Genomic DNA, 51,407 nt, shown 5'->3' on the forward strand with positions numbered 1-51,407 from the left:
GGGGGGGGGGGGGGGGGGGGGCGGGGGCGGGGGCCCCCCCCCCCCCGCGCCTCGGCGCCGGCGCCATCCAGCCGCATGCGCCAGGGCGAGCCGCCGACGGCGCGCGCGAGAAGCGGCGGGATCTCGGGCGCGTTCACGATCGTCACGTCGCGGCGGCGCGAAGGCGGCTCGCGCAGCGGGCCGGCCGGCAGGGTCCAGCCATTGCCCACGCCGCGGCCGTCGAACAGCACGATCTCGAGGTCGCGCGCCAGCGCATAGTGCTGCAGGCCGTCGTCGGCGATCAGGACGTTCACCTCGGGATGCGCCGCCAGCAGCGCCCTGCCCGCTTCGGCGCGGCGGCGGCCGACGAAGACCGGGCAGGCCGCGCGCGCCGCGATCAGGAGCGGTTCGTCGCCGACCTCGCTCGGCTTGGAACCTAGGGTGACTTCGCGCGGCGCGGATTCCTTGCCGCCGTGCCCGCGCGAGATCACGCCCGGACGCAGGCCGGCCGCGCGCAGCGCCAGCGCCAGCCAGATCGTCAGCGGGGTCTTGCCGGTGCCGCCAATAAAGATATTACCGACCACGATCACCGGCACGGGCAACCGTTCGCTGTGCAGCACGCCGGCGCGGAACAGGCGCGCGCGCAGCGCGGCCAGCAGGCGGAACAGCAGCGAGAGCGGCAGCAGCGCGCAGGCCAGGGGGCCGCGGCGCAGCCAGGCGCGGGTCAAAGTCGATTCGAGTTTCGATGCCATGGAGAGAAGGCGGCGGGCCGGAGGGCCCACCCGCCCTGCTTACTTCTTGGTGCCGGTCTGGGCCGCGAAGGTCAGCTTGTCGTAGCCGGCCACGCGCGCCGCTTCCAGCACGTTGATGACCATCTGGTGCATCGCGAACTGGTCGGCGTTGACGATCACCACCGGGCTCGACACCGCCTGGCCTTCCTGGGTGCGGGCGGCGTTCTTGAGGTCCTGGGCCAGGCCGGCCACGCTGTGGAAGGACACCGGCACGTTGTTCACCGTGTAGTTGCCCTTGGCGTCGATGGTGACGTTGATCTCGAAGGGCTTGTCCTGCTGCTTCTCGGCCTCGGCGGTCGGCAGGGTGATCTGCAGCTCGGTGAACTTGCTGTAGGTGGTCGAGACCATCAGGAAGATCAGGACGACCAGCAGCACGTCGATGAAGGGGATCAGGTTGATCTCCGGCTCTTCGGGCCTGCGGCCGCGGCGGAAGTCCATCATTTGCGCGATCCGTGCACGACGTCGACGAACTTCACCGCCTGCAGTTCCATGTCGACCACGTAGGTGTCGACCAGGTTGCGGAAGTGGCGGTAGAAGACCAGGGCCGGCATCGCGATCGCCAGGCCGAAGCCGGTGTTATACAGGGCCACCGAGATGCCGTGCGCGAGCTGGGCCGGGTTGCTGCCGCCGGTCGGGCTCTGGGCGCCGAAGATCTCGATCATGCCGACCACGGTGCCGAACAGGCCCATCAGCGGGGCGAGCGAGGCGATGGTGCCGAGGGTGGTCAGGAAGCGCTCCAGGCCGTGGGCCACGCCGCGGCCCGCTTCCTCGATCGATTCCTTCATCACGTCGCGCGGGGCGTCGACATTGCGCAGCGCGGCGGCCAGCACGGCGCCGAGCGGCGAATTCTGTTCCAGGGTGTTGACGACGTCGGGTGTTACCTTGCCGCTGCGGTAGACGCGGATGACTTCATCGAGCAGGGCCTTGGGGAGAATCTTCTCGCGGCGCAGGTAAATGAGGCGTTCGACGATCAGGGCGACAGCAACGATCGACGCGATCAACAACAGCCAGATCGGCCAGCCTGCAGCTTGGAAAATGGCGAGCAAGAGAAACTCCTAGGTTGAGAAAAATCACTCGGCAATGTAACAAGTTGCCAGCATTGGAGCAAGTAGAGTTCTGCACAACTTCTGTGGATAAAATTGTGCGCAAGGGGTCGCCGCAAGGCTAAGTGCATTGATTCGTAAGGACTTTCTGATCCTGCGCAAGAAAATGGCAGGCTCATGACTTGCCCGGATGAGCTGCTGAAGTGCTCGCCTTGCCCTCGAGCTGGCACCGGGCTTGTTTGTAGTTACGAACAAATTCTGTGGACAAAATTGTGTGCAATGCCGCCTAGCAACAACTAAGCCCTTGATTTAGCTCAGCAATTAGTGGCAGATCAAAAAACAGGCAGGCTGGAGAGCCTGTACTTCTCATCCGCCCCAATGCGGTTCCTCACATTTTTTGTGGACAAGAGTGTGAGCAAGGACCCATTTTGACAACTAAGTACTTGATCTAGATCAGAAAACCTTTACTGCCAAAACTTTCATCAGCGCGGCCTTATGCACAATTTCCGTAGCCAGCAGCGCTGCTCGTGCTTCATTTGTTTGCACTTTTGGCGTTACTTGCATGCAATATTCGGCTGTGCACATTTTTTGTGGATAAGAGTGTGAGGAAGGGCATATTTTCCAACCTAAGCTATTGATTTTAATCAAATCGAATAGCGCTGCTACAATAATAGGCAACAGCCCTTGCCCGCTTGCGGAGCCAGGAAGCCCGCGCAGGTATCGCCCAGGTCACTGTGCTGTCGGGTGGCATCCGAATTTATCCGTCTTGTGCACATGTTTTGTGGACAACGTTGTGTGCAAGGACACCTAGTCCGGGTTAAGCTATTGATTTTCCTCAACAAAGTTTCCGAGCATCATTTTTAAGCACGGCAGTGCAGTCTCTCGCCCTTACTGGAACCCGGATCTTTAATGGCTGCGGAAATTGGGCTATGCACAGTTTTTGTGGACAAGCATGTGACCAAGCCCATTTATGCACGCCTAAGTCCTTGATACATAAGAGAACAGCTTCCCTTGCCCAAATCCCGCGCACTCTTCGGTCTTATGCATGAGTTCCCCACAGATTTTGTGGATAAAATACCACCTGAGCATGAACATCGCCTCGCAAGCCATTGATTCCAAAAGGGTTTCAATAGATTGCATTGAAATTCAGCAACAGGATGTTGCTTCACACCCTTGCCCGCAAAGGACTTGTCGTTTGCATCAAGATATGACATAAGCATCTGCTTTGTTCCCGCAACCGACACCAGCATGCACGCCCCTACCGACGCCGATCCCGCCTATACCGCTCCACCGGTACTGACCGTCACCGCCCTTAACCAGCAGGTGGCGCGCCTGCTCGAACGCAGTTTTCCACTGGTCTGGATCGGCGGCGAGATTTCCAACTTCACGCGCGCCAGCTCGGGCCACTGGTATTTCACGCTCAAGGACGATGCCGCCCAGGTGCGCGCCGTGATGTTCCGCAGCCGCGCCCAGATGGCCGGCTTCGTCCCGCGCGAAGGCGACAAGGTCGAGGTGCGCGCCCTGGTCACGCTGTATGGCGCGCGCGGCGACTACCAGATCAATGTCGAGGCGATGCGCCGCGCCGGCGTCGGCCAGCTGTACGAAGCCTTCCTGCGCCTGAAGGAAAAGCTGGCGGCGCAAGGCCTGTTCGACCAGGAGCGCAAGCGCGCCCTGCCCCTGTTCCCGCGCACCATCGGCATCGTCACCAGCCCCCAGGCCGCGGCCCTGCGCGACGTGCTGACCGCGCTGCGCCGCCGCGCCCCGCATGTGCGGGTGATCCTGTATCCGGCGCCGGTGCAGGGCCAGTTCGCGGCCGACAAGATCGCCGAAGCCATCACCACCGCCTCGCGCCGCGCCGAGGCCGATGTATTGCTGGTGTGCCGCGGCGGCGGCTCGATCGAGGACCTATGGTGCTTCAACGAGGAGTGCGTGGCGCGCGCCATCGCCGCCTGCAGCATTCCCGTGATCTCGGGCGTGGGCCACGAGACCGACTTCACCATCGCCGACTTCGCCGCCGACATGCGCGCTGCCACCCCGACCGCGGCCGCCGAACTGGCCGCCACGCCGCGCGCCGACTGGATCGGTTCGCTCTCCGCCGACGCCATGGACCTGCGGCGCGCCATGCGCCGCACCCTGTCCGACGCCAGCCAGGGCCTGGACAGCCTCGGCCGCCGCCTGCTGAGCCCCTCGGACCGGATCGGCCACCAGCGCCTGCGGCTGCTGTCGCTGGCCACCGCCATGGGCCACGCGGTGCAGCAGCCGCTCAACCGCCAGGGCCTGGTGCTGGCCCAGCTGCGCCAGCGCTGGGCGCGCCACCGGCCCGACATCCGCGCCGTGCGGGCCCAGCTGCTGTCCGACCAGCGCCACCTGAACGCCAGCCTGTGCAGCCAGGTCAAGGGGCGGCGCGACGCCTTGGCCGCCCTGGCGGCCCAGCTCGAACTGCTGAACCCGCAGCGCACGCTGGAACGCGGCTACGCCATCGTGCGCGACGCCAAGGGCCAGGTCCTGCGCGACCCGGCCGCGATCCACGCGCGCGATACCCTGACCGTGCGCCTGGCGGGCGGCAGCGCGGAAGTCGGCGTGGCCCACGTGCAGACGGTACTCGAGTGAGTCAGAAGCCATTTATGCAACATCGCCTCATCCGGTTTAGAATAAGCGCCGCTTTGGTACAAACCCGTCCAACTGAATAAGGAAAGAACATGGAACATACCCTGCCGCCACTGCCGTACGCCAAGGACGCCCTCCAGCCGCACATCTCGGCCGAGACCCTGGAATACCACCACGGCAAGCACCACCAGACCTATGTGACCAACCTGAACAACCTCATCAAGGGCACCGAGTACGAGAACATGCCCCTCGAAGAGATCATCAAGAAATCGTCGGGCGGCCTGTTCAACAACTCGGCCCAGGTCTGGAACCACACCTTCTTCTGGAACTGCATGACCCCGAACGGCGCCGGCGCGCCGAGCGGCAAGGTGGCTGACGCCATCAACGCCAAGTGGGGCTCGTTCGACAAGTTCAAGGAAGAGTTCAACAAGGCCGCCCTGGGCAACTTCGGTTCGGGCTGGACCTGGCTGGTGCAAAAGCCGGACGGCAGCGTCGACATCGTCAACACCTCGAACGCCGCGACCCCGCTGACCACCGCCGACAAGGCCCTGCTGACCGCCGACGTCTGGGAACACGCTTACTACATCGACTACCGCAACGCCCGCGCCAAGTTCCTGGAAGCCTTCTGGAACGTCGCCAACTGGGACTTCGCGAACCAGAACATGGCCTGAATGGCCTGATGGGGCCTGTGCCCAGGCACAGGCATCCGCCTACGAAACGGCCCGCCCTGGCGGGCCGTTTTCCTTGCGCCGGCGCCGGCGCGACTCAGTCTCCTCCACCGCCGCAGCCGCCCCCGCCGCCACAGCCGCATCCACCGCCGCCATCGCCGCAATCCGAGCCACCGTCGCCGCTTCCGCTCGAACCGCCGTCGCTTCCGCCGCTATCCTGCTGCCGGCGCAGCGCCTCGGCATGGACTTGCTCGGTGATGAGCCCGGCGGCCAGCAGGGCCGGCAGCGACAAACCCGGCTGGCGCAGCGGCGTCCCCAGCCGGCGCCCCTGCCCGTCGAGCCGGGCATAGGCGACCTCGCCGTGCTGCACCCAGTAACCGTGACCGCCCGGCATGCCCAGCCGCGCATCCAGGCTGAACAGCGAAGGCAAGGCCGGTCCGGTAAGGGGGATGTCTTCCAGCCCGCGGCAGGCGACCAGGCTGGTGGCCAGGGCGCCGCGCTCGAGCTGGGCCGCCCCCAGGTGCGGCACGGTGCTGCCGAAGTGGCGCCGGCAGAAGCGCTCGAGGCCGATCGGATCGTGCTCCAGCCAGGCATGCCATACCGAGTCCGCCGCCAGCGAGGGCAAGGCGCAGCGCGCGCCGCTGGCGCTGACCGCGTGGAAGAAGCCCAGCAGGCCCTCGGCCGCGCGGACGAAAAAAAGGGCATCCGTGGGGATGCCCGGGAAGGCGGTGGAAGCGCTGCGCCGCCATGCGGCTTCCAGGCCCGGCGGCAGGTCCGCCAGCGCACTGCGGTAGGTCGATGCGCGCCGGCGGCGGTCGGCGCGCAGATTGTTCAGCCAGTTCATGGTTGCCTCCCTGGTTTTGTTATCGGCACGTTCAGACTAGGACAGGAATGTGACAGGACGATGACACGACGAGCGACGCCGCAGCGCGGCGTCTGCCCCCCTCGGTGGGGCTGGCGCCACCGCTGTGCCGGCCTCAGAGTGACAAGCTCGACACCGCTCGCCCACCCTGACTATGACACATCGACTCCTCCCCTGCCTGATCCTGGCCCAGGCGCTGCTGGCATCCGGGCCGGCCCGGGCCAACGATTGGCTCAACAACCTGGCCAAACAGGCGGCCAACACCGCGATCCAGCAGACGGCCAGGCAGCTGGGCGCGCCCCGCGCGGCGCCACCCGCGGCGCCAGCGCCGGTTGCAGCCGCCGCGGGCGCCATCCCGGTGTATCCCGCTCCCGCCATCGTGCCGCGCGCCACCCGCATCACCTTCGACGACGGCGTGGTCTTTCATGGCGACTACCTGGCCGACTACTGGAGCCGGCCCGATCCGGTCACGCGCGGGACCACCCCGGACCGCGACGCGCCCGGCCACGTCATCGGCAAGCCGACCAGTTTCGGCGGCAGCCGCAAATATCCGGGCACGGCGGACCTGCAGCGTAAACTCGAGGCGATCTTCCCGCGCGTGCTGGCCCACCCGGCGCTGGCGAACATCCGCGGCGCCAGCCTGCGCCCGGGCGGCAGCTTCGGCCACGAGCGCGGCGGCCCGATGGGCCATGCGCTGGCCGGCCGGGCCACCCTGCTCGCCTATCCGATCCGCCTGGACGACCCCGACACGCGCCAGTTCCCGGACGGCAGCTACCACAGCCCCGGCGAAGGCGCCGTCATGCGCATCGTCGTCAACGATACCGACGAGCTGGAGCGGCGCGCTCCGCTGGGCGCCTGGAACGGCATGACGGTGCTGCGCGACGGCTATATGTTCGTCATTCCGAACACCGAACGCCCGCTCTACGTACGCGACGCCTCCGGCGGCCTGGTGCTGAACCCGAACCTGATCGACACCACGCGCCCGCGCTCGGACATCCAGTTCATGACCGTCTACGTCGGCACCACCTCGTCCGAGCACAACGAGGTCGTGCGCCAGCGGCTGCATCCGACCAGCGAATTCGGCCGCCTGGTCGGGGTGCTGTACAACACCGACTGGCGCACCCTGCTGCGGGAAGTGAACGACCCGCGCTGACGTCCAGGGCTAATTCCGGCGCGAATTTGTCCTGAATCTGTAATCAATTGTCACCCCCTTGGGGAGGGTGTGTTTTTCTACAGTTGGTCTTATACAATGGCAGACCAAGGAGAAATGCATGTACCGAGTGATGTTGGTGGAAGATGACGCGCGCCTGGCCGAGCTCGTCACGGAATACCTGTCCGGCTACGAGTTTTCGGTGGACCTGGTCACCCGCGGCGACGCCGCCCTCGACCGCTTCAAGGAACTCAGTCCCGACGTGGTGGTGCTGGACCTGATGCTGCCCGGCCTGGACGGCATGGTGGTCTGCCGCCAGATCCGCGAACAATCGGAGGTGCCGATCCTGATTCTCACCGCGCGCGAGGACTCCTACGATGAAGTCTCGGGCCTGGAACAGGGTGCGGACGACTTCGTCAACAAGCCGGTCCAGCCGCGCGTGCTGCTGGCGCGCCTGCGCGCGCTGATGCGCCGCACCCAGGCCAAATCCGGCCTGGATACCCGCGTGCTGCAGTTCGGCGCGCTGCGCATCGCCACCTCGGACCGCAGCGTGGTCTGGCGCGGCCAGCCCTGCGTGCTGTCGAATACCGAATACAAGCTGCTGCTGGTGCTGGCCGAGGCGGCCGGGCGGGTGCTGTCGCGCGATGCGCTGCTCAAGAAAATGCGCGGCATCGAATTCGACGGCCTGGACCGCAGCATCGACAACTGCATCTCCAAGCTGCGCCGCAAGTTCGACGACGTCGATTCGGAAAAGATCAAGACGGTGTGGGGAGAAGGCTACCTGTTCTCCCCCTCGGCCTGGAATTAGGAACGCGCTGAGGTCTATCTGACTGAACGCGGAGGCGACAAGATAATTGTTGGCGCATGGTAGGGTGGACGGCTTCGCCGTCCACGCGGTGATCGTTTGCGGCGAGTTCAACCGGCACGAAAGCGGAGCCTTTACTTATCACCGCGTGGACGGGGGACCCGGCTGCGCGCCCCCCTCCACCCTACGAATAAGCCAATTGCGGCGCAAACTCAATCAGTTAGACCTTAGGAACTCAGGCCTCGCCGTCGGCGGCCTTGAGCATGCACTGCGACAGGCGGTCGAAATGCTGCAGCGCGGCCTGGGTCAGCTCGATCTGCTTGCGCCGCGCGTCCTCGGTTTCGCTCAGCATGATCCAGCCCTTCTCGCGCATCGATTTCAGGCGCGCGTGCACCGTGGCCGGCGCGCCCAGCTCGTGCTTGCCCATCATGTCGCGTACCGACAGCCGCTGCTGCTCCTGCTGGGCCCGGGCCACGACCGTGAGGATGCGTTCCTCGAGCGGATCGAGGTCGGGCAACGACGGAAGCCCGCGGATCGCTTCCGTCAGTTGCAAAAAGCGCATATACACATCGGCGGGACGAAGCTTTTTCATCAAAACTCGATTCTCGATTGCATCTTTAAGCCGGTTTCGGCTAAGCTTTGGTTCTGGTTGGGCAGGCAAGCCATTTTACTCCAACGACAACACGGCATGAGCCAGCTAAAACTGCAGGTCATGATGATCGCCGCGACCATCGCGCTCTTCATCGCCACGCTCGCTCTCAACGAGCTCCTCTTTACCCGCCTGGAATTCTCCAGCGGGATCAATTGGATCTATCTCCCGGCCGGCGTGCGCCTGCTGTGCACCCTGCTCTTCGGCGGCGCGGGCGCGATCGGCCTGCTGCTCGTGTCCTGGGCGGTGTGCTTCCTGTACTTCTTCCCGGACGACATGATCCGCTCCTTCATCGGCGGCATCCTGGCCAGCGCCGCGCCCTACATGGTCTACCTCATCATGCAGCGCCACTGGGGCCTGATGGCCAGCCTGCAGAACCTGACCCCGCGCCGCCTGCTGCTGTGTTCGTTCGCCTTCGCCCTGGCCAGTCCCCTGCTGCATCACCTGTGGTTCGCCTTCGCCGAGCCGGAACGCCCGTTCTCGGGCTTCTTCGTGATGGCCACCGGCGATTTCGTCGGCACCCTGCTGGTGCTGTACACGGCAAAATTCGTCCTGTCGCGCCTGCCCGCGCGCGTCCAGCGCTAGCGCCGCCGCCGTCCCGTCAGAGTGTCGACCTGGGCCAGTCCGCGCCGCGCTTGGGCCTGCAGCTCGACCACGGCGGGATCGCGCGGGTCCGGCCAGGCATGCAGCACGATGGCCCGGAACATCTTTTCGTGGCGCAGCAGGTCGGCGAGCTCGGCCAGCAAGGGCCGTTTCTCCCTGCCCAGCCTGGATGCGAGCGTCTCGCACGTTCCCTCGACATCGAGCTCGATGCCGTAACAGCGCGCCGAAATCAGGTTAGCATCGGTAATCCGATGAAGTTCGCTCATCGAGGCCGTTTCCGCTTTATCGTTTGCATCATGCGCCCCAGCACTGCCGAACAGTCACTGTGCTACCATCACTAAAAGTGCTATGCTGGCTCTACCGTTCTAAATTATAGATCAATGCGGGCGTGAATGGACTTCCGAGGAAACTACCATGGAAAATAGTCCTCCCAGCGAGCGCAGGCAGGATCTGCATCGCCAGGCGCTGATCGAGGTGGGCATCCGGCTGCAACGGCATTTCGGCACCGCCTATGCGGAACAATACCTTGCCGATGTCAATATTCCGGAACTCACGATCCAGCGCATCCTGTCGCGCGGCGAGCTGCGCAAGCCGCCGGCGCGCGGCTGCGGGTACGACGCGCCCCCAACCGCCGCGAACGACGAGCACTGATCTTGGGACCGACCGGCAAGGAAGAAGTTACTCGAACAGCGGCACGATGGCCAGCGGGGCGTTATAGCTGATGAGCTGGCCGCGTTCGGCGGCCGCGAAGCGGTAGACGACGACCGGGAAGTCGTCGTCGAGGTCGCCGGCGAAGGCCGGGCCGCGCGCGACCGGGAGGGCCTGTTCGGCGCCGTCCGGACGGCGCACGCGCACCGCCGCGCCCACGCCCTTGCGGGCGAACACCAGGCGCACGCCGGCGCACTGGCGCCCGCGCGCCGTCGCGTCGGCATAGCGCGCGAAGCCGAGCGCCTGCTCGCAGGCGGTGCGCAACTCAGCGAGGTCATAGGCGCCGTCCGCGCGCGGGGCCAGCGACACCCGCGGACGGATCACGAAGCCGCCCAGGCGCCGACTCGGGGCCAGCACCGCGTTCTCGTCATAGGCGGCCTTGAGCAGCGGCAGCGTGCCGCGCCCGGTGGCGTCGAGCGGCAGGCTGGTCTGGACGGACTTGCCGCTCAGTACCAGCTGCACGCCCTCTCCCAGCACGCCCTTTTCCTTCGGCGCCACCTGCAGGTGGGTCTGCAGCAGGTTCTTGGCGCCGCCGTACTTGTCGAACAGGACCATCGCCCGGTAGGCGTCGCGGTAGCTCACCCATTCACCGGCGAGCGGCTGCGACTGCGCCGCGGCCGGAAGGGCCGTCAGGAGCAGGCAGACGCATGCGGTGATGGGGGCGTAACGCATCATCAGAACCGGTAGGCTAGCGCGGTCGAAACCGTCAGGTTGTTGGGCCGCTCGACGAGCGGGCTACGGCGGGCATCGCCCATCAGGCGCATGGCCTGGACATTCGTGGTCAGCATCCAGGACGGGCTCAGGGCCCAGTTCCAGCGCACGCCGGCGCGCACGTCCTTCAGGCCGCTGTCCGGCGTGTAGACGGGGTTGCCGCTCGAGCGCGCTTGCGCCGGGCTGACCCCGAAGTAGGACTGGTTGTAGGCGCGGTTGACCACCGTGGCGCCCGCGGTGAACGACAGCGAGTGGTGCGGTGCGATCCAGGCCGCCAGGCGCTGCACGCCCAGCTGCAGCTGGACGCCGTCGCGCTCGACGCCGGCGCCGACCACCGCGCTGCTGGTGAAGCGCCACTGCGGCGCCACGTAATAATTGAAGAAGCCGCCCACCTGCAGGCGCGCGTCGATCTCGTCCATGCCGACCAGGGGATTGCCGCGCCGGCCGAAGGTTTCCGGGATTGCGCTCGGCAACAGGGAGGAACCCTGGAAGTCGTCGATGGAGCCGCCCAGGCCGGACTCGTCACGGCTGGCGTGCACGCTCAGCAGCGGACCGTACTCGACCGTCGGGCGCTCGGACAAATGCATGCCCAGGCTCATGCCCGAAATGAACAGGCCGTGGCTCCACTGCACCTGCAGCAAGGGCAAGGCCGATACTTTCCTGCTGTCCGCCCCTTCGTACCGCGGCGCCGAGACCGCGCCCAGCCCGACATACATGTCGCGGCTGCCGTCGGGCATCGGGTTGGTGGTCGGCGTCTGCGCGCTTGCTGCGCTGCCCGAGACGGCCAGGACCAGGGCGAAAAGCTTTTTCATGTTCACATCGTGGAAGAGTCGGTGACCGCGTATTTTACGTCGAGCAAGCCAAACTCTCCCATATTGTTACCTCGTGGTACGAGTTTCTTCGGCGAATTCCACCGGGAGTTCGCTGCGCTCGACCGCCACCAGATGCGCCGGGTGGCCGACAAGCGCGATACAGGCGATGCCCGGGCCGGGTTCCGTGTTCACCTGGTGCACCGTGATGTGGTCGGCCGAGCGGCTTACCTGCTCGATGCTGGTGCCGTAGCACGTCGAGCGCGGCCCCAGGAACACCCCGATCACCATCTGGCTGGCGAAGTCGACCGCTGGGGCCTTGGCCTCCGGCCCCGCGTGCTCGGCCCACAGGGCCCGGAAGGCTGCCTCGTCGCGCACGACGACCTTGCGCGGCGAGGCGACCAGGGAAGCGTTGCCGTGGTCCAGGGTGCGCAGGGCCAGGGAGCCCGACGCCACCTTGACGAACTCGACCTTCTCGTCGATCCGGTCCACCGCCACCACCTGCATCGGCTGGCTGACCACGGCCATGCAGATCGCCACCGCCGTGATGTCCCGTTCTTCGTACTCGACCACCAGCTTGCCGCCGCGCGCCACGGTACGCAGCACCGAGGTCTCGATGCAGCCGTTGCCGCGGTCGCCGCTGAACACGCCGACCAGCATCTGGCTGGCGAAATCCACTTCCGGCAGCGGCGGGGCCGGCGTGCGGTTGCGGGTATGCTCGGCCCACAGCGCGCTCCAGGCGGCCTGGTCCTTGATCACGACTTCGCGCGCGGCGCCGACGCCGGAGAAGGCTTCCTTGGCCACGGAGCGGAAGGCCACCGGCTCGCCGTCCTTCGGCAGAAAGCGCACCGGCTCGACCTTGTGGCCGCTGCCCAGGCCGAGGTCGGCCTTGTCGAGGTTTTTCTGGATGGTCAGGAACAGCGGGCGGGCGCTTTCGTCGGCGCATGTGGTTTGCGGGCCGGCGATGCTGTCGCCCGCCGAGCACAGCACGGCTTGCGGGGTCGGGCCCATCAGGACCAGGCCCCAGGCATTGTCGGCGCACTGGCCGGCGCGGTCCCAGACCACGTACTTGCTGTCGACCAGGAACAAGCGGTTGCGCTCCCCGGCGCAGGGCGCTCCCTGCACTTCCTTCACGAACTCGGACACGACCGGCACGCCGCCGTTCGGCTCGCCCACGGCGATGCCCTGGCCGGACTGCTGGTTACCCAGCGCGGCGCTGTCGGCGCCGCCGCCGCACCCGGCGAGCAAGGCGCAGGCGGTGGCGCCGGCCATCAGAACGCGATCGAACATGCCCATCTCCTGCCTCCCTGCCTGGCGCCCGGCGCCGGATGATCGAGGGCCGGGCGGGCTGCCGCCCGGCCACTCCTGAATAAAAAAACCCACCGACACTCGCGCATCAGGTGGGCAAACGGAAAACCTGAATTCCTGATGAAGCATCATGGTAGACGCCCGTCCTTTTTTATTCCCCCCTCAGATGTCGAGTAATTGTCATTAATTTGTAAGGGGGAAAAACTCGCGTTCGCCTGGCTTCATGGAAGTGGGCCCCATTTTTTTTCGCCCCCTCAGCCGGCATTGCACCTGTACAATGCCGGCTGAGGAGAAGTTATGTATTTGGCAGCATCCCGATACCGACAGTTACCGAGGACGGCACCGTGAACCGGATCTTCTTCCGTTTCTTCGTGCTCGTCATGCTGTCGATCACGGCCGCCACCTTCGTCATCTATTTCGCTTTCAGCCGCCTGTTCGGCGACCCGCTGGAAGACATCGCGCGCAGCCAGGCCGCGGCCCAGATCTTCCTGCTCGAGCAATACGTGGACAAGGCCCCGGCCGACGAATGGCTGGCGCGCCTGAACAATGTCCGCGAAGTGTCCACCGTGCGCTACGACCTGGTGCCGCTGGAAAGCGTCCGTGCGCGCCTGTCGCGCGCGCAGCGCACCGTCCTGGACCGCGGCGAGATCGTGCTCGACCCGGCAAACAAAGCCTTCTTCCGGCGCGTCGACCTGGAGGGCGAGCGCTACATCGGCAGCCACGAGGAAGTGCTGCACGCCCAGAACCTGCCGATCGACATCGGCCAGGCGCTCAAGATGGAAGCGCTGCGCTACGTCATCGTCGCGATCGCCCTGCTGGTGCCGATCGCGCTGTGGTCGCGCTCGCACTGGCAGGGACTGCAGGCGCTGTCGCGCATGGCCGACGAGTTCGGCAGCGGCAAGCTGAGCGTGCGCACCCACATGAAGCCCTCGGCCACCATCTATCCACTGGCCGAGCGCATCAACCACATGGCGGGCCGCATCGAAGACCTGCTGGAAGCCCAGCGCAGCCTGCTGCACTCGGTGTCGCACGAGCTGCGCACGCCGATCGCGCGCCTGGAATTCGCGCTCGAACTGCTGGACGCGCGCGCCAAGGATCCGGACCTGAGCAAGCGCATCGCCGCCATGGAAGGCGACCTGGCCGAGCTGAACAACCTGGTCAGCGAACTGCTCGACATGAGCAAGCTCGACAGCGCACGCAGCCTCCAGGCCAGCACCCTGTCGCTGGACGGGCTGCTGCAGGAATGCTGCGCCGCCCTGCCCCATGCCGCCGCCAGGCTCGACTGCGACTTTGCTTCCGGACTCGGCAGCATCGAAGCCGACGGACGCCTGCTGGCGCGCGCGATCGGCAACCTGCTGCGCAACGCGCAGAAGTACGCGGCCGGACACATCCTGCTATCGGCGCGCAGGCTGCCCGGCCGCATCGAGATCGCCGTCGACGACGACGGCCCCGGCATCCCCGAGGACGAGCGCGACAAGATCTTCGACCCCTTCTACCGCCTCGACCGCAGCCGCGACCGCGCCACCGGCGGCTTCGGGCTGGGCCTGTCGATCGCGCAGAAGGCGGTGGCCCTGCACGGCGGCAGCCTGCGCGCGGAAAGCTCGGCGCTGGGCGGGGCGCGTTTCCTGATTACCCTCCCTGCGGACGAATAGGGTGAATAAATAAACAAATTCGTTTACTTATTTCCCAGCCAGGCGTAGGCTGACGCTATTCCCACTTTCGCCCGCCGCCATGAACGACCGCCTCCTGATCGCCACCTTGTGCGGCCTGGGACTCCTGTCCACCACGGGCGCTTCCCTGCCCTACCCCCTGCTGGCCCCGCTGTTCGCGGACGGCGGCGCCAACGGCCTGAACACCTTCCTCGGCCTGCCTCCCAAGCTCCTGCTGGGCATCGCCCTGATGGTCAACCCGGTGGGCCTGCTGCTGGGCAGCGCGGTACTGGGACCGCTGGCGGACGGCTTCGGGCGCCGCCGCGCCCTGCTCCTGACCACGGTCGGCGCCGCCATCGGCCACGTGCTGACGGCGCTGGCGCTGGTGATGGAATCGTATGCGCTGTTCCTGGCCGCGCGCTTCGCCACCGGCCTGCTGGAAGGGAACGGCTCGGTGATGCGCGCCATCGTCATCGAACGCATCCAGGGTCCGCTGCGCAACCACGCGCTGTCCTGGCTCAACGGCGCCTTCCACCTGGGCTGGCTGGTTGGGCCGCTGCTGGCCGGTTTCTCGATGGCGGGTGGCATCACGCTGCCCTTCTACATCGCCTCGGGCGCCCTGCTGCTGGGCGCGGCCTGCGTGGCCCTGAGCCTGCCGCCGGCCGTGGTCCCGCCTGCGCCGCATGGCTGGTGGGAGCTCGCCCGCCGCCGCCATGCCTTCACGCTACTGGGCCACCTGCCGCTGCGCACCCTGTTCACGGTCCACTTCGCCTACACCTGCGGCGTGGCCGCGCTCTACGAATTCTTCCCGCTGTGGCTGGTGGACGTGGGCGGCTTCGATGCGCGCGAGATCGCCTTCGTAAATACCGGCATGTGCGCGCTGATGACCTTCACCGCCTTGTTCGCCGGCCGCGCCAGCGCGGTCGAAGGCCGGCGGCGCGCCGCTTCCTATGCGGGCGCGGCGGCGCTCGCCATCCTGTGCGTGGGATTTGGCAACCTGCTGCTGGGCATCCTGGCCATCATCGCCTTCGGCCTGCCGCATGCCTTCTACAATGCCGCGCTGCAGAGCTGGTCGGCCGACGAGTTCGCCCAGCACGGCCAGGGCAGCGTGATGGGCCTGCTGTCGACCACCTTCTGCCTGGCCAACATCGTGATGGCCCTGGCCGGCGCCGTGCTGACCCTGATCGACACCCGCGCGGTGCTGGTGGCCGGCGGCCTGCTGACCGCCTGGGCCGCCTTCGGCCTGCGCAGCTGGAGCCTGCGCAGCGCGCATGCCGGGATGAAGAACGGATGAATACCAGCGAACAGATCCTGCAATACCTGAAGATGCGCGGCCCGCAGACGGCCCAGGCAATGGCCGAATACTTGCAGCAAACCTCGATGGGCGCGCGGCGCCAGCTCGAGCAGCTCGAGGACAAGGGCCTGGTGGCCTGGGAAGACAGCGGCGGCAAGGTGGGACGGCCGGTACGGCGCTGGCGCCTGACGGAACGGGGCCATGCGCGTTTCCCGGACCGGCATGCCGAGCTGACCGTGGACCTGGTCAAGCAGGTGCGCAGCCTGTTCGGCGAGGCGGCGGTGGAGCAGCTGATCGCGGCGCGCGAAGGGGCGAGCGAAGCGGCCTATCGCGCGCGGATCGGGGCGGCGGCGACGCTGCAGGAAAAAGTGGCGGCGCTGGCCGCCGCGCGCGACGACGAAGGCTACATGGCCGAGGCCGAGCTGCGGGAGGACGGCAGCATGCTGCTGGTCGAGAACCACTGCCCGATCTGCGCCGCGGCCGCGGCCTGCCAGAACTTCTGCAGGTCGGAACTGGACGTGTTCCAGCGGGTGCTGGGGCCGGAGGTGAAGGTGATGAGGATCGAGCACCAGCTCAGTGGCGCACGGCGCTGCGCCTATGAAATCAAGTAGCGTGGACGGCTCCGCCGTCCGCGCGGTGATCGTTACCGGCTCCGCTTTCGCGCCGGATCTTGCTGCCACCTATCACCGCGTCGGCGGCAAAGCCGCCAACCCTACCGGTCTGGATGCTCCGGCTGCGTCCGCACATGCGTCACCGCAAACCACAGGTGTTCCCACCAGTGGTCGCGCGATTGCACCAGCACCAGGCAGTCCTTGTCGATGCCGCCCTTGAACAGCGGATCGGGGCACTTGTTGGTCATCAGCGCATAGCGCTGGTTCTCGGCATTGACGAGGGCAATGGCGAGCCAGATGGCGACGCCCGCGAAGAACGCCGCCAATGACCACGCCAGGTGGTTGAAACTGCTGGTCTCGAACAGCTCTTCCTCGCGGGGCCGCGACCCCTCGTACATCTTCAGGACTTCGCGTTCGACGTCGTCACTGCTCATTTCGTCTTGGCTGCCTTTGCAACGAGTGCGTCCATGACCTGGGTGGTGGCTTCCAGCGCCTGGTTCATGCCCTGGAGCTTGTTGGCCTCGCCCACGGTGGCCGGGGACAGCACGTATTTACCATCGATCACGATCGTCGGGGTGCTGCTGACCTTGTAGCCCTGCGCGACCGTCGGCAGGCGGCGCAGCTTGGTCTGCACGCCGAACGAATTCCATGCTTCCATGAATTTCGCGCGGTCCAGGCCGTTCTTGGCGGCCCAGGCGATGATGTCGTCGTCCTTCATCAGGCGCTGGCGCTCGACGTGCACCGCGCGGAACACCTTGTGATGATACTCCTCCAGCTTGCCCATGGCTTCCAGGGTCAGGAACAGGTGCGCTTCGGGATCGGCCGGGCCCTGGAACGGCAGGTGGATGCGGCGCATGACGATGTTGTCGCCCTGCTTCTTGATCCACTGGTTCAGGGTCGGTTCCATCGCGTTGCAGGCCGGGCAGTGGTAGGCGAAGAACTCGATCACCTCGACCTTCTTGCCCGTCGCCTGGACCGGTTGCGGCACCGACAGCGTGGTGAACTCGGCACCGTTCTTCGGATCGGTCGGCGAAGCGTTGGCGAACCCGGCGATCAGGCTGGCGGCAACGAGGGCAAAACGCAGAGAGCGCATAACTATCCTTCCACTAAAAGTGATTGAGCGAACGACCGCGAGATTACCACTTTTTTGGCGTTCCCAAGAGGGAAGGACCCCATCTTTTTGCATTTGCTTACCTCTTTAACGCTTCCTTAAGGAAGCGTTACCGGGAATTCCTGGCGGCGCTTGCGCGCCGTGTCGAGCTGCTCGCACAGCCGGGCCGCGCCCAGGGCGGTGCGCGGTCCCGGACGGCTCAGCAGGTCGCCGTCGACCGTGAACAGGTTGTCGCGCTTCACCGCCGTCATGCCCCGGTAGGGCTGCCACAGCGCCAGGCCGGGGTTGGCCGGGTCGTAGCGCTTGCCGGCCAGGATGGCCTCGGGGTCGCGCTCGACCACCGCCTCGATACCCACTTGCGGCGCCACCACCTTGAGCGCGCCGAAGATGTTGCGGCCGCCGCACAGGCGGATGATGTCGCTCGCGATCTGGGCGTCGTTGAGGGTGTACAGGGGCCGGTCCCAGACCTGGTAGAACACGGAGACGGGCGAACGCTTGCCGTAGCGCGCACCCAGGGCCGCGATCCGGGCCCGGTAGTCCTTCGCCGCGGCCTGCGCCGCCGGCGCCGTGCCGAGCAGCACGCCCAGGCGCTCGATCCCGGTCGCCACCTGTTCCAGGCGCACCGGTTCGCTGTGGAAGACCGGCACGCCCAGGCTCTCGACCTGGGCGATCTGGCGCGCGGTGTTCCCACTGTGCCAGACCACGATCAGGTCGGGCTTGAGCGCCAGCACCCGCTCCATGTCGATCTGGCTGTTGCTGCCGATGAGCGGCAGGCTGCGCGCCGCTTCCGGGTAGTCGCTGTAGTTCATCGCGCCCACCACCCTGCTCCCGCCGCCGGCCGCGAACAGCAGCTCGGTGGCGTGGGGCGCCATCGAGATCACGCGCTGGGCCGGCTGCGCCAGGCTCAGCTTGCGGCCGGCGTCGTCGGTCACGCTCACCGCCGCGTGCGCGGCGCCGAGGCTGCAGGCCAGGAGGGCAAGGAGGGGGCGCTTCATGGCTCAGAACGCGTAGCGCAGCGACAGCTTCAGCTGGCGGCCGTCGCTCGGGTAGATGCCTGAGCGGCAGCCGAAGGCGTTGCTGTAGTAGTCGCGGTCGAACAGGTTCAGGCCGCTGACCGCGGCTTCCCAGGCGCCCAGGCGGTAGGCGTAGCGGGCGTCCACCGTCGTGTACGACGGGATGCGCGCATTGCAGTCGTTGCGGAAGTCGCTGCCGAAGCGCTGCTTGTCGACCCACTGGACGCCGATGTCGGCGCTGTGGGCGCCGCCGGGCGCCCAGGCCAGGCGCGCCGTGACCACGTTCTTCGGCACCAGCACCATCTCGCGGCCCGCGTTCGGGCCGGCAGTGAACTCTGCGTCCACGCGCTGCCATTGGCCGGTAAAGCGCCAATCCTTGCCCAGCGCGGCCTCGCCCTCCACTTCCAGGCCCTGGCGGCGGGTCGGGTCGAGGTTGGTGTTGGCGCCCCAGCCGATGGTCGGGTCGTAGAAGATCTCGTTGCGCAGGCGGTGGCGGAACAGGCGCGCCGTCAACTGGCGCTCCTTGCCGCCGGCCGTGACGCCCAGCTCCAGGTCGCGCGAGGTCTGCGGCTGCAGCACCTCGAGGCTGGAGCGCAGGCTGTTCTCGTCGGCGTTCGGGATGCGGTAGCTGCGGCCGGCCTTGGCGAACAGCGTCACGGCCGGCATCACGTCGATGCTGCCTTCCAGCGACCAGGCGTTCAGCGACTGCGAACGGCTTTCATCCATGAAGGCCAGCGGATCCAGGTAGTCCTTCTCGAACTTCTCATGACGCACACCCGCGGCCAGGCGCGCATTGTGCGGCGCGGACCAGCGCAGTTCGTCGCGCAGGTAGACCGCCCTGGAATCCTGGCGCGCGTCGCCAGCCGAGAACGCGGAGCGCACTTCCCGCTCCCAGCGGATCAGGTCGACGCCGGCCACCAGTTCGTTGCGCTGGCCGCCGAGCAGCGCGCTATGGCGCAGGCGCGGCGAAAACTGCGTTTGTTCGGTGTCGTAGGTCGAGCGCGAGTAGGCGCCGCCGAAGAAGTAATTGGCTTCCAGCTCGCGCTTGCGGTGCGACAGCTCGGCCGCCAGGTCGAAGGCGCCCACGCGCTGCTCGGCGAAGGCGTTGACGCGGTCGGTATCGAGAGCGCCGAAGTCGAGCGGCGTGAAGCTTGCGCGCGGATCGAGGGCGTACTGGGCTTCGGTGAGCGAACCGGGGAAGCGCGAGTCCGAGCGCGCGCGCTCGACGCGCACGCCGGCGCGGCTGCCCGGCGCCCAGGCGTATTGCAGGCCGGCGCTGGCCGTGCTCTGGTCGAAGGCGCTGTTGGCGCGGTAGCCGTCGGTGCTGCGGTCGGCGACGGCGGCGTCGAAGGACCAGGGACCGGCGCCATGGCGGATCGTGGCGCGCAGGTCGCGGTGGCCGAAGCGGCCGGCCTCGGCGAACACGGAGCCGTGCGTGCCGTCCTGGCCTGCGCGGCGGGTGACGATGTGGATCACGCCGCCAGTGGCGCCGTCGCCGTACAGCACGCTGCTGCCGCCGCGCGTGATCTCGATGCGCTCGACGCTGTCGACCGGGATGCTCGACAGGACGGTGTTGGCCAGCTCGTTCTCGTTCAGGCGCACGCCGTCGACCATCACCACCAGGTTCTGGGCGCTGTTGGAGCCGAAGCCGCGCAGGTCGAGCGCGAAATCGGGCGAGGCGTCCAGGCTCTGGCGGCCGTACACGCCGCCGACCTTGCGGATCGCTTCGTTGACGTCGGTGGCGCCGGCGCGGCGGATCTCGTCCGCGGTGATGACGGTGGCGCCGATCGGGGCCAGGCCCGTCTCGACGGGGAAGCGGGCGCCGGTGACGACGATGGAAGGAAGCGCAGGGTCTTGGACCTGAGCCTGGGCTAGCGCCTGGGCGCAGACGGCGGACAAGGACAGGGCGCAGGCCAGGGCGAGCGGCTTGAAGGCCGGCGCGCTGCGCGGTGCGGCAGCGAAATTCGCAGCAAAATTCATGTTGGATGCATTCTCGAAAAAGCCACCGGCCTGCGTCCCCGCACGCCGGAGTCAACGGAAGCCGCGTGCGAACGCGCTTCCACCTGTCTGGCCGGTATCCGGGCTTGCAAGACGGACCGCCTCACCTTCCTATGCGTGAACACAGTGGTATTCGAGGGGGCCTATCGCCGTCGAGGCGATGCTTGTTGACCGTTGCGGGGGCAGCACACCTGGGCGGCATCGCGTGGCGAGGCCGCGTCGTGTTTCCCGTTTAACTGCGCACGCAGATTGCGCGCGCGGGCACCAGAACGGGCCGCATTATAACCCTGCCAAGGCTGGAGCGCTCCTGGCGGTGATTTTCACCGTTCAGGCGCCGTTTCGACCCGTCCGTCGGAAAAGCTTGGCGCTGCGACAAGCTTGTCGATATAGTCACAACACAACAACACACATCCTTTCACGACAAGGAGTCCTGATGGAATCTCGTTTCCGCCGCTATCCCGTGCGCATGGCCGCCATCAGCGGCCTGGCCGGGCTGGCCGTCTGCGCCGCCGGCCTGGCCCTGGCCCTGGCGGCCAAGTCCGGCGCACCCGCCGCGGTGCCGCCCTCGCTCGACGGCATCGCCCTCGCCGCCCCCAATGCGGCCTTCGTCACCACGCCCAGCGCGCCCGATGCCTGGGGCGGCATCCGCACCGGCGACCACGCCACCCTGTCCGACCGCGTGGTCGACTACCGCATCGAAGCCACCCTCGACCCGGTCAAGCACCTGGTGACCGGCAAGCAGCAGCTCACCTGGCGCAACCGCAGCGCGGTCCCGGTGCGCAGCGTCTACGTCCACCTCTACATGAACGCCTTCGAGGGCTCGGGCAGCACCTTCTTTACCGAGCAGCGCCTGAGCGGCGAAGGCTTCCGCACCGGGGTCGACACGGAGGACGGCGAATGGGGCCACATCGCCCTGCGCGGCGTGCGCCAGGGCGAGGCCAGCGTGCCCTGGCACTTCGTCCAGCCCGACAACGGCCCAAGCACCGACCACACCGTGGTGCGCATGGACCTGCCGCAGGCCGTGGCGCCGGGCGCCTCGACCACCCTCGACATCGGCTTCGCCACCCAGCTGCCGCGCGTGATCGCGCGCACCGGCTATTTCGGCAGCTTCCACCTGGTGGCGCAATGGTTCCCCAAGATCGCCGTGCTCGAACTGCCGGGCGAACGCGGGGCCACGGCGCCGCGCTGGAACGCCCATGAATTCCACCAGAATTCCGAGTTCTACGCCGACTTCGGCAGCTTCGACGTCACCCTCACCGTGCCCAAGGACTACACCGTGGGCGCCACCGGCGAGCTGCAGGGCGCGCCCGTCGAGAAGAACGGCATGGTCACGCGCCGCTACGTCCAGGCCGACGTCCACGACTTCGCCTGGATGGCCGACAACAGGAGCGCCAAGCCCCTGGTCGAGACCTGGACCGGTCCGGGCAGCCCGACGGTCGCGGTGCAGGTGATCTACCCGCCCGAGTACGCCGCCAGCGCCGGCCCGGCGATGAAGGCGGCCAAGGATTCGCTGGCCTATTTCTCGCGCACACTCGGCCCCTACCCGTATAAAACCCTGACGGTGGTGATCCCGCCCTACAACGCGGAAGAAGCGGGCGGCATGGAATATCCGACCTTCATCACCGCCATGGGTTTCGACAAGGTGGCGCCCAAGTCGCTCGAGGAATTCTCGCTCGACATGGTCACCATCCACGAGTTCGGCCACGGCTACTTCTATGGCATCCTGGCCTCGAACGAGTTCGAGGAGCCCTTCCTCGACGAAGGCCTGAACGAATACTGGGACAGCCGCATGATGCGCGAGCGCGGCCAGCAGGTGCACCCGGCGCCCGGCTTCCTGAAGCGGATCGGCATCGATCCCGCCTTCGACGTGTTCGACGGCGTGCGCGCCGGCGCCCCGCGCGAGAATCCGGCCGACGCGCCGGGACAGAACGCCTGGCACCGCCTGCAGGGCATCGGCCCGGTCTACACCCGCAGCGCCCTCGTGATGCGCGACCTGGAAGAACGCATCGGCCACGAAGCGATGGAACGCGGCTTCAAGGAATACTACCGGCGCTGGAAATTCCGCCATCCGGGCATCGCCGACCTGCGCGAAGCCCTGGCCGACGGCAGCGGACAGCGCGCGGCGGTGGAGCAGGTCTTTGCCCAGCAGGTCTATGCGACGGGCAAGGTCGACGACCGCGTGGCGGAGCTGAGCAGCGAGGAAGAGCTGCCGCTGCCCGGCACCCGCCTGGCCGGCGGCAAGCACGTCGAAGATACCCGGGACGCGGTCGACAAGCGCGTCGAGGCGATCCGCGAGCAATGGGACAAGGCCCATCCGGACGCAGCGAAGGGCACGGGTCCCTTCCCCTACCGGACCAAGGTCACGGTGCGCCGCTACGGCGCGCATGTGCCCCAGACCCTCCTGGTGAAGTTCGCCGACGGCAGCAGCGAGACGGTGCAGTGGGAGAGCGGCGAGCAGTGGCGCACCTATACCTGGGTGCGCCCGGCCAAGGCCGTGTCGGCCCAGCTCGACCCGCTCCGCAGCCACTACCTCGACGCGAACAAGCTCGACGACAGCCGCACCATCGAGGCCGACCGCAGCGCCTCGAGCCGCTGGAGCGCCGAATTCGCCGCCCTCGTCCAACTCGTCCTTTCCTTCATCGCTACCGTATGACGACCATGACCGCACTCCTCGACCAGCAGGCGGCCACGCCGTCGACCCTGCCACGCGGCACCGCAGGCCGCCTGCCGGCGCCGCTGCGCGCCACCCGCCCGGCCCTGCAGTGGCGCCTCATCCTGCTGTGGGTGGGCGCCCTGCTGCTGCCGGCCCTGGCGGCCGCGCTGCCGTTCTGGAACATGCTGGGCGCCGCGCTCGACCGCTCGGTCCAGGCCGCGGCGCTGGCCCAGCGGCTCGACCTGGCCGCCATCACCGACCTGATCGCCCAGCACTACCGCTACGGCGCCGCCGTCACCAGCGGCGGCATCGTGGCCCTGGTCCTGACCCTGCTGCTGTCGCCGCTGCTCACCGGCGCCGCGATCACGGCGGCGCGCGCGCCCCAGACGCCCGGCTTCGCGGCCCTGGTGGCCGGCGGGGTCCACGAATACGGCCGCCTGGCGCGCATGCTGCTGTGGGCAGCACTGCCGCTCGGCCTGGTGGGCGTGGCGGCGGGCGCCGGTTTCGACCTGGCCGGCGATCAGGCCAAGGCCGCCATCGTGCCCGGCGACGCCAGCCTGCCCCTGACCATCGCCCAGCTCGTGGTGGCCCTGCTGTTCCTGGGCGTGCACGCCACACTCGACCTGGGACGCGCGGTGCTGGCGCTGGACCGTCGCCGGACCTCGGCGGTGCGCGCCTGGTTCGCGGGACTGCGCGTGCTGGCGCGCCGCCCGTTCGCGGTGGCCGGCACCTACCTGGGGTTGACGGCGCTGGGCCTGGCCCTGGCGGCCCTGCTGGCGGTGGCGCGCATCAACACGCCGCCGCTGGGCGTGGTGGGCTTCGTCGGCGCCCTGCTGCTCACCCAGCTGGCGGTGGCGGCCCTGGCCTGGATGCGCTGCGCGCGCCTGTTCGGCCTGATGGAAGTGGCGCGGGGAGCCTCCAGCAAGGTCTAGGGCGATCGGCTACCATGGACGCTCGCAGTCTTTTCGAGGAGCGTCCATGGCCACCCTTCCCACCTATTTCGTCTCGCACGGCGGCGGCCCCTGGCCCTGGATGAAGGAGCAGACAGGAACCGCCTACGACCGCCTGGCCGCCTCGCTGCAGGCCATGCGCCGGGAGAACGGCGACGCCGTGCGCGCGGTACTGGTCGTGACCAGCCACTGGGAAGCGCCGCGCTTCCTGTTCTCGTCCGGCGCGGCGCCGGGCATGATCTACGACTACGGCGGCTTCCCTCCCCATACCTACCAGATCCGCTATCCGGCGCCGGGCGAACCCGCGCTGGCCGGCCAGGCCGCGCGCCTGCTGGCGGCGGCCGGCATCGACGCCGAACTCGATCCCGAGCGCGGCTTCGACCACGGCACCTTTTCGATGCTGTATCCGGCCTACCCCGAAGCCGGCATGCCGGTGGTGCAGATGTCGCTGCGGCGCGACCTCGATCCGGCCGCCCACATCGCGGCCGGGCGCGCGCTCAGGCCCTTGCGCGACGCGGGGGTCCTGATCGTCGGCAGCGGATTGTCCTTCCATAACCTGCGCCAGTTCGGCCCGGCCGGCAAGGCCGCTTCGCATGCCTTCGACGCCTGGCTCCAGCACACCCTGCTGGCGCTGGCGCCGGCCGAACGCGAGGCGGCGCTGCTGCGCTGGAGCGAGGCGCCCCAGGCGCGCGCCGCGCATCCGCGCGAGGAACACCTGATTCCGCTGATGGTGGCGCTGGGGGCGGCCGAGGAAGAAGCCGCCGCCTGCGTGTATCACGAGGACGACTTCTTCGGCAGCCTGGCGGTGTCGAGTTTCCGCTTCGGCGCCAGCTAGCCGGCGCAGCCGTAGGGTGGACGGGTTCCCCGTCCACGCGGTGATAGTCGGCAGCAAGATCATCCGGCCCGATATCGGAGCCGGTAACGATCACGCGTGGACGGGAGACCCGCCCACCCTACGTGCGCCAACAAATACCTAACCGGCCGCCGCCAGGCTCGCCGCGAGCGGCGCCGGCGCAGAGGCCGGGCTGGCGCTGCGCGCCGGGCCGGCCGGCCGGTCGAAATCGAAGCCGGCGGCCTCGTGCACCTCCCAGGCGCCCTCGCCCCGCAGGTGCAGCACATGGGTATGGTGGCGCAGCACCGCCGGGCGGTGGGCGATGCTGACCAGGGTCGTGCCGCTGGCGCGCAGGCGCGCATACAGCGAGGCTTCGTTGGCGCTGTCGAGCGCGCTGGTCGCTTCGTCCAGGATCACGATGCCCGGCGCGTGCACCAGCACGCGGGCGAAGGCCAGGCGCTGCTGCTCGCCCACCGACAGCAGCTTTTCCCAGTCCTGCACGGCGTCGAGGCCGCCGACTCGTTCGGCCAGCAGCGGCAGGTGCACCTGCTCCAGGATCGCCAGCAGCTGTTCGTCGCTCAGGTCGGAACTTGCGCTTGGGTAGATTAGCTGGCTGCGCAAGGAGCCGGACTGCAGGTAGGGCTGCTGGGGCAGGAAGAAGAACTGTTCCAGCGGCGGGCGCTGGATCACGCCGCTGCCGCTATGCCACAGCCCCGCGATCGCGCGCAGCAGCGAACTCTTGCCGCAGCCGCTGTCGCCGGTGATGAGCAGCGCATCGCCCGGCTCGAGCACCAGGCTCAGCTCCTTGATCAGCACGCGCTCGGATTGCGGCGGATGCAGGGTCAGCGCTTCCAGCGCCAGGTGGTGGCCCGGACGGGTCTCGATGCGCGGCTGGACCGCAGGCTTGCCGTCGTCCGCGGCCGCAGCGTCGGGCAGCACCAGCTTGGACAAGGCCTGCAGGCGCCCGATGCCCGCCACGAAGCGGCTCAGGCTCTCGAAATTGTCGACGATGACGCCCACCGCGGCGAGCACCGCGGTGAAGGCGCCGCCGGCCTGGATCGCCCGCCCCACCTCCAGCTCGCCCGACAGCACGCCCTGGGCCAGGATCACGCTCGGCAGCACCAGGGTGAGCTGGCTGAAGGTGCGCTGGAACAGGTTGAGCGAGCGCTGCTTCCGGATCAGCTTGGCGAAATTCTGGATCACCACGTCGAACTTGCTGTCGATGTGGGCGCGCTCCTGGGCCTCGCCGCGGTAGAAGGCGATCGATTCGGCGTTCTCGCGCAGGCGCATCAGGCTGAAGCGGAAATCCGCCTCGCGCCGCAGCTGCCAGAAATTCAGCTGGATCAGCGGATTGCCGAACACCCACAGGGCCACCACCGTGCCCACCAGCGCGTACACGGCCAGCACGCCGACCAGCACGTGCGAGATCGACCACAGCACGGCGCTGAAGGCCACCAGCTGCATGATCGAGCCCAGGAAGATCAGCAGGAAGTGGATCGACCTGCCCGTGAAGGTATTGATGTCCTCGCTGATGCGCTGGTCAGGGTTGTCGATCTCGCTGTCCGCGCGCAGCGCGTAGTACTTGCGCCCCGCCAGGTAGCCGTCGAGGAAGCGGCCGGTGAGCCAGCGCCGCCACTTGTTGGCGAACAGGTCGCGCATGTAGTAGTAGAAGGCGTAGGTCGGCACCGCGAAGGCCAGGATGAGCAGGCAGGTGCGCACCGAGTTCCAGAAGCGCTCGCCGTCCTTGCCGGCCAGGGCCGAGGTCATCTCACCGGCCTGGTTGTTCAGCATGACCGCCAGCTTGGTCTCGATCAGCATCAGCACGACCAGGAGCAGCAGCAGGCTCCAGGCGGTCTTTCTCTCGTCCTGCAGCCAATACGGCTTGGCCACGTTCACGAATTGCTTCCAGGCAGCAAGCGACAAGGGAGTCCAGCGTCGCTTTTCGGGTGAGGCCGAGGCCTCCTTGGCCGCGGCGCCGGCCGTGGCGGAGATGGGCGTGGTCATGGTTCGCTCGTTGTCGGTCAGTGTTGGCGCAACCCGTGTCGACGGGTCACACCCCCAGCATAGGACCGGACAGGAGGCGGTTCAGTGCGGAAACGGACATAGGACAGCAGTCCGCCGCAGGACGGGGCCGCCCTGGCCCCTGGAACATCAGGTGCCGCGCTTGCCGCGCGCCGCCAGTTCGGCCTTTTCGGCCGCCTTTTCCGCCGCGATGCGGGCCTTCTCGGCCATCTCGGCCTCGTGGCGCGCCAGGCTGGCGGCGCGGGTTTCAGGGGTCTCGAGGCTGATGCGGCCCAGGGCGCCGCTGCGGTAATCCTGCAGCAGCATGTGCGAGGCTTTTTCGTAGTCGAGCTCGCCGCCGCGCACGCGGTAGCCGCGGCGCGTCGCCACGCCTTCGATCACGTCCACGCCGTCCATGCCCTCGGTCTTGAAGCCGTAGCGCGCCGACAGCAGGTGCGGGTAGCGCTCCAGCAGCACGCCGGCCAGGAATTCGGCCACTTCCTCTTCGATCAGGGCGTTCGAGCCGATCGCGTGGCTGGCGGCCAGCATCAGGCCGTCGCTCGCCATGGCGATCTTCGGCCACAGCATGCCGGGGGTATCAACCAGCACGGTGTGCTTGTCGAGGTAGAGGCGCTGCTGGGTCTTGGTCACGGCCGGCTCGTCGCCCACCTTGGCCACGCGTTTTTTGAGCAGCGCATTCATCAGGGTCGACTTGCCCACGTTCGGAATGCCCATGATCATGATGCGCAGCGGCTTGGTCGGCACGCCGCGGTGCGGCGCCAGGCTCAGGCACAGCCCCGGAATGCGCGCCACGTCGGCCGGCTTCTTGGTGGTCATCGGGTAGGCGGTCACGCCTTCCTGTGCATCGTAGAAGGCCTTCCAGGCGGCGGTGGCGGCGGGGTCGGCCAGGTCGATCTTGTTCAGGACCTTCAGGCAGGGACGCTGGCGGAACTTGCGGATCTCCTCGACCAGCGGGTTGCGGCTAGCCTCGGGCAGGCGCGCGTCCAGGACTTCGACCACGATGTCGACGTTCTCCATCTGCTCGGCCGCTTCCTTCTTGGCCGCATTCATGTGCCCCGGGAACCATTGTATCGACATGCTCGTGCTCTCTTTATCTTTCGTTCAAGGCGTTATTTTACGCTGGCCCCCGCCCTCCCAACCATAGCGGTGTTGCTTATTGATGCGTTGCAACGCAATTGAAACAATTGGCGCGCACACTTTCCGCTGGCCGAAAGAGCCCGAAGAGGAGAGAAAGATGAAAACGAGACAACTCGACAGGCGCTCGCTGATGAGCTGGTTCTGGTGCGCCATGCTGTGGGGCGCGATCGGCGCGGCCGTGCTGGCCGATAAACTGCCGCTGCTGCCAAGCTAGAAGGCACGGCAACAGCGGCTTTCCTACTTGCCCGGCTGGGCGCAGGCGCTGCGCGGTAGCGGCTGGCCCGGATCGAAGGCGGCCAGGCGGGCGCGCGCCGCGTTCCTGTCCTTGCCGTACTCGGCCAGGTAACGGCTCCTTTCCTCGCTCTGCCACTCGGCATCCGAGAAACCCTTGGCCGACCCCGTCTTGCTGGCGTAGACCTTGCCTTCCAGGCGGGGCAGCAGCAGCCGGTCCGGATCGAGGTTCTCGCGCAGCAGGTAGCCGTCGACGTCGCGCAGCACCAGCGGCAGCTGAGGGGCGCCGTCGGTCAGCAGCTTGCCGAACACGCTCAGCTTCACGTCCTGCGGCCCCGGCCCCAGCTCCTCGTTGAAGGTCGCCAGCGCGAAGGGCTTGCCGCGCGCATCGTCGACCCGCCCCGTGACCACGTAGCGGCCGGCCTGGCGCACGTCCAGGCCCAGGTGGAAGACCAGCGAGCCGTTCTCGCTGGCCTCGCGCACCTTGCCGGTCCAAGCCGCCGGCAGGCTGGGGGTGTAGATCACGTCGAACAGGGCGAAGCCGCTGCGTCCGCCCGCGCTGTAGCGCACCTCGGTGCGGATGGTGCCGTGGAAGCCCGCCAGCCCGGTCTGGGCCGGCGCCAGCACGCCCGCGAAGGCGCCGTCGTTCGCGACCGGGTCGGCGCCGCCGCCGTCGTCCGCGAAGGGCAGGCTGACCTGGGCCGTGGGCCGGCTGGCGCCATAGGTCATGCCCTGGGCCAGCGCGCGCGTCACCACCAGCGGCACCGGCTGCCCCTTGGCGTCGACCGCGCGCAGCGAAAAGGCCACCGTCTCGCCCGCGGCCAGGTAGACGCGCGACTGCGAGGTCTGGAGCAGCACCGTGTCGCTGCTGCCACCACCCTGGGTGCGCATCGGGTTCATCTCCGTCACCGGCTGGTTCGGATAGAGCTGGTCCGGGTTGCGCGCGGCCGGCTGCGATTCGTGCGGGTACTTGCTGCCCTCGAGGTAGCTGCAATAGGCCTGGTCAGTCTCGCGAACCTGTTCGGCCAGCACGCGCCGCCTTTCCTCGCGCCCGTCCGGGACCGGCAGCCCGGCCTCCCGCGGGAGGGCGCCGAGGAATTGCGGACCGCCCGCCGGCGGCGGCGCCGCCGCGACGGTGCGGGGAGCGCCCTCGCCGCCGCGCGCCAGGTAGAGCGCGGCGGCGAGCACCGCGAGGCCCAGTCCGATGGACCAGGCAAGGCGGCTATTGTCTTCCTTGGCAGGCACGCTCAGTAGGCGCTGTTGACGACCGCGCTGCGCACGACGCCCACGATGCCGGCCCAGTTGCCGCTGGCGTAGTGGTTATACGCCTCGTTGTCGTCTCGGAAGGCCACCGAGTGGTAGCTCCACTTGGCGCTGCCGCCCTCGTTGGCGGCGCTGCCCAGGGTCAGGTCGTTGCACCACCAGTCGCTCGGGTTGCAGTAGGAACCGCCCGAGCTGCCGGCTACGCCGCCCGTGCTGTGGTAGGACACCGCCTCGTCGTCCTGGCCCGGCAGGATGCCGGAGTAGGCCGTGCCCTTGGCTCCGGCATACATGTGGAACCAGACGTTGCGGGTGGTGTTGTGGTTGTACATGGCGCGCGCGGTGGTGGTCTTCAGGTCCTGCACCAGCGGTTCTGAGGTGGTCCAGGAACCGGCATCGGACAGTTCCGAGCCGCCGCCCGCGCCGGACGCGGCGCGCACCCACTTGATGTTCCAGCCGGTCTGGGTGCCGCCGTCGGAATTGCCGCACACGCCGCTGGAGTTGGGGGCGGCGTTCTTCTTGTAGCGCGCCGAGCCGCCGAAGTTGGCCAGGGTATAGCCCATCATCAGGTCGCCGGCGCTGTGGGTGGCGACGTAGCACCAGTTGGCGCCGGTGCAGAAGCAGTCGAGGGCGTCGCGGATCTTCCCGCTCTGGGAAGAAATGCTGCTGCGGCCGTCCCAGTTGACGGCCTTCTTGTTGACCCCGGCCGCGGTGCTGGCGGGTCCCCAATAGGTGAAGTCGTTGTAGTTGCCGATCTGGCCGCCACCCGTGCGGCCGTTGATCCAGAGGGTGTAGTTGGTGGCGGAAGCAAAGCCGGAAATCAAAAGCAGGCACAGCGCACACAGCATGCGGAATTGTCTCACTGTCTTCTCCTTGATTATGGTTTGCGCCGGAGTTTCCGGCGGGCCGTTTTTTACGGCCGAGATCGACTGTATTACTGACATATGTACATGTCAAAGGGAACACTCGTGCTTTTTTGAAGTGTTGTTTATTTGGTTTTTTTGATTTTTTTTGGGTGGAAGTTTGCGCTAGATAGTTGCTACGAACTTAGGTTGCGGCCTGCGCCGGAACGACGGTCTTTAGGCTAATGGGAGAACATCTTCTACCACTGCTCTACGTTCCGTCATTCCGGCGAAGGCCGGAATCCAAGTTCGATGCGCACCAGCTTATTCGAGCTCGGCCAGCACCTTGAGATGGGCGACCACGCTCCTCCCCAGCGCCGACAACTCGTACCCTCCCTCCAGGCAGCTGACGATCCGCCCCTGCGCATACTGCTTCGCCACCGCCATCACCTGCCGCGTGATCCACGCGTAATCCGCCTCCACCAGACCGATCCCGCCCATGTCGTCGTCGCGGTGGCCGTCGAAGCCGGCCGAGATGAAGATCATTTGCGGCCGGTGCGCGTGCAGGGCCGGCAGCCACTGGTCCTGGACCAGCTGGCGCACCGCCTCGCCGTCGCAGCGCGCCGGCACCGGCACGTTGACCTGGGTGGCCGTGATCGGCTCCGGATCGCTGTAGGGATAAAAGGGATGCTGGAAGAAGCTCACCATCAGCACCCGCGGGTCCTTGCGGAAGGCATCGGCCGTGCCGTTGCCGTGGTGGACGTCGAAATCGACGATGGCCACCCGCTCCAGCCCGTGCGCTTCCATCGCATGGCGCGCCGCGATGGCGACGTTGTTGAACAGGCAGAAGCCCATCGGCTCGGTGGGCGTGGCGTGGTGGCCCGGGGGGCGCACCGAGCAGAAGGCGTTGTCGATGCTGCCGGCGATGACGGCGTCGGTGGCCGCCACCGCGGCCCCGGCCGCGCGCAGCGCCGCCTGGTAGCTATAGTGGCAAAGCGAGGTGTCGCCGTCCAGCGGATAGTAGTCGCCCGGCGTGGCCGGCACGTGGTCGCGCACCAGCGCCAGCGCGCCCGGCGTGTGGTTGCGCAGGATGGCGGCCGGGTCGGCCAGCGGCGCGCTGCGCTGCTCGATCAGGCCGTCCAGGCGCGCCAGGATCAGCTGGTCGTCGATCGCCTGCAGGCGCGACGGCGACTCGGGATGCCAGCTGCCCATCTCGTGGCGCAGGCAGTCCGGGTGGCTGTAAATTGCTGTGCTCATAGTGCTTCGTCTTTCGCCAGTGCTCATCCATGCACACCCGCGCCGCCGTTCTCGCATAGAATCGATGCGACGGCTTGTTGCTGTCGGAGTACAAGGCTTGCCGATGGCGCTAATCTACCATGCCGGCGGCCCGCCCCGCACGCGGGCCGCCACCGACGAACGATCAACGAGCACTCCCGATAAGCCCTATGTTCAAACAACTGCATGCCGCCGCGCGCCAGGTCGGCGAGGTCGTGATCGGCAAGGACGAACAGGTCCGCCTCGCCCTCACCTGCCTGCTGGCCGGCGGCCACCTGCTGCTCGAAGACCTGCCTGGAGTCGGCAAGACCACGCTGGCGCATGCGCTGGCGATCTCGCTCGGCCTCAAGTTCAACCGTGTCCAGTTCACCAGCGATTTGCTGCCGGCCGACGTGGCCGGGATCTCGGTCTACGAGCGCGAGCACAACGGCTTCGTGTTCCACCCCGGCCCGATCTTCACCCAGGTCCTGCTGGCCGACGAGATCAACCGCGCCACGCCCAAGACCCAGTCCGGCCTGCTCGAAGCGATGGAGGAGCGCCAGGTCACGGCCGACGGCGTCACCCGCGCCCTGCCCGAGCCCTTCTTCGTGATCGCCACCCAGAACCCGGCCAGCCAGGTCGGCACCTTTCCCCTGCCCGAGTCCCAGCTCGACCGCTTCCTGATGTGCCTTTCACTGGGCTATCCGGACGCCGCCGCCGAGCGCGCCCTCTTGATGGGCGAGGACCGGCGCGCCATGCTGCGCACCCTCCAGCCGGCGATGGATGCGGCCGAGCTGGCCCGGGCCCAGCGCGCGCTGCGCGAGATCCATGCCTCGCCGGCGCTGGTGACCTATGTCCAGGCCCTGGCCCAGGCCTCGCGCCAGAACGGCCTGTTCGCCGAAGGCCTGTCGCCGCGCGCCGCGATCGCCCTGCTCCAGGCGGGCCGCGCCTGGGCCGCGCTCGAAGGACGCGACCACGTGATCCCCGAAGACATCCAGGCCGTGCTGGTGCCGGTCTGCGCGCACCGCCTGCGCCCGCTCAAGGCGGCGCAGGGCACGGCGCTGGCCAGCCGCGACCTGGTGCTGCAGCTGCAGAAATCCGTTCCGGTCTGATGCACCCGATGGCGAAGGCGCAGGGATTGCGGGGCTGGCTGCGGCGCGCCACCGGCGCCTGGCTGCCGCGCAAGGGCCGCTTCGATACCGGCGAGGTGCTGCTCTCGCAGCGCCGCGTCTTCATCCTGCCCAGCAAGGCCGGCCTGGGCTTCGCGGCCCTGGCGCTGATCCTCCTGATCGGCTCCGTCAACTACACCCTGGGCCTGGGCTTCGCCCTGACCTTCCTGGCCGTGTCCTGCGCGCTGGTCGACATGGTGGCCACCTACCGCAACCTGGCCCAGCTGCGCCTGCGGCAGGGCCGCGTGGCGCCCGTGTTCGCGGGCCAGGAAGCCCAGTTCGAGCTGGCGATCGCGAACCGCACGCGCCTGGCGCGCTACGCCATCCGCGCCGATTTTTCCGACGTGCCCGAGCCGCGCCACGTGACCGACGTGGCGACCGGCGCCCAGGCCAGCGTGGTGCTGGCGATCCCGACCACGGCGCGCGGCTGGCTGTCGCCACCGCGCGTGAAGCTCTCCACCCGCTTCCCGCTCGGCCTCTTCCACGCCTGGAGCTACTGGCGGCCGGGCACCCGTGCCCTCGTCTATCCGCGTCCCGAGGATGGGGCACCCGGCCTGCCGCTGGTGGGCAACAGCGGCAGCCAGGTGCGCGCCGCCGGCAGCGACGACTTCGCCGGCGTGCGCAGCTACCAGGCCGGCGACTCGCCGCGCCAGCTGGCCTGGCGCCAGATCGCCCGCCTCGACCCGGCCCTGGGCGGCCAGCTGGTCACCAAGCATTTCGAGGGCGGCGAGGGCAGCGACCTGGTGCTCGACTTCGACGCCCTGCCGGTCAGCCTGGGCCTGGAACTGCGCCTGTCGCGCATGGCGCGCTGGGTGCTGGACGCCGAGCAGCGCGCCATGCCCTACGCCTTCCGCCTGGGCGCGCTGCGCTACGAGCCGGCGCTGGGCGCGGCCCACCAGGCGGCCTGCCTGCGCGCCCTCGCCCTGCATGGCAGCGGAGAGCCGGCATGAACGCGGACGCTTCCGCCCCGCCGCGGCCGCAACGTCTCCCACGGGACAAGGCCGACACCATCCTGCTCCTGGTCAGCGCACTGCTGGTGCTGCTGCCGCACGCGCGCCACCTGCCGCCATGGATCTCGCTGCTGTGCGGCGCCATCCTGAGCTGGCGCGCCGCGATCACCCTGCGCGGCAAGCGCATGCCTTCCAGCCTGGTGCTGCTGCCGGTCGCGGCGCTGTCCATGATCGGGGTCCAGGCCAGCTACCAGACCCTGCTTGGACGCGACGCCGGCGTCGCCATGCTGGTGCTGCTGGTGGCCTTCAAGATGCTCGAGATGCATGCGCGGCGCGACCTGTTCGTGGTGATCTTCCTGTGCTTCTTCCTGGTCCTGACCAACTTCTTCTACTCGCAGAGCCTCTTCACGGCGCTGCTCATGGTGCTGTCGGTGCTGGCGCTGCTGACCACCCAGCTCTCCTTCCAGTTCACCGGCGCGGTGCCGCCGCTGCGCACGCGCTTGCTGATGGGCGCACGCATGCTGGCGCTGGCCGCGCCGCTGGCGCTGCTGATGTTCGTGGTCTTCCCGCGCATCCAGGGGCCGCTGTGGGGTGCGTCAAACGGCGGCGCGGGCGGCAAGTCGGGCCTGTCGGACCAGATGGCGCCGGGCCAGATGTCGTCCCTGGCCCTGTCCGACGAACCGGTGTTCCGGGTGCGCTTCGACGGCCGCCCGCCGGAGCAGTCGATGCTGTACTGGCGCGGCCCGGTGCTGGACGCCTTCGACGGCCTGACCTGGTCGCGCGGCGCCGGGCGCGCGTCGAGCCGCGACATGCGCCTGTCGGTGGGCGGCCCCGCCTTCGACTACGAAGTCACGCTGGAGCCCTCGTCCTCGCGCTGGGTGTTCGCGCTCGAGATGCCGGGCCGCGTGCCGGCCCTCCCCGGCCGCGCCACGCGCGTGTCGCCGCAATTCGAACTCAGCGTCGACTCGCCGCCATCTGGCCGGGTGCGCTACCGCGTCCGCTCGCACCTCGATTACGCGCTGCAGCGCGACGGCATGGACGATCCGGGTCGCTGGCTGCTGCTCCCTTATGGTTTCAACCCGCGCGCGCTGCAGGCCGGCCTGGCGCTGCGCCGCGAGTCCGATCCGGCGCGCCGGGTCGAAGCGGTGCTGCGGCGCTTCCGCGAGCAGGCCTATTCGTACACGCTGGAACCGCCCCTGCTTGGCCGCCACACCGTCGACGAATTCCTGTACCGGACCCGCGCCGGCTTTTGCGAGCATTACGCGGGCGCGTTCGTGTTCCTGATGCGCGCCGCCGGCGTGCCCTCGCGCGTGGTCACCGGCTACCAGGGCGGCGAAATGAATCCTTTCGACGGCGTGATGACGGTCCGTCAATCCGACGCCCATGCCTGGGCGGAGGTCTGGCTGGCGGGGCGCGGCTGGGTGCGCGTGGATCCGACCGCGGCGGTGGCGCCCGAACGCGTGCGGCGCGGCTTGAGCGCGGCGGTGCAGCTGCCCGCCCCCTTCGGCATCGAGGCCTTGCGTGGACTGGAGGCAGGCGGCGATGCCTGGTTCGGCCAGCTGCGCAATGCGTTTGGCGCGGTCAACAACGGCTGGAACCAGTGGGTGCTGAACTATACGCCTGAACGCCAGCGCAAGGTCGTCGGCAGCCTCCAGGCGGGCCTGCGGGGCTGGCCTTTTGTCGCCCTGTTAACGAGTGCGGGCATTCTGTTGCTGCTCTATGGAATTTTAGTTCGCCGCAAGGCAATTGATCCGATCGAAGCGCTATACTCGGTCCTGTGCAAGCGCCTTGGCCAACACGGCCTGGCACGTGCAGCGGACGAAGGGCCGACCGCCTACGCGGCCCGAGTTGCGGCAGCCTCTCACCTCGCATCGCCGACGCGCGATGCCGCTGCCGAATTCTTGCGCCGCTACAGTGCCTGGCGTTATGCGCCTGTCCAAGCCGATCCCCGGCTTGCCGCCACGTTGAAGAGCCTATTGTCGCAAGTCAGATGAAACCCTTCGTTCCCCTGTTAGCCGCACTGGCGCTGGCATTCGCCGCCCAGGGCGATGCGCAAGCTTTTGCCAAAGAATCCACGAGCCACGCGGTGCACGCGAAGGCGAAGGCCAAGTCCAAGGCCGCCAACACCGCCAAAGCCAAGCCGGCCAAGGGCAAGAATAAACCCGCCGCCAAGGGCAAGGCCGCCGCCAGGGTCTTGCCGGCCGCCGCGGCCGCCGCCGTGATCGACTACGACGGCGAGCACATGAATTTCCTGGAATGGCAGCCGGTGCAGGCCTTCATCGACGAGATGGTGGCCCAGCGCGGTTTCGCCCGCGCCGAGCTGGAAGCGGTATTCGGCAAGGTGCGCTTCGTCGATTCGGCGGTCCAGCTGGTCAAGCCGGCGCCGCCGGGCAAGCCCAAGAACTGGCAAGCCTATAGCGAGCGCTTCATCGAGCCGATCCGCGTCAACGCCGGCGTGCGCTTCTGGAACGAGAACGCGGAGGCGCTGGCGCGCGCCGAAGCCGCCTATGGGGTGCCGGCCGAGATCATCGTCGGCATTATCGGCGTGGAAACCATCTATGGCCGCGACACCGGACGCTTCCGCGTCGTGGACACCCTGGCCACCCTCGCCTTCGCCTATCCGGAGACGCCGAACCAGGAAGCGCGCAAGGCCTTCTTCCGCAGCGAACTGGCGAACACCCTGATGCTGGCGCGCGAGCGCGGCGGCGATCCCCTCGACCTGCTCGGCTCCTTCGCGGGCGCCGTGGGCATGCCGCAGTTCATGCCCGGCAATATCCTGAAATACGGTGTCGACTTCGACGGCGACGGCGGCATCGACCTGCGCGGCTCCAGCGCGGATGCGATCGGCAGCGTGGCCAATTTCCTGGTCCAGCACGGATGGAACGCCGAGCACCGCGGCCCGGCCGTGTTCGCGGCCGACGTGTCGCCCAACCGCGCCTGGGAAGATCTGCTGGGCCGCGGCCTGGAAGCCACCCTGCGCCCGGAAGAGCTGCAGGCGGCCGGTGTGATGCTCGAGACTTCCCTGCCCGCCGGCCGCCTGTATGGCCTGGTCGACTTGCAGAACGGCGCCGATCCGACCGAGTACTGGGTGGCGAACGATAACTTCTTTGCCATCACCAAGTACAACCGCAGTTATTTCTATGCCATGTCGGTGATCGAGCTCGGCCGCGCCGTCAAGCTGTCGCGCTCCACCTGAGGGCTGCCCGTCCCCCTTGGGCTGCTATTGCTGAGCGGGAAACTTTGTAATCGTTTGTAACAGGTTTCCCCCTCTTTTCCGCTCTTTCTACCCCGCCAATCTTACCTGCAAGACAAGATACCCCCCAGGGGTATCGCCTCCCGCACACTCCGTTCTCTGCGGAAACCACCCTCGCGCCCCCATACCCCCCGTTTTATTGTTTTCTAGGCAGCAAAAATCGTACCGTGCGGCATCAAAATGGCTTTGGCCTTACACTCGGGATTGACCAAAAAACAATTATTATTTCCGTGAGTTTGTGAGAGAATTGCATTGAGGCTATTGTTGCATGTAGACAACAAGACCTGAGACGACGCTGCAATTCGCTCGGCCGACAAGTAGCATGATGGAAATAGTTGTACAATTGGATAGATAATTACGAAATTAAATTTCCGGATTCGAAACGCCGCCAGCGACTCCGTTCAACCCCCATATAGGAATTTGAATCATGACAAACCAAGTCGGCATTGATATGAACAGCGATTCGGAAGGCGACGAACTGCTGCAATACAACCCGAACCGTCTGCTCGACACCCTGATCGAGAACCTGCGCCTGAAGAACGACGCGGCCCTGTCGCGCGCGCTGGAAGTGGCGCCGCCGGTGATCTCGAAGATCCGCCACCACCGCCTGCCGGTCGGCGCTTCGCTCCTGATCCGCATGCACGAAGTCAGCGACCTGTCGATCCGCGACCTGCGCTACCTCATGGGCGACCGCCGCGCGAAGTTCCGCATCAGCGACAAGCAGTTCAAGCCGAAGGAAGGCGCTGCACCGAAGGACCAGCAGGCCTGAACGCCATGCTGTTGTAACGCCCTGCCGCGTTGGCGGCCGGGCCTGGGCCGGCGCATTGCACGCCTTGCCTTCTGCACCACGATACGTGCATCCAGTGCGCGCGGGCCATTCATTTTCCGCCCGCCGATAGCGCACCAGTTTTTCCGGACCACGATGCCGGATCGCAGCGGCCGTCCCCGAACCCGACGGCCGTGCGGATGAATCAGGCGGGGAAGACGCCCGTCGACAGATAGCGGTCGCCGCGGTCGCAGACCACGAACACGATGGTCGCGTTCTCGACGGTCTGCGAAATGCGCAACGCCACTTCGCAGGCGCCCGCCGCCGAGATCCCACAGAAAATGCCCTCTTCCGCCGCCAGGCGGCGCGCCATCTGCTCGCTGGCGGCCTGGCTCACGTTTTCCACCTGGTCGACCCGGGCTTTTTCGAAGATCTTCGGCAGGTAGGCTTCCGGCCATTTGCGGATGCCCGGGATCGACGAGCCTTCCTCCGGCTGGGCGCCGACGATGCGCACCGCCTCGTTCTGTTCCTTCAGGTAGCGCGACACGCCCATGATGGTGCCGGTGGTGCCCATCGCGCTCACGAAGTGGGTGATGCGGCCGTCGGTATCGCGCCAGATCTCGGGGCCGGTGGTCTCGTAGTGGGCGCGCGGATTGTCGAAGTTGGCGAACTGGTCGAGGATGATGCCCTGGCCGTCCTTCTGCATCTGCTCGGCCATGTCGCGCGCGTATTCCATGCCGCCGGACTTCGGGGTCAGGATGATCTGGGCGCCGTAGGCGGCCATGCTCTGGCGGCGCTCGACCGACAGGTTGTCCGGCATCAGGAGCAGCATCTTGTAGCCCTTGATCGCGGCGGCCATGGCCAGCGCGATGCCGGTGTTGCCGCTGGTGGCTTCGATGAGGGTGTCGCCCGGCTTGATCTGGCCGCGCTCTTCGGCACGGCGCAGCATCGACATGGCGGCGCGGTCCTTGACGGAACCGGCCGGGTTATTGCCCTCGAGCTTGCCGAGGATGACGTTGTTGCGGGCCTGCGCATCCGCGCCCGGCAGGCGCTGCAGGCGCACCAGCGGCGTGTTGCCGATGGTGTCTTCGATGGTCTTGTAAGGCATTGCTTTCCCGATTCCTAGCGATACTTAAACCGCCATTCTAAACCGGGACGGAACTGGGCGTATGCGGCAGGGTCTAAAGACCCCGGCCGCATACGATTGGCGCAAACTCAGCGTTGCGGCGACGGATAGGTGGCGACGCTGACGTTGCCGTCCTTGTCGACCGCCTGCACGCCGAAGAACACATTGTCCTTCGACAGGTCGACCGTGGCCTCGGTGACGTTGCCGACCCACTTCGATCCCTGCCAGTTGGCGGCGGTGGTCTCGCGCCACACGATGCGGTAGCCGGCGACGTCCGGCTCGCCGTTGGGCTGCCACACCAGCGTCGAATCGTTGGTCAGCTTGTCGGTGCGCAGCTTGACCTCGCGCGGCGCGGCGGGCGCCAGGGCCAGCGAGGCCAGGGCCGCCGCGTTGACGCGGGTGACCTTGCCGATGTAGTCGAAGTCGACGAAGTCGATCAGGTCGCCGTAGACCTTGCCGCTTTCGGTGCGCAGGTCCTGGTGCTGGTGGTCGAAGTCCTCGTTCGGCTCGGTGAAGCGCAGCGCCGCGTAGCCTTGCTCCAGGAAGGGCATGTGGTCGCCGCCGCGCAGGTAGCGGTCGTGGCGCTGGATCACCGAGACCTTGAAGCCCTTCACGTAGCGCTCGCCCTGCTCCTTGGTATGGCGCGCGAGCTGGCGCGAGACCGAATCGTTCTCGCCGCCGGTGGCCACCAGCTGGCGGATCGCGTCGCTCATTTCCTTGGTGGCCGGGATGCTCTGGGCGAACAGGCGCACCTGCTTGTTGTCGACCTTGCCGTCGTCGGCGCGCGAGCTGCCGATGATGTCGTTGGTGAACATGCCGGCGATATTCACATTGTTCTTGCGCGCGGTCTCGGCGAAGTGGCGCGCGCCGAGCAGGCCCTGCTCTTCGGCCGCGACGGCCATGAACACCAGGGTGGCGTCGAACTTGTGCTTGGCCATCACGCAGGCCAGCTCCATGATGGCGGCCGTGCCCGAGGCGTCGTCGTTGGCGCCCGGCGCGTCGGCGGTGGCGTTCATCACGTCGGTGACGCGCGAATCGTAGTGGCCGCTGACCACGTAGACGCGGTCCCTGGAGGCGGCTTGCGTGCCCGGCAGGGTGGCGACCACGTTGACGATCTCGGTCGGGCGCGAGATGCGCGCGGAGACTGGGGCCACGTGGCTGTCGAAGGCGACCGACAGCGGCGTGCCGGCGCCGCAGCGCTCCAGCTCCGCCTTGATCCAGCGCCGCGCGGCGCCGATGCCGCGGGTCTCGGATTCCGTTTCCGACATCGTGTGGCGGGTGCCGAAGCCGACCAGCTTGCGGATGTGGGCTTCGATGCGCTTCGGGGAGATGTCGGCGACGATCTTCTTGATCTGCGCTTGTTCGCGGCTGATGTCCGGTTGTGCCGGGGCGGCGGCTGCGCTGGCGGCGCCGGCGGTGGCCAGCAGGGCGGCGAGCAGGCCGGTGGAAATGCGGGCGTGAGGCATGAGTACCTTTCTGGTCTGATGTTGAGGCGTGCTCGGACATCTTCTCATGCGGCGGGGTGGGTGTCAGTCATTACACGGCGAAAATGTGCTCTCTTAGAGCAGAGCCCAGGTGATGGTGGTCCGCTACATCAAAACGTCATCCCCGCGAAGGCGGGGACCCAAGTTTGCTAGCGCACCGCATGCGTTTGAAGTGAGTGGCAGCGCGACGAACTTGGGTTCCCGCCTTCGCGGGAAGTCATTGCCGCCAGTGGCGGGAAGTCATTGCCGCCAGTGGCGGGAATGACGGATTGAAGCCGCAGGCCAAAGCAAGAAATCGTGCGGCTCAACGGACACAATAAAACCCGCGGCACGCCGCGGGTCCATTTGCTTACATGGCCGCCTTCGACTCTTCCGGCTTGGCCTTGACCTCCTGTTTGGCCGACGCCTTCGACGCCTTGGCCTCCGCCGGCTTGGCGCTCGCCCCTTCCTTGCCCTTGCCGTTCACCACCAGCCCGGCCTCGGTCAGCTTGACCGCCTTCTTGTCGCCCAGTCCCTTGACCCGCTTCTGCAGGTCGGCCCAGTCCTTGAATTCGCCTTTCGCACGCTCGTCCAGGATCGCCTTGGACATGCTCGGCCCCACCCCCTTCACGCCATCGAGCGCCGCGGCGTCGGCCTTGTTGACGTCGACCTGGGCGAAGGCGAAGCTGCTGGACAAGGCCAGGGTGGCGACTGCGAGCATCAGTTTCTTGATCATGTATTCTCTCCGTAGGTTCGTGAAATGGACGGCGGCGCCATCCATCCACGCACTAACGGCCCGGCCCCGCCGGCGTTGACGGCCCGGGATTGAGCAGGATCAACCGGGGAACAGCTCCTCGCGGGTCACGGTCGCGGTGCCCAGCTTGCCGACCACGATGCCGCCGGCGCGGTTGGCGGTGGCCAGGGCCTCGGCCAGCGGCGCACCGGCGCCCAGCATCGCGGCCAGGGTGGCGATCACGGTGTCGCCGGCGCCCGAGACGTCGAACACCTCGCGCGCGTCCGCATGCACATGCAGCACCTCGCCGGCGCTGTACAGGCTCATGCCCTCTTCCGAACGGGTCAGCAGCAGCGCATCCAGGCCCAGCTCGCTGCGCAGGCGCTGGGCCTTCTCGGTGAGTTGCTCCTCGGTCTTCCAGCTACCCACCACCCGCTGCAGTTCCGAGCGGTTCGGGGTCAGGATGCTGGCGCCGCGGTAAGGCGTGAAATCGTCGCCCTTCGGGTCGACCAGCACGATCTTGCCGGCGGCGCGCGCCTCCTTCACCATCTCGGCCACGTTGACCAGGGCGCCCTTGTTGTAGTCGGACAGGATCACCACGTCGTAGTCCGGCAGCAGCGCACGGAACTGGTCGAGCTTGTCGCGCAACACGGTCTCGGTCGGCGCTTCCTCGAAGTCGATGCGCACCATCTGCTGCTGGCGGCCGATGACGCGCAGCTTGATGATGGTGGAGATCGCGTCGTCGCGCTTCATGTAGCTGTGGATCGCCGCCTCGCGCAGCAGCTTCTCGACCTCCTCGCCCGCCTCGTCCTGGCCGGTGATGCCCAGCAGGCCGGTGTGCGCGCCCAGGGCGGCGGCATTGCGCGCCACGTTGGCGGCGCCGCCCAGGCGTTCCTCGCGGCGCTCGATGCGCACCACCGGCACCGGGGCTTCCGGCGAGATGCGCGAGACCTCGCCGAACCAGTAGCGGTCGAGCATGACGTCGCCCACCACCAGCAGGCGCACGTTGGACAATTGCGGGGCCGCCTGGTGGCGGAAGCTGTCTGCCGCCAGCAGGCGGCTCGGAGTCAGGTCGGTCATAAGTCTGCTGCGTCAGTTCATCACGTTCAGTTCTTCGGTGCGGCGCGGCGGATAGGTCTCCCAGCGGCTGCAGCCCGGGCACTGCCAGTAGAACTGGCGCGCCTTGAAGCCGCAGTGGCTGCACTGGTAGCGCGCCAGCTTCTGGGTGTAGCGCTGCACCAGGTTCTTGACCATCGACAGCTCTTCCCACACGTGGGCCGGGGCGTCCATCAGGCGCGCCTCGAGCAGCTTGTCCAGGCCCAGCAGGGTCGGGTTGCGGCGCAGTTCCTCGATCACCAGCTGCTTCGCCGCTTCCACGCCGTCCAGTTCGATGACCGCCTTGAATACCACCTCGATCAGGTCGATCGACGAGGCCTCGGCCAGGTAGGCGCGCAGCAGGTTGACGCCTTCTTGCGGGCGGCCGACCTTGCGGTAGCCGTCCATCAGGCGCTGGGCCACCAGGGCCACGTGCGGCACGCTCTGGTGCTCGACGCGGCGCCAGGCCAGCAGCGCGCCTTCGACGTCGTCCTGGGCCAGCAGCGCGTCGCCATGCAGGATGGTGGCGCGCACGCTGCTGCGGTCCGCCTGCAGGGCCTTGTCCAGCAGCGCCATGGCGTCGCTCGGCTGCAGGTGGACCAGGGCGTCCTGGGCCAGCTCGCAATAGAACTGGGCGATTTCCTTCTGGCGCGCGCCGGCGCCGGATTCCTGCAGGCCGGTGGCGACCTCGATCGCGCGCTTCCATTCCTTCTCGCGCTGGTAGATCTCGAGCAGGGCCTTGCGCGCCTGCACCGCGAACGGGGTGTCGGACAGCAGGTTGAAGGATTCCTCGGCGCGGTCCAGCAGGCCGGCCTTGAGGTAGTCCATGCCCAGCTCGTACTGGGCCTGCGCCTTCTGCTCGCCCGGCAGGTCGGGACGCGCCAGCAGGTTCTGGTGCACGCGGATGGCGCGCTCGGTCTCGCCACGGCGGCGGAACAGGTTACCCAGGGCGAAGTGCATGTCGGCCGATTCCGGGTCGAGCTTGACGATCTCGATGAAGGAATCGATGGCCTTGTCGGGCTGCTCGTTGAGCAGGTGGTTCAGGCCCTTGAAGTAGCCGCGCGGGAGGGTGCGCGATTCGGAGACCAGCTCGTTGATGTCGACGCGGGCGGCGAGCCAGCCCAGGCCGAAGAAGAATGGGATGCCTAGCAGCATCCAGAGTTCGAATTCCATGTGTTCTTGTTGTCGTGTGATGCGTTCAGCGCACGGGCGGGACGCTGTCGGGCTGCGGCGGCGCGGTGCCGGTGCCTGCGGCGCTCTGCAGGGCCTGGATGGTGTTCTTGTGCTGCGAGCTCTGGCGGCGCTGGCGGAACACGGTCGGCGTCAGCGCCAGGATGCCCAGCGCCGCCCCGGCCACGAAGAAGGCCAGCAGCATGAGCACGAGCGGGCCGCGCAATTCATAGTCGAGGAAGAAGCGCAGGTCGACTTCCTGGGTGTTCTTGAGGGCGAAGCCGAAGAACAGGACGAACAGGACGATGCCGGCGATGGTCGAGACGAATCTCATCGGGTGGTTCCGGTGGTGGGTTGGGCAAAGGCGCAGTGTCGCATATCCGGCATGATATTTCAAAACGGTTGAGGGTGTGCTGCGCTGGTGGTGAATGCCAAGTTGTGTGGCACGCTACGAACTTGGGTTCCCGCCTGCGCGGGGATGACCTTGTTTGAGTGTACCGTTAGCCCAAAGACCGTCATCCCCGCGAAGGCGGGACCCAAGTTTGCTCGCATACCACTAACGCAATCACTACCGACAAAAAAAAACGGCATCCTCACGGACGCCGTTTCTGCCTGCCCGCTGGCAGACGACTTCAGTCTTCGATGATGGGCTGCCCCACCATCGCGTCCACCCGCTCGCGCAACTGCTTGCCCGGCTTGAAGTGGGGCACCCGTTTTTCGGGCACCATCACCTTGTCGCCGGACTTCGGATTGCGTCCGATGCGCGGGGGCCGGCTGTTCAGCGCGAAGCTGCCGAAACCACGGATCTCGATGCGCTGGCCGGTCGCCAAAGCGTTCGTCATCGCATCGAGGATGGTCTTGACCGCGAACTCCGCATCCTTCGCCACCAGCTGGGAATAACGCTCAGCCAGGCGATTGATCAGCTCGGACTTGGTCATCTGCTCGCTCCAGGTAAGGAATTAACCCTTGTTGTCGAACTTGGCCTTCAGCAGGGCGCCCAGGCTGGTGGTGCCCGAAGCAGCGCTGTTGTCCGAAGCCAGCTTGCTCATCGCTTCCTGGGTGTCAGCGCTGTCTTTCGCCTTGATCGACAGCTGGATGCTGCGAGCCTTGCGATCGATGTTGATGACCAGGGCTTCGACCTTGTCGCCCACTTTCAGGTGGGTGCCGGCGTCTTCCACGCGGTCACGCGAGATTTCCGAAGCGCGCAGGTAGCCTTCGACTTCGTCGTTCAGCGCGATCACGGCGCCTTTCGGCTCAACCGACTTCACGGTGCCGGTGACCAGGGTGCCCTTGTCGTTCAGCGAAGCGAAGTTGTTGAACGGGTCGCCTTCCAGCTGCTTCACGCCCAGCGAGACACGCTCGCGCTCGACGTCGATTGCCAGCACGACGGCTTCCAGCTCGTCGCCCTTCTTGAACTTGCGCACGGCTTCTTCGCCGGCTTCGGTCCACGACAGGTCCGACAGGTGCACCAGGCCGTCGATGTTGCCCGGCAGGCCGATGAACACGCCGAAGTCGGTGATCGACTTGATCAGGCCCTTGACCTTGTCGCCCTTCTTGTGGGTCATGCCGAAGTCGTCCCACGGATTCGCCTTGCACTGCTTCATGCCCAGCGAAATACGGCGGCGCTCTTCGTCGATCTCCAGGACCATGACTTCCACTTCGTCGCCCAGCTGGACAACCTTGTTCGGAGCCACGTTCTTGTTGGTCCAGTCCATTTCCGAGACGTGCACCAGGCCTTCGATGCCCTGCTCGACTTCCACGAACGCACCGTAGTCGGTCAGGTTGGTGACCTTGCCGAACAGGCGGGTGCCTTGCGGGTAGCGACGCGACAGACCGGTCCACGGATCGTCGCCCAGCTGCTTGACGCCCAGCGAGACGCGGTTCTTTTCCTGGTCGTACTTGAGGACCTTGGCGGTGATTTCCTGGCCAACCGACAGCACTTCCGACGGGTGACGCACGCGACGCCATGCCAGGTCGGTGATGTGCAGCAGGCCGTCGATGCCGCCCAGGTCGACGAACGCACCGTAGTCGGTGATGTTCTTGACGACGCCGGTGACCACGGTGCCTTCTTTCAGGGTTTCCATCAGCTTGGCGCGTTCTTCGCCCATCGATGCTTCGATGACGGCGCGGCGCGACAGGACGACGTTGTTACGCTTGCGGTCCAGCTTGATGACCTTGAATTCCAGGGTCTTGCCTTCGAACGGGGTGGTGTCCTTGACCGGACGGGTGTCGACCAGCGAACCCGGCAGGAATGCGCGGATGCCGTTGGTCAGGACGGTCAGGCCGCCTTTGACTTTACCGTTGACGGTACCGGTGACGATCTCGCCCGATTCCATTGCTTTTTCCAGAGCCAGCCACGATGCCAGGCGCTTGGCCTTGTCGCGCGACAGGATGGTATCGCCGAAACCGTTTTCCAGCGATTCGATGGCCACGGAAACGAAGTCGCCGATCTGGACTTCCAGTTCGCCCTGGTCATTCTTGAATTCTTCGACCGGAATGAAGGCTTCCGACTTCAGGCCGGCGTTGACGATCACGAAGTTGTGATCCAGGCGCACGACTTCAGCCGAAATGACTTCGCCCGAACGCATGTCTTGACGCGACAGCGATTCCTCGAAGAGGGCGGCAAAGCTTTCCATACCGGTATCTTGGGTGGTTGCAGTAGACATAAAAAAGGTTACTCGAGTTAGCCAGCAGTCCGTCGATAGTGCGGACTGAACTGGGTCAGGTTGAAACACACCTGCAACGGCGAAATTGCCATGCAGGCACCAAAGGACGACGGTCCTGAAGCCGTCGCATCGCAAAACCTTGATGCGAACCTTAAGACCGTCATCCCCGCGAAGGCGGGGACCCAAGTTTCTCAGCACAGCCACCGCGGCGATGACTCGAGCCAACGGTGACGCACCGGACTTGGGTTCCCGCCTGCGCGGGAAAGACGCTTTTAAGCCGCGGACTTACGTCAGCAGCTCACAAAACGCCAATCAATTCTTATGCATGCGCATACCAGGCCAGCACCTGTTCGATCGCTTCCTCAGCGCTCATGTTCGAGGTATCCAGCAAATGCGCATCCTCCGCCGGCACCAGCGGGGCCACGGCGCGCTTGGTATCGCGTTCGTCCCTCGCCTGCAAATCCGCCAGCAGATCGTCCATATTAGCAGAAAATCCTTTGCCAATCAATTGCTTATACCGGCGCTCTGCACGTGCCTCAACGCTTGCCGTCAAGAACACCTTCAGCTTGGCGGTGGGGAAGATTACCGTGCCCATGTCGCGTCCGTCCGCCACCAGGCCCGGGGCCTCGCGGAAGCCCAGTTGCAAGGCGAACAAGGCCTGGCGCACGCTCGGCAGCGCGGCGATCTTCGATGCCATGTTGCCAACCTCCTCGGCCCGGATCGCCTGGGTCACGTTCTCGCTGGCCAGGAACACGTCGTGGCCGACAAAGCGCGCCGGCAGGTGCTCGGCCAGCTTGGCGATGCCGTGCTCGTCGCGAAGTTCGGTACCGCGGCGCAGCGCCTGCAGCGCCGTCAGGCGGTACAGGGCGCCCGAGTCGAGCAGGTGGAAGCTCAGCCGCTCGGCCACCTTGGCCGCCACCGTGCCCTTGCCGGAAGCGGTCGGGCCGTCGATCGTGATGACTGGGATGTGCGAATGTGGCATACGGGTGTCGGATGAGTCAGAACAGTTCGTTGCGGGCGATGCTGGCGAACGCCTCGAAGTAATCCGGGAAGGTCTTGGCGACGCATTTCGGATCGTTGATGCGCATGGCGTTGCCGCGGCGCGCCTTGCCGTCGAGCGAGGCGAGCGAGAAGCACATGGCCATGCGGTGGTCGTCGTAGGTGTCGATGGTGGCCGGCTTGAGCTGCTCCGGCGGGGTGATGCGGATGTAGTCCGGGCCCTCCTCCACCTCGGCGCCGACCTTGCGCAGCTCGGTCGCCATGGCGGCCAGTCGGTCGGTTTCCTTCACCCGCCAGCTGGCGATGTTGCGCAAGGTCGAGGTGCCGTCCGCGTACAGCGCGGCCACGGCGATGGTCATGGCGGCGTCCGGGATGTGGTTGAAGTCGGCGTCGATGGCCTTGAGCACGCCGTTCGAACGCGCCTCGATCCAGTTTTCGCCGCGCGTGACGATGGCGCCCATGCGCTCGAGCGCGTCGGCGAAGCGCACGTCGCCCTGGATGCTGTTCTCCCCTACCCCTTCCACGCGCACCGGGCCGCCGGCGATCGCGCCCGCCGCCAGGAAGTAGGACGCCGACGAGGCGTCGCCCTCGACGTGGATCGTGCCCGGGCTCTGGTAGCGCTGGCCCGGTTGCACGGTGAACGACGCCCAGCCGTTCTGCTCGACCGTCACGCCGAAGCGGCGCATCAGGTTCAGGGTGATCTCGATGTAGGGCTTGGAAATCAGCTCGCCGACCACGTCGATCGTTACCGCATGGGTCTTGGCCATCAGCGGGGCGCTCATCAGGAGCGCGGTCAGGAACTGGCTCGACACGTTGCCGCGCACCGCCATGCGGTCGGCGTGGATGTGGCCGCGGCGGATGCGCAGCGGCGGGAAGCCCTGCTCGCCCGTGTATTCGATCTGGGCGCCCACTTCGTTGAGGGCGTCGACCAGGTCGCCGATCGGGCGCTCGTGCATGCGCGACACGCCGTGCAGGGTGTAGTCGCCGCCGATCACGCTGAGTGCCGCCGTCAGTGGACGGATCGCGGTGCCGGCATTGCCCATGAACAGGTCGGCCTCGTGGTTCGGCAGCACGCCGCCCTGGCCGTGGACCACCACGGTGCGCTCGTCGACCTCGTCCCACCCGATGCCGAGCGAGCGCAGCGCGCCCAGCATCACCATGGTGTCGTCCGAGGCCAGCAGGTCGTGGATGGTGGTCGCGCCTTCCGACAGCGCGGCCAGCAGCAGGGTGCGGTTCGAAATGCTCTTGGAACCCGGCAGGCGCACCGAGCCCGCCGTGTGCAGCACGGGTTCGAGGTCGATATGCTGCGGATAATGTTTAGACTGCGGTATTTGCTGCGTCATTCTGGTTCCTGGTTGGGTGGCGGCGGTGGAGAGCCGGCTTCGATGGCCTCGATCCACTCGCGCCGGGCGCGCTGGGCATTGGCGTAGACGGCTTCCAAGGCGGCGCCGTCGGACGCGGCCAAACGCGCGCGCAATGTCGTCAATTGTGCCAGATAAGCATCCAGCTCGGTAAGCAGGGCCGCCTGGTTGGCCAGGCTGATGTCGCGCCACATCTCGGGCGAGGAGCCGGCGATGCGGGTGAAGTCGCGGAAACCGCTGGCCGCGTACTGGAACAGCAGGTCGGCATGGGGCTTGGCGGCGATGTCGTCCACCAGGGCATAGGCCAGCAGGTGCGGCAGGTGGCTGACGGCGGCGAACACCCGGTCATGGTCGGCGGGGCTCAGCATGTGGATGAGCGCACCGCAGGCGCGCCAGGCCTCGGCCACCAGCTCGACCGCGTCGTCGGCGTTTTCCGGCAAGGGCGTGAGCACCGCTTTCTTGCCGCGGTACAGGGTGGCCAGCGCCGCGTCCGGGCCGTTCGACTCGCTGCCCGCGATCGGATGGCCGGGCACGAACTGGTGGATGCGCTCGCCCAGCACTTCGCGGGCGGCGGCCACCACGTCGCCCTTGGTGCTGCCGGCATCGGTGACCACGGTGCGGGCGCCGAGATGGGGCAGCAGGGCCGCGAGGATGCGGCCGGTCTGGGCCACCGGCGCCGCCAGCAGCACCAGGTCGGCGCCTTGCAGCGCCTCCTGGTAGGAAGTGGCCACCTCGTCGACGATGCCCAGTTCCAGCGCGCGCGCCATCGCCTGCGGCTCGCGGCCGATGCCGACCACGCGGCGCACCGCGCCGGCCGCCTTCAGGCCGAGCGCGAAGGAGCCGCCGATCAGGCCGACCCCGACGATGACGACTTTATCGAGCATTCAGCCCAGCGCCTTCCTGAGCGCCGCGATGAAGGTCGCGTTTTCCTGCGGCAGGCCGATCGAGATGCGCAGCCACTGCGGCAGGCCGTAGTTGCCCACCGGGCGCACGATCACGCCCTGCTTGAGCAGCGCCACGTTGACGCGCGCGCCGGCCGCGTCGTCGTTGCCGACCTTGACCAGCACGAAGTTGCCGAAGGACGGCACGTATTCCAGGCCCAGCTCCTCGAAGGCCGCGGTCATCTGCTTGTAGCCCTCGGCGTTGTTCCTGGCGCCCTTCTCCAGGAATGCCTTGTCGTTCAGCGCGGCCACGGCGGCCGCCTGGGCCAGCGAGTTGACGTTGAAGGGCTGGCGGATGCGGTTCATCAGGTCGGTGACCTGCGGCTGGGCGATGGCGAAGCCCACGCGCAGGCCGGCCAGGCCGTAGGCCTTGGAGAAGGTGCGCGAGACGATCAGGTTCGGGTACTGGCGCACCCACTGGCTCGATTCGAACTGGTGTTCCGGCGCCAGGTATTCGTTATAGGCTTCGTCGAGCACCACGATCACGTTGCCTGGCACCTTCTGCAGGAAGGCTTCGACTTGCGGCGCCGGGAAGAAGGTGCCGGTCGGGTTGTTCGGGTTGGCGACGTAGACCAGGCGGGTATCCGCATCGATGGCGGCCGCCATGGCGTCGAGGTCATGGCCGAAGTCCTTGGCCGGGACCACGATGGCGCGTCCGCCCACGCCCTGCGTGGCCAGCGCGTAGACCGCGAACGAGTACTGCGAGTAGACCACCGCCTCGCCCTTCTGCACGAAGGCGTGGGCCGCGATTTCCAGGATGTCGTTGCTGCCGTTGCCCAGGGTAATCCAGTCGGCCGGGACGTCGTAGCGGCTCGAGAGCGCGGCCTTCAGGTCGAAGCCGTTGGCGTCCGGATAGCGGCCCAGCTCGGCGGCGGCGGCCAGCATCGCCTGGCGGCTCGATTCCGGCAGGCCGAAGGGGTTCTCGTTGGAGGCCAGCTTGACGATGTCGGCTTCGTTCAGCCCATACTCGCGGGCGACTTCGGCGATCGGTTTGCCGGCCTGGTAAGGGGCGATGGCGCGAACGTATTCTGGTCCGAATTGGTGGTGCATGGCAGGTCTCTCGAAGATGGATTAAAGGCTTTGCGGATAAGACCCCAGCACCTTGAAGAAGGCGGCGTTGTCTTTCAGTTCGTCGAGGGCGCGGGCGACCGCGGCGTCGTGCACGTGGCCCTCGATGTCGACGTAGAAATAGTATTCCCAGGTGCCGATGCGCGCCGGGCGCGACTCGAAGCGCGTCATCGACACGCCGTGCTTGGACAGCGGCGCCAGCAGGTTGTAGACGGCGCCGGCCTTGTTCGGCACGGCCAGCACCAGCGCGGTGCGGTCGCGGCCCGACGGGCCGGTCTGGAGATTGCCGATCACGACGAAGCGGGTGCGGTTGTGCGGGTCGTCCTGGATGTGGGCCTGCACCACGCCGAGCTGGTACTGCTCGCCCGCCATCTCGCTGGCGATCGCAGCCACGCTCGGATCCTGGCTGGCCAGCACGGCCGCCTCGGCGTTCGAGGCCACGGCGCGGCGCTCGATGCCGGGATAGTGCTGGTTCAGCCACACCTGGCACTGGGCCAGGGCCTGGGAATGGGCGCACACGGTCCTGACGCCGTCCATCGAGCCGGTCTTGCTCATCAGGCTATGGTGGACCGGAATCGACACTTCGCCGCTGATGATGGTGGTGGTGGCCAGCAGCAGGTCGAGGGTGCGGTTGATCGCACCTTCCGAGGAGTTCTCGACCGGGACCACGCCGAAGTCGGCGGTGCCGGCCTCGGTGGCGCGGAACACCTCGTCGATCGACACGCAGGGCAAGGTCTCGATGGCGCTGCCGAACTGCTGGAACACGGCCTGCTCGCTGAAGGTGCCCGAGGGGCCGAGGTAGGCCACCGTGACGCGCTTCTCGAGCGCGCGGCAGGAGGACATGATCTCGCGGAAGATGGTCTGGACATCGCGGTCCTTGAGCGGGCCGGGATTGCGCTCGGCCACGCCGCGCAGCACCTGGGCTTCGCGCTCGGGGCGGAACACGGGGGCGTTGGTCTCGGCCTTGACGTGGCCGACTTCCTGCGCCACCTTGCCGCGCTGGCTCAGGAGGGCCAGGATTTGCGCGTCGATCGCATCGATCTGTTCGCGCAGGGGTTTGAGTTTGTCTGTCATCGTGGTTATGCAATCAATCGATT

Annotated in this window: 48 protein-coding genes and 1 riboswitch; of the genes, 17 read left to right on the plus strand and 31 right to left on the minus strand. The window is 67.1% G+C overall.

Features of this window, described 5'->3' with window-relative positions; genetic code table 11:
• From lpxK to KBW98_RS13095, 3 genes are all read right to left on the minus strand, one after another.
• A partial coding sequence (gene lpxK / locus KBW98_RS13085; protein ID WP_211520587.1) for a tetraacyldisaccharide 4'-kinase occupies positions 1-731 on the minus strand: 731 nt, incomplete at its 3' end.
• Between the two features lie 39 nt (positions 732-770).
• A complete protein-coding gene (locus KBW98_RS13090; RefSeq protein WP_211520629.1) occupies positions 771-1,208 on the minus strand; it encodes a biopolymer transporter ExbD in 438 nt (145 codons plus the stop codon).
• Positions 1,208-1,816 carry a MotA/TolQ/ExbB proton channel family protein gene (locus KBW98_RS13095; protein ID WP_211520588.1) on the minus strand — a complete coding sequence of 203 codons (609 nt, stop codon included), beginning with the start codon at positions 1,814-1,816 and terminating at the stop codon, positions 1,208-1,210. Before KBW98_RS13095 ends, KBW98_RS13090 begins: the two co-directional genes overlap by 1 nt.
• Before the next feature lie 1,245 nt (positions 1,817-3,061).
• On the opposite strand from KBW98_RS13095, the gene xseA reads away from it, so the two are divergent.
• Positions 3,062-4,423, plus strand: a complete 1,362-nt coding sequence (xseA, locus tag KBW98_RS13100) for an exodeoxyribonuclease VII large subunit (protein WP_211520589.1) — start codon at positions 3,062-3,064, stop codon at positions 4,421-4,423.
• 89 nt (positions 4,424-4,512) lie between these two features.
• Positions 4,513-5,091, plus strand: coding sequence for a superoxide dismutase (locus KBW98_RS13105; protein WP_211520590.1), 579 nt, complete (start codon positions 4,513-4,515; stop codon positions 5,089-5,091).
• 94 nt (positions 5,092-5,185) lie between these two features.
• Here the strand turns inward: KBW98_RS13105 and KBW98_RS13110 are convergent, their stop codons facing one another.
• The gene (locus tag KBW98_RS13110; protein WP_211520591.1) at positions 5,186-5,932 is read right to left on the minus strand and encodes a hypothetical protein; all 747 of its coding nucleotides are present in this window, start codon (positions 5,930-5,932) and stop codon (positions 5,186-5,188) included.
• 172 nt (positions 5,933-6,104) lie between these two features.
• On the opposite strand from KBW98_RS13110, the gene KBW98_RS13115 reads away from it, so the two are divergent.
• Positions 6,105-7,103: a hypothetical protein gene (locus KBW98_RS13115; protein WP_211520592.1), complete on the plus strand. Its 999-nt coding sequence runs from the start codon at positions 6,105-6,107 to the stop codon at positions 7,101-7,103.
• A gap of 118 nt (positions 7,104-7,221) precedes the next feature.
• Positions 7,222-7,908 carry a response regulator transcription factor gene (locus KBW98_RS13120; RefSeq protein WP_211520593.1) on the plus strand — a complete coding sequence of 229 codons (687 nt, stop codon included), beginning with the start codon at positions 7,222-7,224 and terminating at the stop codon, positions 7,906-7,908.
• Between the two features lie 232 nt (positions 7,909-8,140).
• On the opposite strand, the gene KBW98_RS13125 is transcribed toward KBW98_RS13120, so the two are convergent.
• Positions 8,141-8,497, minus strand: a complete 357-nt coding sequence (locus tag KBW98_RS13125; RefSeq protein ID WP_211520594.1) for a winged helix-turn-helix domain-containing protein — start codon at positions 8,495-8,497, stop codon at positions 8,141-8,143.
• A 96-nt stretch (positions 8,498-8,593) separates the two neighbouring features.
• Between KBW98_RS13125 and KBW98_RS13130 the strand changes: the two genes are divergently transcribed.
• Positions 8,594-9,139: a hypothetical protein gene (locus KBW98_RS13130; RefSeq protein ID WP_211520595.1), complete on the plus strand. Its 546-nt coding sequence runs from the start codon at positions 8,594-8,596 to the stop codon at positions 9,137-9,139.
• Here the strand turns inward: KBW98_RS13130 and KBW98_RS13135 are convergent.
• Complete coding sequence (locus tag KBW98_RS13135) at positions 9,136-9,423, minus strand: hypothetical protein (protein ID WP_211520596.1); 288 nt, start codon at positions 9,421-9,423, stop codon at positions 9,136-9,138. The two genes, KBW98_RS13130 and KBW98_RS13135, sit on opposite strands and share 4 nt — an antisense overlap.
• A 148-nt stretch (positions 9,424-9,571) precedes the next feature.
• On the opposite strand from KBW98_RS13135, the gene KBW98_RS13140 reads away from it, so the two are divergent.
• Positions 9,572-9,808, plus strand: coding sequence for a hypothetical protein (locus KBW98_RS13140; RefSeq protein ID WP_211520597.1), 237 nt, complete (start codon positions 9,572-9,574; stop codon positions 9,806-9,808).
• Positions 9,809-9,835: 27 nt separating this feature from the next.
• Here KBW98_RS13140 and KBW98_RS13145 read toward each other — a convergent pair whose 3' ends face one another.
• The 3 genes from KBW98_RS13145 to KBW98_RS13155 form a co-directional block, all read right to left on the minus strand.
• Positions 9,836-10,540 (minus strand): hypothetical protein, encoded by a 705-nt coding sequence (locus KBW98_RS13145; RefSeq protein WP_211520598.1) that lies wholly within the window; start codon positions 10,538-10,540, stop codon positions 9,836-9,838.
• A complete protein-coding gene (locus KBW98_RS13150) occupies positions 10,540-11,388 on the minus strand; it encodes a MipA/OmpV family protein (RefSeq protein WP_211520599.1) in 849 nt (282 codons plus the stop codon). The genes KBW98_RS13145 and KBW98_RS13150 overlap by 1 nt, the downstream gene beginning before the upstream one ends.
• Before the next feature lie 66 nt (positions 11,389-11,454).
• The gene (locus KBW98_RS13155; protein ID WP_211520600.1) at positions 11,455-12,675 is read right to left on the minus strand and encodes a hypothetical protein; all 1,221 of its coding nucleotides are present in this window, start codon (positions 12,673-12,675) and stop codon (positions 11,455-11,457) included.
• 362 nt (positions 12,676-13,037) lie between these two features.
• On the opposite strand from KBW98_RS13155, the gene KBW98_RS13160 reads away from it, so the two are divergent.
• The 3 genes from KBW98_RS13160 (at position 13,038) to KBW98_RS13170 (ending at position 16,247) form a co-directional block, all read left to right on the plus strand.
• On the plus strand, positions 13,038-14,345 hold the full coding sequence (locus KBW98_RS13160; RefSeq protein ID WP_211520601.1) for an ATP-binding protein: 1,308 nt from the start codon (positions 13,038-13,040) through the stop codon (positions 14,343-14,345).
• A gap of 79 nt (positions 14,346-14,424) precedes the next feature.
• Positions 14,425-15,636, plus strand: coding sequence for an MFS transporter (locus tag KBW98_RS13165; protein ID WP_211520602.1), 1,212 nt, complete (start codon positions 14,425-14,427; stop codon positions 15,634-15,636).
• Positions 15,633-16,247, plus strand: coding sequence for a metalloregulator ArsR/SmtB family transcription factor (locus tag KBW98_RS13170; protein ID WP_211520603.1), 615 nt, complete (start codon positions 15,633-15,635; stop codon positions 16,245-16,247). The genes KBW98_RS13165 and KBW98_RS13170 overlap by 4 nt, the downstream gene beginning before the upstream one ends.
• Positions 16,248-16,348: 101 nt before the next feature.
• Here KBW98_RS13170 and KBW98_RS13175 read toward each other — a convergent pair whose 3' ends face one another.
• From KBW98_RS13175 to KBW98_RS13190, 4 genes are all read right to left on the minus strand, one after another.
• Positions 16,349-16,681, minus strand: a complete 333-nt coding sequence (locus KBW98_RS13175; RefSeq protein ID WP_211520604.1) for a hypothetical protein — start codon at positions 16,679-16,681, stop codon at positions 16,349-16,351.
• Complete coding sequence (locus KBW98_RS13180) at positions 16,678-17,340, minus strand: thiol:disulfide interchange protein DsbA/DsbL (protein WP_211520605.1); 663 nt, start codon at positions 17,338-17,340, stop codon at positions 16,678-16,680. The genes KBW98_RS13175 and KBW98_RS13180 overlap by 4 nt, the downstream gene beginning before the upstream one ends.
• Positions 17,341-17,456: 116 nt before the next feature.
• On the minus strand, positions 17,457-18,353 hold the full coding sequence (locus KBW98_RS13185) for a cobalamin-binding protein (RefSeq protein WP_211520606.1): 897 nt from the start codon (positions 18,351-18,353) through the stop codon (positions 17,457-17,459).
• 3 nt (positions 18,354-18,356) lie between these two features.
• Positions 18,357-20,351 (minus strand): TonB-dependent receptor, encoded by a 1,995-nt coding sequence (locus KBW98_RS13190; RefSeq protein WP_211520607.1) that lies wholly within the window; start codon positions 20,349-20,351, stop codon positions 18,357-18,359.
• Between the two features lie 71 nt (positions 20,352-20,422).
• A riboswitch (cobalamin riboswitch) is annotated at positions 20,423-20,653 on the minus strand.
• Positions 20,654-20,802: 149 nt separating this feature from the next.
• On the opposite strand from KBW98_RS13190, the gene KBW98_RS13195 reads away from it, so the two are divergent.
• Genes KBW98_RS13195 through KBW98_RS13205 form a run of 3 tightly spaced genes read left to right on the plus strand, consistent with a single transcriptional unit; the run spans position 20,803 to position 24,807 of the window.
• Positions 20,803-23,022: a M1 family metallopeptidase gene (locus tag KBW98_RS13195; protein WP_211520608.1), complete on the plus strand. Its 2,220-nt coding sequence runs from the start codon at positions 20,803-20,805 to the stop codon at positions 23,020-23,022.
• 5 nt (positions 23,023-23,027) lie between these two features.
• The gene (locus KBW98_RS13200) at positions 23,028-23,954 is read left to right on the plus strand and encodes a hypothetical protein (protein ID WP_211520609.1); all 927 of its coding nucleotides are present in this window, start codon (positions 23,028-23,030) and stop codon (positions 23,952-23,954) included.
• Between the two features lie 46 nt (positions 23,955-24,000).
• Positions 24,001-24,807: a class III extradiol ring-cleavage dioxygenase gene (locus KBW98_RS13205; protein WP_211520610.1), complete on the plus strand. Its 807-nt coding sequence runs from the start codon at positions 24,001-24,003 to the stop codon at positions 24,805-24,807.
• Between the two features lie 138 nt (positions 24,808-24,945).
• Here KBW98_RS13205 and KBW98_RS13210 read toward each other — a convergent pair whose 3' ends face one another.
• The 5 genes from KBW98_RS13210 to KBW98_RS13230 all read right to left on the minus strand — a co-directional run bounded on the left by KBW98_RS13210 (position 24,946) and on the right by KBW98_RS13230 (position 31,553).
• Entirely contained in the window at positions 24,946-26,808 is a 1,863-nt protein-coding gene (locus KBW98_RS13210) for an ABC transporter ATP-binding protein/permease (protein WP_211520611.1), read from the minus strand.
• A 147-nt stretch (positions 26,809-26,955) separates the two neighbouring features.
• Positions 26,956-27,876, minus strand: a complete 921-nt coding sequence (gene ylqF / locus KBW98_RS13215) for a ribosome biogenesis GTPase YlqF (protein ID WP_229429169.1) — start codon at positions 27,874-27,876, stop codon at positions 26,956-26,958.
• A gap of 324 nt (positions 27,877-28,200) precedes the next feature.
• Positions 28,201-29,439, minus strand: coding sequence for a choice-of-anchor X domain-containing protein (locus tag KBW98_RS13220; protein ID WP_373888942.1), 1,239 nt, complete (start codon positions 29,437-29,439; stop codon positions 28,201-28,203).
• A gap of 2 nt (positions 29,440-29,441) precedes the next feature.
• On the minus strand, positions 29,442-30,317 hold the full coding sequence (locus KBW98_RS13225) for a hypothetical protein (protein WP_373888943.1): 876 nt from the start codon (positions 30,315-30,317) through the stop codon (positions 29,442-29,444).
• A 303-nt stretch (positions 30,318-30,620) separates the two neighbouring features.
• Complete coding sequence (locus tag KBW98_RS13230) at positions 30,621-31,553, minus strand: histone deacetylase family protein (protein ID WP_211520613.1); 933 nt, start codon at positions 31,551-31,553, stop codon at positions 30,621-30,623.
• Positions 31,554-31,741: 188 nt separating this feature from the next.
• Here KBW98_RS13230 and KBW98_RS13235 point away from each other — a divergent pair, with 188 nt between their 5' ends.
• The 5 genes from KBW98_RS13235 (at position 31,742) to KBW98_RS13255 (ending at position 37,691) form a co-directional block, all read left to right on the plus strand.
• Positions 31,742-32,662, plus strand: coding sequence for a MoxR family ATPase (locus KBW98_RS13235; RefSeq protein ID WP_211520614.1), 921 nt, complete (start codon positions 31,742-31,744; stop codon positions 32,660-32,662).
• A gap of 8 nt (positions 32,663-32,670) precedes the next feature.
• Entirely contained in the window at positions 32,671-33,669 is a 999-nt protein-coding gene (locus KBW98_RS13240; protein ID WP_211520631.1) for a DUF58 domain-containing protein, read from the plus strand.
• A complete protein-coding gene (locus KBW98_RS13245) occupies positions 33,666-35,663 on the plus strand; it encodes a DUF3488 and transglutaminase-like domain-containing protein (protein ID WP_211520615.1) in 1,998 nt (665 codons plus the stop codon). The genes KBW98_RS13240 and KBW98_RS13245 overlap by 4 nt, the downstream gene beginning before the upstream one ends.
• On the plus strand, positions 35,660-36,865 hold the full coding sequence (mltB, locus tag KBW98_RS13250) for a lytic murein transglycosylase B (RefSeq protein WP_211520616.1): 1,206 nt from the start codon (positions 35,660-35,662) through the stop codon (positions 36,863-36,865). The genes KBW98_RS13245 and mltB overlap by 4 nt, the downstream gene beginning before the upstream one ends.
• 484 nt (positions 36,866-37,349) lie before the next feature.
• Positions 37,350-37,691 carry a hypothetical protein gene (locus tag KBW98_RS13255; RefSeq protein ID WP_211520617.1) on the plus strand — a complete coding sequence of 114 codons (342 nt, stop codon included), beginning with the start codon at positions 37,350-37,352 and terminating at the stop codon, positions 37,689-37,691.
• 202 nt (positions 37,692-37,893) lie between these two features.
• On the opposite strand, the gene cysM is transcribed toward KBW98_RS13255, so the two are convergent.
• The 13 genes from cysM to pheA all read right to left on the minus strand — a co-directional run bounded on the left by cysM (position 37,894) and on the right by pheA (position 51,384).
• Entirely contained in the window at positions 37,894-38,796 is a 903-nt protein-coding gene (gene cysM, locus KBW98_RS13260) for a cysteine synthase CysM (protein WP_211520618.1), read from the minus strand.
• 107 nt (positions 38,797-38,903) lie between these two features.
• Complete coding sequence (locus tag KBW98_RS13265; protein ID WP_211520619.1) at positions 38,904-40,280, minus strand: M20/M25/M40 family metallo-hydrolase; 1,377 nt, start codon at positions 40,278-40,280, stop codon at positions 38,904-38,906.
• A gap of 367 nt (positions 40,281-40,647) precedes the next feature.
• The gene (locus KBW98_RS13270; RefSeq protein WP_211520620.1) at positions 40,648-41,013 is read right to left on the minus strand and encodes a helix-hairpin-helix domain-containing protein; all 366 of its coding nucleotides are present in this window, start codon (positions 41,011-41,013) and stop codon (positions 40,648-40,650) included.
• A gap of 99 nt (positions 41,014-41,112) precedes the next feature.
• The gene (gene rfaE1, locus KBW98_RS13275) at positions 41,113-42,090 is read right to left on the minus strand and encodes a D-glycero-beta-D-manno-heptose-7-phosphate kinase (protein WP_211520621.1); all 978 of its coding nucleotides are present in this window, start codon (positions 42,088-42,090) and stop codon (positions 41,113-41,115) included.
• 12 nt (positions 42,091-42,102) lie between these two features.
• Entirely contained in the window at positions 42,103-43,278 is a 1,176-nt protein-coding gene (gene lapB / locus KBW98_RS13280) for a lipopolysaccharide assembly protein LapB (RefSeq protein ID WP_211520622.1), read from the minus strand.
• Between the two features lie 25 nt (positions 43,279-43,303).
• A complete protein-coding gene (locus KBW98_RS13285) occupies positions 43,304-43,609 on the minus strand; it encodes a lipopolysaccharide assembly LapA domain-containing protein (protein WP_211520623.1) in 306 nt (101 codons plus the stop codon).
• A 298-nt stretch (positions 43,610-43,907) separates the two neighbouring features.
• Positions 43,908-44,213: an integration host factor subunit beta gene (locus KBW98_RS13290; protein ID WP_027864826.1), complete on the minus strand. Its 306-nt coding sequence runs from the start codon at positions 44,211-44,213 to the stop codon at positions 43,908-43,910.
• A 21-nt stretch (positions 44,214-44,234) separates the two neighbouring features.
• Positions 44,235-45,941: a 30S ribosomal protein S1 gene (rpsA, locus tag KBW98_RS13295; RefSeq protein WP_211520624.1), complete on the minus strand. Its 1,707-nt coding sequence runs from the start codon at positions 45,939-45,941 to the stop codon at positions 44,235-44,237.
• A gap of 319 nt (positions 45,942-46,260) precedes the next feature.
• Complete coding sequence (gene cmk / locus KBW98_RS13300) at positions 46,261-46,923, minus strand: (d)CMP kinase (RefSeq protein ID WP_211520625.1); 663 nt, start codon at positions 46,921-46,923, stop codon at positions 46,261-46,263.
• Positions 46,924-46,939: 16 nt separating this feature from the next.
• Positions 46,940-48,283 (minus strand): 3-phosphoshikimate 1-carboxyvinyltransferase, encoded by a 1,344-nt coding sequence (gene aroA / locus KBW98_RS13305; RefSeq protein ID WP_211520626.1) that lies wholly within the window; start codon positions 48,281-48,283, stop codon positions 46,940-46,942.
• Positions 48,280-49,185 (minus strand): prephenate dehydrogenase/arogenate dehydrogenase family protein, encoded by a 906-nt coding sequence (locus tag KBW98_RS13310; protein ID WP_211520627.1) that lies wholly within the window; start codon positions 49,183-49,185, stop codon positions 48,280-48,282. Before KBW98_RS13310 ends, aroA begins: the two co-directional genes overlap by 4 nt.
• The gene (hisC, locus tag KBW98_RS13315) at positions 49,186-50,292 is read right to left on the minus strand and encodes a histidinol-phosphate transaminase (protein WP_211520628.1); all 1,107 of its coding nucleotides are present in this window, start codon (positions 50,290-50,292) and stop codon (positions 49,186-49,188) included. It abuts the gene before it with no gap.
• A gap of 21 nt (positions 50,293-50,313) precedes the next feature.
• Positions 50,314-51,384 (minus strand): prephenate dehydratase, encoded by a 1,071-nt coding sequence (pheA, locus tag KBW98_RS13320; protein WP_211520632.1) that lies wholly within the window; start codon positions 51,382-51,384, stop codon positions 50,314-50,316.
• Positions 51,385-51,407 lie beyond the last annotated feature (23 nt).

This window comes from Massilia sp. ST3, assembly GCF_018119405.1.
In the GTDB taxonomy this organism is placed as follows: domain Bacteria; phylum Pseudomonadota; class Gammaproteobacteria; order Burkholderiales; family Burkholderiaceae_D; genus Telluria.

Bases quoted from the DNA above. Each gene is read 5' to 3' on its own strand.
- cmk (WP_211520625.1), bottom strand. From the start codon at position 46,923: ATGCCACATTCGCACATCCCAGTCATCACGATCGACGGCCCGACCGCT.
- rfaE1 (WP_211520621.1), bottom strand. From the start codon at position 42,090: ATGACCGACCTGACTCCGAGCCGCCTGCTGGCGGCAGACAGCTTCCGC.
- KBW98_RS13140 (WP_211520597.1), top strand. From the start codon at position 9,572: ATGGAAAATAGTCCTCCCAGCGAGCGCAGGCAGGATCTGCATCGCCAG.
- KBW98_RS13190 (WP_211520607.1), bottom strand. From the start codon at position 20,351: ATGAATTTTGCTGCGAATTTCGCTGCCGCACCGCGCAGCGCGCCGGCC.
- aroA (WP_211520626.1), bottom strand. From the start codon at position 48,283: ATGACGCAGCAAATACCGCAGTCTAAACATTATCCGCAGCATATCGAC.
- xseA (WP_211520589.1), top strand. From the start codon at position 3,062: ATGCACGCCCCTACCGACGCCGATCCCGCCTATACCGCTCCACCGGTA.
- KBW98_RS13150 (WP_211520599.1), bottom strand. From the start codon at position 11,388: ATGAAAAAGCTTTTCGCCCTGGTCCTGGCCGTCTCGGGCAGCGCAGCA.
- KBW98_RS13285 (WP_211520623.1), bottom strand. From the start codon at position 43,609: ATGAGATTCGTCTCGACCATCGCCGGCATCGTCCTGTTCGTCCTGTTC.
- cysM (WP_211520618.1), bottom strand. From the start codon at position 38,796: ATGCCTTACAAGACCATCGAAGACACCATCGGCAACACGCCGCTGGTG.
- KBW98_RS13145 (WP_211520598.1), bottom strand. From the start codon at position 10,540: ATGATGCGTTACGCCCCCATCACCGCATGCGTCTGCCTGCTCCTGACG.
- KBW98_RS13090 (WP_211520629.1), bottom strand. From the start codon at position 1,208: ATGGACTTCCGCCGCGGCCGCAGGCCCGAAGAGCCGGAGATCAACCTG.
- KBW98_RS13125 (WP_211520594.1), bottom strand. From the start codon at position 8,497: ATGAAAAAGCTTCGTCCCGCCGATGTGTATATGCGCTTTTTGCAACTG.
- KBW98_RS13175 (WP_211520604.1), bottom strand. From the start codon at position 16,681: ATGAGCAGTGACGACGTCGAACGCGAAGTCCTGAAGATGTACGAGGGG.
- KBW98_RS13310 (WP_211520627.1), bottom strand. From the start codon at position 49,185: ATGCTCGATAAAGTCGTCATCGTCGGGGTCGGCCTGATCGGCGGCTCC.
- hisC (WP_211520628.1), bottom strand. From the start codon at position 50,292: ATGCACCACCAATTCGGACCAGAATACGTTCGCGCCATCGCCCCTTAC.
- mltB (WP_211520616.1), top strand. From the start codon at position 35,660: ATGAAACCCTTCGTTCCCCTGTTAGCCGCACTGGCGCTGGCATTCGCC.
- ylqF (WP_229429169.1), bottom strand. From the start codon at position 27,876: ATGAATGCGGCCAAGAAGGAAGCGGCCGAGCAGATGGAGAACGTCGAC.
- KBW98_RS13255 (WP_211520617.1), top strand. From the start codon at position 37,350: ATGACAAACCAAGTCGGCATTGATATGAACAGCGATTCGGAAGGCGAC.
- KBW98_RS13135 (WP_211520596.1), bottom strand. From the start codon at position 9,423: ATGAGCGAACTTCATCGGATTACCGATGCTAACCTGATTTCGGCGCGC.
- KBW98_RS13165 (WP_211520602.1), top strand. From the start codon at position 14,425: ATGAACGACCGCCTCCTGATCGCCACCTTGTGCGGCCTGGGACTCCTG.
- KBW98_RS13115 (WP_211520592.1), top strand. From the start codon at position 6,105: ATGACACATCGACTCCTCCCCTGCCTGATCCTGGCCCAGGCGCTGCTG.
- KBW98_RS13245 (WP_211520615.1), top strand. From the start codon at position 33,666: ATGAACGCGGACGCTTCCGCCCCGCCGCGGCCGCAACGTCTCCCACGG.
- KBW98_RS13200 (WP_211520609.1), top strand. From the start codon at position 23,028: ATGACCGCACTCCTCGACCAGCAGGCGGCCACGCCGTCGACCCTGCCA.
- KBW98_RS13265 (WP_211520619.1), bottom strand. From the start codon at position 40,280: ATGCCTCACGCCCGCATTTCCACCGGCCTGCTCGCCGCCCTGCTGGCC.
- KBW98_RS13270 (WP_211520620.1), bottom strand. From the start codon at position 41,013: ATGATCAAGAAACTGATGCTCGCAGTCGCCACCCTGGCCTTGTCCAGC.
- lapB (WP_211520622.1), bottom strand. From the start codon at position 43,278: ATGGAATTCGAACTCTGGATGCTGCTAGGCATCCCATTCTTCTTCGGC.
- KBW98_RS13210 (WP_211520611.1), bottom strand. From the start codon at position 26,808: ATGACCACGCCCATCTCCGCCACGGCCGGCGCCGCGGCCAAGGAGGCC.
- rpsA (WP_211520624.1), bottom strand. From the start codon at position 45,941: ATGTCTACTGCAACCACCCAAGATACCGGTATGGAAAGCTTTGCCGCC.
- KBW98_RS13155 (WP_211520600.1), bottom strand. From the start codon at position 12,675: ATGTTCGATCGCGTTCTGATGGCCGGCGCCACCGCCTGCGCCTTGCTC.
- KBW98_RS13195 (WP_211520608.1), top strand. From the start codon at position 20,803: ATGGAATCTCGTTTCCGCCGCTATCCCGTGCGCATGGCCGCCATCAGC.
- KBW98_RS13205 (WP_211520610.1), top strand. From the start codon at position 24,001: ATGGCCACCCTTCCCACCTATTTCGTCTCGCACGGCGGCGGCCCCTGG.
- KBW98_RS13230 (WP_211520613.1), bottom strand. From the start codon at position 31,553: ATGAGCACAGCAATTTACAGCCACCCGGACTGCCTGCGCCACGAGATG.
- KBW98_RS13170 (WP_211520603.1), top strand. From the start codon at position 15,633: ATGAATACCAGCGAACAGATCCTGCAATACCTGAAGATGCGCGGCCCG.
- KBW98_RS13235 (WP_211520614.1), top strand. From the start codon at position 31,742: ATGTTCAAACAACTGCATGCCGCCGCGCGCCAGGTCGGCGAGGTCGTG.
- KBW98_RS13120 (WP_211520593.1), top strand. From the start codon at position 7,222: ATGTACCGAGTGATGTTGGTGGAAGATGACGCGCGCCTGGCCGAGCTC.
- KBW98_RS13110 (WP_211520591.1), bottom strand. From the start codon at position 5,932: ATGAACTGGCTGAACAATCTGCGCGCCGACCGCCGCCGGCGCGCATCG.
- KBW98_RS13130 (WP_211520595.1), top strand. From the start codon at position 8,594: ATGAGCCAGCTAAAACTGCAGGTCATGATGATCGCCGCGACCATCGCG.
- KBW98_RS13180 (WP_211520605.1), bottom strand. From the start codon at position 17,340: ATGCGCTCTCTGCGTTTTGCCCTCGTTGCCGCCAGCCTGATCGCCGGG.
- KBW98_RS13290 (WP_027864826.1), bottom strand. From the start codon at position 44,213: ATGACCAAGTCCGAGCTGATCAATCGCCTGGCTGAGCGTTATTCCCAG.
- KBW98_RS13240 (WP_211520631.1), top strand. From the start codon at position 32,671: ATGGCGAAGGCGCAGGGATTGCGGGGCTGGCTGCGGCGCGCCACCGGC.
- pheA (WP_211520632.1), bottom strand. From the start codon at position 51,384: ATGACAGACAAACTCAAACCCCTGCGCGAACAGATCGATGCGATCGAC.
- KBW98_RS13105 (WP_211520590.1), top strand. From the start codon at position 4,513: ATGGAACATACCCTGCCGCCACTGCCGTACGCCAAGGACGCCCTCCAG.
- KBW98_RS13185 (WP_211520606.1), bottom strand. From the start codon at position 18,353: ATGAAGCGCCCCCTCCTTGCCCTCCTGGCCTGCAGCCTCGGCGCCGCG.